The following is a 54,356-nucleotide window of genomic DNA, read 5'->3' as shown; positions in this document are numbered from 1 at the left end:
GTTGTCATAGACGTGCCGCGCCAGGCCGAGGGCTTTCAATTCAGCGCCGGCGACGTGGCGCATATCAGCCTTCGCCGTGGCGCCAACTGCCCGATGCTGCCCAGGTAGTTGTTGGACGCCGCCATGGGACGGATTCCTTTCAGCAATCCGGTTCTATGTGGTCAACGCCGGGGAAACAAAAAACAATGGAATTAAGTAGGAATTGACTCGCCGAGGAATGAATTCCTATTTTGGCGGATGCCCGAACCCAGCAGCCGGCCGCGCCGAAATGTGCAAACCCTTTGCTTGGCCCACGAAGTCGGGCAGCTAATCCGTGTCCGGTGCCGGAACTGCAACATCACGCGGCACTACCTGCCCGGCGACCTCGTCAAGCTGGTCGGCGACATTCCCTTTTGGGACGTCGAACGGCATATGCGATGCGAGCGATGTAAAGAGCGCGAGCTTGACGCAGGCATCGTTCTGCCCAGCGCTGCCGAACGTCTGAAAATTCGTGTCAGGCGCCTTGTCGAAATCCGCATGGTTCGCCGAGTGATCTGGCGAGACGATGATTGAACGAAGCCTAGAAAAGGGACCCCTGTGCTGGCGCCTGCCGCGGAAACTTGATCTGTGTGGCTGGCTTCTCAACGACTGTCAAAGCGTGGTCGCGGGCTGCACGCTGCAAATGGCGTGCTTCGGACCATGGGGCTGTCAGCCAGGTCTCGGTCTCTTCCGACGTCGTCAGGATGACGGGCATGGCCTTGTCATGGATTGGCGCGACGAGTGCATTAGGCTTGGTCGTCATGAAGGCAAACAGCTCGAAGTCGCCTGGCCCGTCCTTGACTTTTCGCACGCCCTGCCAGCGAGTCCAGAACCCAGCGAAGAAGAATAAAGACCGGCTTTCGTCACGGGCAAACCAGTAGTTTCGCTGAATGCCTGTTTCTGGGTCCTTGTCGTTCGAGGTAGGGCTGGGTTCGGCAAAGCTGGTCACTGGCACGACGCACCTGTGTTCGATGCCGACATACCGTTGCCAGTGCGAATATTGCGGATTGCGAACGTTGGTGGTGCCGTAGTCGGCCTTTCCTTTCATACGCTCCGGAGGCGTTGGCAAACCCCAAAGCAGTTTTGCCAGCTCACGCTTTCCGTCTGATGAGTTACGAACGACTGGGCCGGGTTGATTGGGATAGATGTCGACGGAAGGTTCAAGGTTGCCAATGACGTCGCGCAGTGCGCGCGTCCATTGGCGGATCGCCTCTTGCGTCGTGGTGATATTGTAGAGGTTACACATGAGCCTAGAATTGCGGAATTGGCTTGTGTCTGCAACTGAAGTCGCTCTGCCGATGAGGATGGCAGGCATCCATCCTGACAGCGCCATGTCAGCTATCGAGCGGTCCGGCAGTGGTCGGCCAGCAGGCTGTTTCCTATTTCCAATGCGTCGAACAGGAGGAACACAAATGACCAACGCGGAAATTGCCAAGGATTTCACCGAACGCCTCAAGCAGGGTGACAACGAAGGCGCTGCCGAGAAGTACAATGCCGATGATATCGTCAGCTACGAAGCCATGGAGGGGCCGATGGCCGTCTGCAGTGGCAAGGCGGCCGTCAAGGAGAAAGGCCAGTGGTGGCAAGACAACAACGAAGTGCATGGCGGCTCGGTCGAGGGTCCCTACGTCAACGGCGACCAGTTCGCGGTGCGCTTCACCTTTGACATAACGCCCAAGGCCACCGGCCAGCGTGTCACCATGGACGAGGTGGGCCTGTACACGGTCAAGGACGGCAAGATCGCCGAGGAGCGCTTCTATTATTGAGCTACCGGGCCGGAGCGATCGGCTTCCGGCCCACTTCGCCGATTTGCTGGCAAAGCGGGAAGAGCGGTTTTAGGCTGTGGGCGGATTCGACTTTCAGCCAGAGGACCACGCTTTGACGATCACCATGTACGGCATCACCACCTGCGACACGATCAAGAAGGCGCGCGTCTGGCTGGAGAGCCATGACGTTCCCTATCGTTTCCACGACTATCGCGCCGAAGGGATCGAGGCAGACAGGCTGGATGGCTGGGTCGGCAAGGTCGGCTGGGAAAAGCTGCTCAACAAGGGCAGCACGACGTTTCGCGAACTGCCGGAGACGGATAAGCAAGGTCTCGACGAGAAGAAGGCGAAAGCGCTGATGCTGGCTAGGCCGACAATGATCAAGCGTCCGGTGCTGGAGATAGGAGACAGCGTCCTCGTCGGGTTTAAGCCGGATGTTTATGAAGGGGCGGTGGGCGGGAAGTAGACCCGACTCTCAGCCGCGCAGCGATCCTTCGCACCCCCCGCTGTCCCGCCGGCGTCTCGGTGCTAGGGGTGGGCTCGCAAATACCCCGCCAGCGCCACGGCGTTGTTATGCGCTTCGTCGTGGGCGCCGTAGAGCAGCGTCACCTTGCCGTCGCCGAGCAGGGCGCGAAGTTGCGCCACCGCCTTTTCATTCCCGTCCAGCTCGCCACGGTACCGCTTCTGAAACTCCGCCCAACGCGCCGGCTCATGCCCGAACCATTTGCGCAGTTCGTCGCTCGGCGCGATCTCCTTCAGCCACAGCGTTAGCGCCGCATCCTTCTTGGCGACGCCACGCGGCCATATCCGATCCACCAGCACCCGCTGGCCATCGTCGTTGCCGGGTGCTTCATAGACGCGCTTGACTGCGATATCGAAGGCCATCACCACCTCAACTGGCCTCTCAGGCCCACTCGCCCTTGCGCATCACTGGCACGCGGCTGCCATCCTTGGCGACGCCGTCAAGGTCGATCTTGTCCGAGCCGATCATCCAGTCGATATGGATAAAACTCTTGTTGCCGCCGCGCGCCGCGATTTCGTCCTGGCTGAGCGAGGCGCCGTCGACGAAGCACTTCGAATAGCACTGGCCGAGTGCGATGTGGCAGGCGGCGTTTTCATCGAACAGCGTGTTGAAGAACAACAGGCCGCTGGCCGAGATCGGCGAGGAATGCGGCACCAGCGCCACTTCGCCGAGGCGACGCGCGCCTTCGTCGGTGTCGAGCACTTTCTTCAGCACGTCCTCGCCTTTCGAAGCCTTGGCTTCGACGATCCTGCCTTCCTCGAAGCGCACCGAGATGTCGTCGATCAGCGTGCCCTGGTAGGACAGCGGCTTGGTCGAGGAGACATGCCCCTCGACGCGCCTCGCATGCGGCGTGGTGAAAACTTCCTCGGTCGGGATGTTGGGGTTGCAGGTGATGCCGTTCTTGGCGGTCGAGGCGCCGCCCATCCACTCATGGCCATCGGCCAGCCCGACCGTCAGCTCGGTGCCCGGTCCAGTGAAGTGCAGCGCATGGAAATTGTGGCCGTTGAGCCATTCGGTGCGGCCGCGCAATGCCGCATTGTGCGCCTTCCAGTTGGCGATCGGATCCTCGACGTCGACGCGCGAAGCGGAGAAGATGGCGTCCGCCAGCTTCGCCACGGCGACATCGTCGGGCTCGCCCGGAAACACCTGTTTTGCCCAGGCCAGGTCCGGATAGGCGACGATGTTCCAGTTGATGTCGAAGCCGGTGATCTTCTCCAGCGCCGGCTGGTAGGCCATCGAATTGGCCTTGTTGGCACGCGCCACCTTGGCCGGATCCTGTGCCGACAGCAGCGAAGGATCCTCGCCGCGCACGGCGAGCCTCGCCGCATTGTTGGAAAAGGCCTTCGCCATGCCTTCATAGAGCCAGCCGGCGGCGCGGTCGAAGCCGGCATCGGCGCCAAAACGGTAGCGCGCCAGCGTCATCTCGTCATCGTTGAAGATCGGCGTCACCAGTCCGGCGCCGGCCTTGTAGGCATGCTCGACGATGCGCCTGGTCAGCGGCAGCGCCGCGATCGAGGAGGTCAGCACCAGGTCCTGTCCAGGCTGCAATTGCAGCCCGACCTTGATGGCGACCTCCGCCAGCCTGTCGAGCTTCACCGGGTCGATGGTTGCGGAAACGCCGCGCGAATGTGTGGTCATGATCCTGCCTGTCGTCGTGGGATGTCTGATTGAACATAGACCGGTGCCGCGGTGCTTTCCACCGCGATCGCGCCGCTGGGCTCCGCGACCGACGATCCGAACTGCGCCATCGTCGCCGCGATCTCTTCCTTGATCCAGGCCTTGAAGTCCCGGACCTTGCTGCTTTCGGTCTTGGTCGACGAGGTCACCAGCCAGTAGCCGAGCCCGCTCTGGGCGCGGATTCCGAACGGCGCCACCAGCCGCCCATCGGCCAACGCATCGGCCGTCAGCAATTGCCAGCCCAGCATCACGCCATGGCCGGCGATCGCCGATTCCAGGCACAGCATCGGGTCGGTGAAGCGCGCGCCTTTCTGGAAGGTGACGGGTGGAACGCCGGCGGCCGCGAACCAGCTCTCCCAGCTGATCATCGCCCGCTCGTCGGTGATGGCGCAGGTCTGCTCGAGATCGCCGATCGACTTCAGTTTTCTTGCAATGCCAGGCGCGCAGACCGGGAAGACTTCCTGCGCCAGAAGCAGCTCCGCCTTTCCGCCCGGCCATTTGCCGTCGCCAAGCCGGATGGCGATGTCGACGTCCGAGCGATCGAGATTGGCCAGCCGCACCAAAGCGTCGATACGCAACAGTACGTTGGGATGCCGGTCGAAGTGCCGCGACAGCCGTGGCAGCAGCCATTTGGAGGCAAAGGCCGGTGCCGCCGAAACTACCAGTGTGCATTGGGTCGCCTCGTCGGCCATTGCCACGGCCTGGGCAAGCTCGCGAAATCCAGCGCCAAGGCGGGCCGCGAAGATGGCGCCGAATTCGGTCAGGACGAGACCGCTTGTCGTACGCTCGAACAGGGCCTGGCCGAGTTGCTTTTCGGTACGGCTGACCTGCTGGCTGACGGCGCTGACGGAAACGTTGAGTTCGCTGGCGGCGGTGGCGAGCGAGCCGAGACGGGCGACGGTTTCCACGGCGCGAAGGCCGTTGAGATGAACGCGGTTGAGCATGGCCATTTGAGATTTTCTAAACCGATCCGGCTGGAATCTCAATTGAAAGAGATATCGAAACGGCGGACTTTATCGATGGAGACAGACAGGCCCCATGGAGCCGGAAATGCTGAGCATGTTGTCGTCGTTGAAGGTCCTGTTCGCCGTCACTTCGGCGGATGACGCGCGCTGCGATATCGATACGCTGAGCTGGCTGACCGATCCGCTTGCCCATCCCGCGCTGGACGCGATGTCGGAGCGCGAACTCGGTGATGTGCCGTTCCGCTTGACGGCGCGCCGGACCGTGCATGAGGTCGTTTCACTGAATGCCGGTTGCGGCGGGCGCTGCTGAGCGCGCGATCCGGGCACTGGCCCAACACAAGACGGATTGTTTCACCCGCCCGCACATTTATTGTGCACTGCAATGACATCGGCCGCATCGACAGCGCTGCGTTACGCCTTCGCCGGCATGATCGCCATGGCCGTGGCCATGGGCATCGGCCGCTTCGTCTATACGCCGATCCTGCCCGGCATGATGGAGGAACTGCATCTGTCGCCGGCCGATGCCGGCTGGATCGCCTCGGCCAACTATCTCGGCTACCTCGTCGGCGCGTTGGTGGCGGCGGGCAACTGGGCGCATGGACGCGAGCGTTTGCTGATGCTGGCCGCCCTCGGTGCCAGCGCCGTTCTGGCCGCCTTGATGGGGCTGACCGACGCCATGGCCGCCTTTCTCGCCATCCGTTTTCTGGCCGGCCTGGCCAGCGCTTTCGTCATGGTGTTCATGGCCAGCATCGTTTTCAGCCATATCGCTGCGGCCGGGCGCGGCGACCTGCAGGCCTGGCATTTCGGCGGGGTTGGCCTCGGCATCGCGATATCGGCGGCGATGATGGCCGTGCTGGTCACCGAACACGCCGGGTGGGCGCAGGGCTGGCTGTGGTCGGGCGCGATTTCGGCTTGCGGCTTCGTCGCCGTGGCGTTGCTGGCGAACCAAGGTCCGCTCACCAATGGCGAAGCCCTCCATGAACCGGGGCTGCCGAAAGACCGGTCGCTGATCAAGGTGATCGTCGCCTATGGCCTGTTCGGTTTCGGCTACGTTGTGACGGCGACCTTCCTCGTCGCCATCGTCCGCCAGGGCGGCGGCAGCCGTGTCTTGGAGGCCGTAGTGTGGATGGTTGCCGGCCTTGCCGGTTTCCCTTCGGTCTGGCTGTGGCAAAAGTTAGCGGGGCGGATCGGGCTCTATGCCGCCTATGCCTTGGGATGCTTCGTCGAAGTTGTCGGCGTTACCGCGAGCGTCGCCGCCGGCGGCCGCACGGGGCCGCTGCTTGGGGGCGTGCTGCTCGGCGGCACCTTCATTGCCATCACGGCACTGGGCCTGCAGGCGGCGCGGCAGCAGGCGCCGGGGTCGCCCCGGCGCGTCTTTGCCCTGATGACCGCCTCCTTCGGTCTTGGCCAGATCACCGGCCCGATCGCGGCCGGGCTTCTGGCCCAGGCGTCGGGCGATTTCTTCCTCGCCTCGATCGTCGCCGCGGCCGTCCTGGTCGTCTCCGGCGCCGTCACATGGTCGGCCGCGCCAAAATCGCCATGATTGTGGTCTTGCTCTGCGCCTGAGATCGGGCAGGCATTTTCTTTCCCCCTAATGTGTGACCTTATGCCCGCCGAACCCACCTGATTTGCGCATAGATCGAGGAATTCGCCACAGTGTTCGTATCCTTCTTCCCGCAGCCGAAGCTCTTCTTCTCTTCGGCCGCCATCTGGAGCCTTGCGGCGGTCCTGTTTTGGTTCTTTGGTGGCGAGCAAATTGGAGCCTTCGTAGGTCTCCCACCCCATGCTTCTGATGTCGCAAAGATCGTTGGCGTGTCGGTCTTCTGGTCTAAGCCGTTTCTTTGGTTCTACATATATTTCAGCGCTGTTGTCTTAATTTTCTATGGTTTTTGGACTTGGTATCGGCCCCATCCTTCGCAAAATTGGTCAATTCTTGGATCGTCATTGATCCTGTTTGTTATCTATTACCAAGTTCAGGTAAGTGTAGCTTTCAACGATTGGTATGGTCCGTTTTACGATTTGATCCAGAAGGCGCTTGGCACGCCATTTTCTACCACTCCATGGGATTTTTACTCGCAGCTTCTCACAATTACCTGGATAGCGCTCCTAGCTGTGACCGTGGGGGTCCTCAATAGGTTCTTCGTTAGCCATTGGATATTCCGCTGGCGTACAGCGATGAACAATTATTACATGGCCAACTGGGAGAGGTTGCGTCATATCGAGGGCGCGTCGCAGCGCGTCCAGGATGATACGATGCGGTTTTCCAATATGATGGAAGGCCTCGGAGTCAGCTTGGTAAGCTCGATCATGACGCTGATCGCATTCCTGCCGCTTCTGATGCACTTTTCTGCAGTTGTCACGGAGCTTCCTATCGTGGGTGAGGTGCCGCACTCACTTGTAGTTGTTGCCATCCTCTGGTCGATCTTCGGGACCACTTTCCTTTGGCTGGTTGGAATCAAGTTGCCGGGGCTTGAGTTTCGGAATCAGAGGGTGGAAGCTGCCTACCGTAAAGAACTTGTTTATGGCGAAGATGACGAAAATCGAGCCCAGCCGCAAACCGTCAGAGAATTGTTCGATAACGTTCGAAAAAATTATTTCAGGCTATATTTTCACTACGTCTATTTTAATGTTGCAAGAATTTTCTATCTGCAGATTGACAACATATTTCCTTACATAGTTCTTGTACCTACGATGGTAGCGGGGAAAATAAAACTAGGAGCGCTTAACCAGATTCTTAATTCGTTCGACCAAGTGCGCTCTTCGTTCCAGTATCTGGTCAATTCTTGGAGTGACATTGTCGTGTTGACGTCTATCTACAAACGTCTGCGCGCTTTTGAGGCGACTTTGGACGGCGAACCACTTCCCGGTATCGATCGCCGCTTCATCGAACGCCAAGCTCGTCAGCCCGACCCTGCTTGACACGAACGGAAAGCACCGTGCACGGCTCAGCCGCCCACGACTTTCTGGCCGCCATCCTGCCGCGAAACATAGTCGCGAAAAGTGATGCATTCGACATCGGCCTTGATGCAGACCTCGCCGGCAAAGCGTTCCAGCGCATTCCAGTAGGCGCCGTCATTCATCAGCGTGAAATGGAAGCCGAGTTCCAGCGGAATGCGCTTGCCCTGATATTGTGCTTCGAACGCAGTGCGAAACGCCTGATAAGTGCGGTCGGCGAACTCGCCGGCCTGGCTCGGCCGCTCGAAGCCGGCGGAATGCCTGACATAGAGATTGTAATCCATGGCGATCACCGGCCGCGATGTCGGTCCCTCCGGGATCTGCGGCAGGGAAAAACGGGTGATGCCGCCGATGGTCGGCGGCAGGGCAGGGCCTTTTGAAACGCCGCTGGCATCGAACTGATAACCGGCTGTCGGCAGCGCCTCGTAGAGCGCCTTGCCTGTCGACAGATACGGCGCCCGGAAACCCACCACCGTATGCCGCGCGAAATCACGCCAGCCCTCGGGTTCGGGCGCAATGCCGTTGATCGCATAGGCGTCCTCGAGAATGTGCTCGAATGAGGCGAACTCTTTCAGCCAGTCGGCCTTGGTCCAGTCCTTGCCGTCGAAATGGCCGCAGGCGTGGCTGGCGATGTCGTGGCCCTCATGGGCGGCGAGGCCGATCTGTTCCAGCCGCTCGGCCACTTCCTGCCTGGAGGCGGCAAAGCCGATGTTGGATTTGCCCGCGCTCTTGCCCGGCGCGGTGTATTGGCCGCGTGTCTCGGGCGACAGCAGGAAGACGCATGACAGGAAATAGGTGAAATGCGCGCCGGTGCGCTGGGCTAGCGCCCGGCTGCGCTTCCACTGCGAGATGTCGCGCGCGCTGTCGAAGGAGATGATGACGACCTGCTTCGGCCTTGCCGGTGCTGGTGGCGCGGGCGGATCGGCCAGGGCCGCGCCGGCGGCGGCGAGCGAGGCAAGCGAGAACGCAACAACGCGGGACAAACGAGGCATCGGCAAATCTACGGGCTCCAGATGGTCGGCAAGCCGGCTATCGCGCAAATGTGGCGCCGGTGCGATCGGGTTTTCGTGGGTTTGCCGCGGGAATAGCCGATTTTCCGCTCGAACCCCTTCCATGCCGACAAAATTTCGCTAAAACGCGGGCTCATGAACCGCCCCGGCCCGGGGCAGGAATGGTTTGATTGATGTCCGACGACAGTTTTATCCGTGAAGTCAATGACGAGATGCGTCGCGAACAGGCGCAGAAGCTATGGGACCGTTTTGGCCCGGCCTTGCTCGTGATTGCCGTCCTGGTGGTGCTCGGCACCGCCGCCTTCGTCGGCTATCGCTATTGGGACGAGACGCGCGCCAACCGCTCCGGCGATGCTTTCTCGCAGGCGCTGAAGCTTGCCAATGATGGCAAGAGCGATGACGCGCTGGCCGCGCTCGATCAGCTGGAAAAGGATGGCTACGGCGCCTATCCGCTGCTCGCCCGCATGCGCGCCGCGACCGTCAAGGCCAACAAGGGCGACGTCGATGCCGCCGTCAAGGATTTCGACGATGTCGCCGCCGACACCGCCATCCCCCAGGGCCTGCGTGACATGGCGCGGCTGAGGGCGGCGCTCCTGCTCGTCGATCACGGCTCCTTCGCCGATGTGTCGAGCCGGGTCGAGGCGCTGACATCGGACACCAACGCGCTGCGCCACAGCGCGCGCGAGGCGCTCGGGCTTGCCGCCTGGAAGGAAGGCAAGACCCAGGACGCGCTGAAACTGTTCGACCAGATCGCCTCCGATGACGGCGCCCCGCGCAACGCGCGCGAGCGGGCGACCTTGATGTCCGAACTGATCCGCGGGTCGGGCAGTGCGTCGTGACCTTCAAAGTCGCCATCATCGGCAGGCCTAACGTCGGCAAATCGACGCTTTTCAATCGGCTGGTCGGAAGGAAGCTGGCGCTTGTCGACGACACGCCGGGCGTCACCCGTGACCGCCGTGTCCATGCCGCGAAGCTTTACGATCTGCATTTCGACGTCATCGACACAGCGGGCTTCGAGGATGCCGGCGCGTCGACCTTGCCGGGCCGCATGCGCGCGCAGACCGAAATCGCCATCCGCGAGGCGGATCTGATCTTCTTCACCATCGACGCCAAGTCCGGCCTGTTGCCGGATGACAGGACCTTTGCCGAGATCGTGCGAAAGTCCGGCAAGCCGGTCGTGCTGGTCGCCAACAAGGCCGAGGCGAGGGGCGCGCAGGGCGGCATGCTGGAAGCCTGGGAGCTCGGGCTTGGCGAGCCGATCCCGGTTTCGGCCGAGCACGGCCAAGGCATGCCCGACCTTCGCGACGCGGTGATTGAAGCACTGGGCGAGGCGCGGGCTTTCGGCGAGGATGAAGACGGCGACGACGAAGAAGCCGCCGCCAGCGAAGTGCTGATCGGCGAGGACATCGCCGATCCGGATGTCGAGCCGGCCTATGACGACACCAAGCCGATGCGCATCGCTGTCGTCGGCCGGCCGAACGCCGGCAAATCGACGCTGATCAACGCGCTGATCGGCGAGGAACGGCTGCTGACCGGACCGGAGGCGGGCATCACCCGCGATTCCATCTCCGTCGACTGGGACTGGCGCGGCCGCCGCATGAAACTGTTCGACACGGCCGGCATGCGCCGCAAGGCCAGGATCCACGAAAAACTGGAAGTGATGTCGGTGCAGGATGGCTTGCGCGCCATCCGCTTCGCCGAGATCGTCATCATCGTGCTCGATGCCACCATTCCCTTCGAGAAGCAGGATCTGCAGATCGCCGACCTGATCATCCGCGAGGGCCGGGCGCCGGTGATCGCCTTCAACAAATGGGACCTCATCGACAACCCGCAGGAGCTGTTGGCCGAATTGCGTGAGAAGACCGAGCGGCTCTTGCCGCAGGCGCGCGGCATTCAGGCCGTGCCGGTCTCGGCCGAGACCGGACGCGGCCTCGACAAGCTGATGGATGCGGTGCTGAAGACGCACAAGGTCTGGAACAGCCGTGTTTCGACCGGCAAGCTCAACCGCTGGCTCGAAGCCATACTGACGCATCATCCGCCGCCCGCTGTCGCCGGGCGCCGGTTGAAGGTCAAATATGTCACCCAGGCCAAGACGCGGCCGCCGGGCTTCGTGGTCCAGTGTTCGCGGCCGGATGCGATGCCGCAAAGCTATGTCCGTTATCTCTCGAACAGCCTGCGCGAAGCCTTCGACATGCCGGGCGTGCCGATCCGCATCGCGTTGAGGACGTCCGACAACCCCTTCGCCGGCCGGGCGAAGAAGCGCTGAGGCTCGGGCGGCAACGCTTAAGCGACTTTCAGCCGGTTCTCTTTCATCTCGGCGCCCTCGGGCAACGCCTCGAACGCCGATTGCACCAGGATGTCGGCCAGCCGCGCCGCGACCGGATCGAGCTCGGCATCCTTCTGATGCAGGTGCAGCGCCATCTTGGGCAGCGGCGGCAGTCCGAGCACTCCGGGCGCGAGCGCCCTGACATTTGCGGGCAGGCCGATATCGGTGCGGATCGTCAGCCCGAGGCCTGCCGCCACCGCCGCCCATATGCCGCCAAGACTGGGGCTGGAGAACGCCATGCGCCATGGGCGCCCGGCACGATCCAGCGTCTCGGTCGCCACGGTGCGCAGCAGGCAAGGCGCCTCGAACACCACCAGTTGCAGCGCCTCGTCAGTCTGGGGGCCTGCCTCCATCGGTTTCGCCGGGCCGATCCAGCGCGCCTGCACGTCGGCGACATGCCGGCTGTATGGCAGCGTCGTGCCATCATGCCAGGCGAGCGCGATGTCGAGGTTGCCGGAAAGAACACGCTCGGCCAATTCGTGGCTGCGCCCGATCCGTGCTTCGATCCGAACCTTGGGATGGGCGCGGGCGAAGCGCCCAAGCACTTCCGGCAACACGGCCTCGCCGAAATCCTCCTGCAGGCCGAGCCGCACCCAGCCCTCCAGTTCGACGTCGCGGATGGCCAAGGCTGCCTCGTCATTGAGCTCGATCAGGCGCCGCGCATAGCCGAGCATCGTCTCGCCGGCTTCGGTCAGTGACAGGCCGCGCCCCGCCTTGCGGAAGATCGGCGTGCCGGCCTGCTCCTCCAGTTTCTTCAGCTGTGCGCTGACGGCGGAGGTCGAGCGGCCAAGCCGTTCGGCTGCCCTGGCGAAACTTCCGAGCTCCATGCCGGTGACGAAAGTCCTCAGCACGTCGAGATCGAATGTGACGCGTCGCATGGTATCGTCCTTATTTTCAGGATTATTGATCAAAAACTTCCTGATTTTATGGATGAAGCTATGGCGCTACATCCCTCCCGTCAAGGCCGCTCGACCGGCGTCACGGGAATGGAACCATGTCTGCCACCGTCATTCGCAATGATTGCCAGCCATCTGGGCGAGGCGCTGCCGCCACCGCTGCCGGCCGGACCTTCGGGCCCAACCATCGCTGGAAGGTCCTGGGCATAGGGGTTGCCGCGAACGCCGGCTTTTCGGCCACTTTCTCCGGCATACCGGCAACGGCGGTCGTGCTTCGCCAGGGCTATCATTTGAGCAATGCCGAACTCGGCCTGGCGCTTGGCCTGCTCGGGCTGGGCGTTGCGCTCAGCGAACTGCCATGGGGTCTGCTTACCGACCGCTGGGGGGATCGCCGCGTGCTTCTGATCGGCCTTGGCGCGACGGCGGCGTGGCTGCTTGCGATGGCGATGCTCGTCGTGCCGACAAGCTCAGGCATTCCCGATGTCATGCTGCTGGCGGCAAGCCTGCTCGTCACGGGACTGCTCGGCGGCAGTGTCAACGGCTCGAGCGGCCGCGCCATCATGGCCTGGTTCCGGGAGAATGAGCGCGGCTTTGCCATGAGCATCAGGCAGACGGCGGTGCCGCTCGGCGGCGGCCTCGGCGCGCTTGTCCTGCCTTCGCTTGCCCTGGCTTTTGGTTTTGCCGCGGTGTTCGGGCTTCTGGCGGCGGCATCCGCTCTCTCGGCACTGTTTGCCTGGCGTTGGCTGCACGAACCGCCGACAGCGGGTGAAGGCCACGCTGTCTTGTCTGATGGACCGGCGCCGTTGCGCAACGTCGAGGTCTGGCGCATCTCGACCGCGATCGGCCTGCTCTGCTTTCCGCAGGTGGCGGTCCTCACTTTCGCGTCGGTGTTCCTGCACGACTTCGCCGGACTTGGCACGACGGCGATCAGCGCGAGCCTCGCCTTGGTGCAGGTCGGCGCCATGGTCATGCGCGTGTGGAGCGGCCGCTTTACCGACCGCCACGGCAACCGTCGTCAGTTTCTTCGCTCGTGCAGTGCGCTGAGCGCGCTGGCCTTCGTGATGCTCTGGGTGCTGGTTCTGGCCGTTCCCGCAATGCCTGGCAGCCAATCCTTTCTGATCGCTGTCCTGCCCCTGGTGCTTGTCGTCGCCGGCATCTCGGTCTCCGCCTGGCATGGCGTTGCCTATACCGAGCTTGCCACGCTGGCCGGTGCCGGCCATGTCGGAACGGCACTCAGCCTTGCCAACAGCTTTGTCTTCGTCGGCTTCTTCCTGGTTCCGGTGGCCATTCCGGGGCTACTGCACCTCTGGTCATGGCCCGGCGTCTGGCTGTCGGCCGCCGCCTGCGCCCTGGCCACCTGGCCGATCTTCGTGAGGCGGACCTGAGCGCTCCCGCCGCAAAACCGCCCGACTTCGAAGCCACGACCTCCAGCCGACTGAGAAAACCCGACCGATCCCGTTAACGTCCCATCAAGGTTAATGCATCATTTTGCTCTCCAGTGGGGTCAGTTGCGTTCCTGGAGAGAGTTCCGTGCATCGACGTGTGTTGAAGCGGCTGATGGCCGCCGCCGGTGAGAAACGCAGCCTTGTGTCTCCGTTCATCATCGGCCTCGGCATCTGGATCGGCTTCCCGACCGTCGCCGCCTACCAGGACATGACAAGCCTCGTTTCCGGCCTCGAAGCGCCGACGCGCTGGAACTCCTATGTCGAGAAATCGGTCGCCGGTTCGGTCCACGCGGCCGAGATGCCGTTCGTCGATTCCGACGTCACCGGCTCGATCTCGGGTTCCGGCGTTCGCCTTCCCGGTATCGGCTCCGTCTCGTTCCGTGGCAAGGGCGGCAAGGTCAGCGGGTCGCCCGACGAGGATCGCGTCGTGCGCGCCGACAAGAAGGGCCGCATCGTCCAGGTCTCTCCGGTGGCACCGCCGAAGAACTTCAATGCTGGGTCGATCTTCCAGCGGACCTCCTCGCTGATGCGGCCGAGCATGGACAGCGACCTGAAAATGGCCTTCGCCAAGCCTCAGATCAAAGGCAAGGAAATCCAGATCGCCGCCGCATTCCACGCGCGTGAGGACAAGAAGCCGGATCCCGGCGTGCCGGCCATGCTTGCCGCCCTGGTCAACAACGAACATCCCGACGTACTGGCGACCGCCTATGCGCAATCCGCGCCGGACTATGCCAAGGCCTCCCCCTTTGAAGCCCTGCTCCAGGACGAGCAGCCCAACAGCGGCCGCTTCATTCCGCCGATGGCCAAGGGCGATCACGCCTGGATCCAGAATCCGCTTCCGGCCAGCGTCTTCTCCAAGCCGGAGCAGAAATGCCTGGCCAACGGCATCTATTTCGAGGCACGCGGCGAAGCCGTGCGCGGCCAGGCCGCCGTTGCCCAGGTGATCCTCAACCGGGTCCGCAATCCCGCCTATCCCAATTCGATCTGCGGCGTCGTCTATCAGAACGACAGCTGGTTCAACCGCTGTCAGTTTTCATTCGCTTGCGACGGCAGAAAGAAGCGCATCGACAATCCTGTCGCCTACAAGACCGCCCAGGATGTCGGCATGGCCGTCACCGCCGGCAAGATATTCATTCCGGAAGTAGGATCGTCCACCCACTATTATGCCAACTATGTCCATCCGGGCTGGGCGCGCACGATGCAGAAAATGACCAAGATCGGCCTGCATATCTTTTACCGGACCTATGGTGGCGGCTGGAGCTGAGCGGCCCGCTGGTCACCGCTCTTTTTGGCCGGTCGCACCGTCGATCGGAGAGCCATTGTCCGGGGGATTCGCGCGGCGCATCCGCCCGATCGCAAAGGGCACGATGTCGCACCTTTCTAATCCATTGATTTTACTATCTAAAATACACAACGTGGAAGTTCCGTCCGTGGCTTGACGGGCGCAAACCCTCTAACTATGTTGCCGGCGACTTTAGAAGCGGACGGACGGTGACGGTCTGCCCGGGCAGGGGGGTTGCGATGGCCGAAAAAAAAGGGCCAGACGGAACCGGAGAAACCGGCCGCGGCAAAGAGCATGACCCCGAAATCCGCGACGACGATCTTGAGCGCCGTCGGCGTGAACTTGGAGCATCGCTTGCGACAAGGCTGCCGAACCGGCTCGAGGGGAAAGACGACGCGAAACCAGTGACCGGATACGGTCAGGCGATCAAACTATCCAGCGAGTTTATCGCCGGGGTGGTGGTGGGCGCCGGCATCGGCTGGATCATCGACCGTATGGCGGGGACATCGCCGTGGGGTCTGATCGTTTTCCTGCTGCTTGGTTTTGGCGCCGGCGTGCTCAATGTCATGCGTTCGGCTGGCGTTGTGGCGGAATTCGGACAAGGTGCGAAGCCGCGCCGTGACCGGGACGACAGCAAATGACCGCCTTCAGGCGGCATTTGGAAATAGCCGCTCATGCGGCAATGGTAATTTAGCCGTACGCGGCATTGACGGGGTTTGAACGTGGCAGCTGACAAGGTCGATCCGATCCACCAGTTCCATATCATCAAGCTGGTTCCGATCGAGATCGGCGGCTTTGATCTGTCTTTCACCAATTCCGCCCTGTTCATGGTCGCGACCGTGGTCGTTGCCGCTGCATTCCTGCTTCTGACGACGTCGAGCCGCAGCCTGGTGCCCGGCCGGCTGCAGTCGGTTTCCGAGATGGCTTACGAGTTCGTCGGCAATATGCTGCGCGATGCCGCCGGCACGCAGGGCATGAAATTCTTCCCCTTCGTATTCTCGCTGTTCATGTTCGTGCTGGTCGGCAATCTGCTCGGCCTGTTCCCCTATTTCTTCACCATCACCAGCCACATCATCGTCACCTTCGGTTTGGCCATCATGGTGATTGGCACCGTGATCGTCTATGGTTTCATGAAGCACGGCCTTGGCTTCCTGAAGCTTTTCGTGCCGAAAGGCGTGCCCCTCTTGATGATGGTGCTCGTCGTTCCGATCGAGGTGATTTCCTTCGTGTCGCGCCCGGTCAGCCTCTCGGTTCGTCTGTTCGCGAACATGCTCGCCGGCCACATCACGCTGAAGGTGTTTTCAGGGTTTGTCGTGAGCCTCAGCGCGCTGGGCGCACTTGGCATTGCGGGTTCGATCCTGCCGCTGGCCATGGCGGTGGCGTTGACGGCGCTCGAATTGCTGGTGGCGGCCTTGCAGGCCTACGTCTTTGCGGTGCTGACCTGCATGTACCTGAACGACGCCCTGCACCCCAGTCACTAAATTTCACCAGTCACTAAATTTCACCGGCGCGTGACGCCAACTACAAACTGCAACGACAACGGAACCACAAGGAGTTTGACATGGAAGTAAATGCAGCAGCTGCAATCGGCGCCGGCATCGCTTGCCTGGGCATGGGTGGCGCGGGCATTGGCCTCGGCAACATCTTCGGCAGCTATCTCTCGGGCGCGCTGCGCAATCCGTCGGCTGCCGATGGTCAGTTCGGCCGCCTGATCTTCGGTTTCGCCGTGACCGAAGCCCTGGGCATCTTCTCGCTCCTGATCGCGCTTCTCCTGGTGTTCAAGTAAGAACCACGGGCTGACGAAGGGGGGCGCATAGTGCGACCTTACCTTATGGACAGGGGAATGAGATGTTTGTGACATCTGCCTTTGCGCAAGAGACCGCGCCCGCCGCGACGGAAGGCGACACGCACTCCGGCACCGGCGTGCCTGCCGAGGCGCACGGCACGTTCCCGCCATTCGATCCGGCGACGTTTCCGTCGCAGCTTCTGTGGCTGGCGGTCACTTTCGGGCTGTTCTACCTCTTCCTGAAGAGGGTGGTGATGCCGCGCGTCGGCGGCATCATCGATGTTCGCAACGACCGCATCAGCCAGGATCTCGACCAGGCAGCCAAATTGAAGGGCGAGGCCGATGCTGCAGTTGCTGCTTACGAGCAGGAACTGGCGGAAGCCAAGAAGAACGCGAACTCGATCGGCCAGCAGGCCAGCGATGCGGCCAAGGCGGAAGCCGAGACCGCGCGTAAGAAGATCGAGGCCGCGCTCGACGCCAAGCTTGGCGAGGCCGAGGCACGCATTGCTTCCATCAAGGCCAATGCCATGAAGGAAGTCGGCGGCATCGCCGAGGACACCGCTTCGGCGATCGTCGAGGCACTCGTTGGCGGCAAGGCCAGCAAGGCCGAGATCGCGGCCGCGGTCAAATCCGTGGCCCGGTGAGGAGCGCATCATGGACGCTACATCTCTCGCAACGCTCTGGGCCACGATTGCCCTGATCATCTTCCTGGCCATCGCCGTCTACATCAAGGTGCCCGGCATGATCGCCAAGGCGCTCGACGCCCGCGCCGCCAGGATCAGCAGTGAGCTCGACGAGGCACGCAAGCTGCGGGAAGAAGCCCAGCAACTGCTCGGCCAGTACAAGAAGAAGCGCAAGGAAGCCGAGCAGGAGGCTGCCGACATTGTCGCGGCCGCCAAGCGCGAGGCCGAACTGCTGGCCGCCGATGCCCGCAAGAAGACCGAGGACTACGTTGCCAGGCGCACCGCGCTTGCCGAACAGAAGATCGGCCAGGCCGAGCGCGAAGCGATCGGCGAAGTGCGCGCCAGCGCCGTCGACATCGCTGTCGAGGCGGCACGCGCATTGCTCGGCGCCAAGGTTGACGCCAAGGCCGGAGCCGACCTGTTCAAGTCCGCGCTCCAGGATGTGAAGGCCAAGCTGAACTGAGCTGACGACACCGAGTAAATCAAAGCCGCCTGGGAAACCTGGCGGCTTTTTTGTTGTGCGGTGCGTCAACGGGGCAATCTACCTGCTCGTCGGGGAGATGCCCGGCAGGGCAGAGGGGGCGCAAAGGATCGCCAGCGGTTTGATTTTCATCCGCCGCATAGAGTGAAATTTACCGAGGAACCTGGGCGCGACCGATTGACCGATTGATAGGCTGGCGGGACAGCGCCCCCCTCTGTCCTGCCGGACATCTCCCCCACAAGGAGGGAGATCGGCCGACACCGCTGCTTTCGCCAAACTCCAAGAAATAGCGTCGTCGCTCAGTCCAGCCCGGCGAAGCTTTCTTCTTCTTCTTCTTCCATCACCTCGGCGCCACCCAGCCGGAACGGCGCAAACGAGGTGCGATGCAGCCGCGCCACCGGCCCATGCGCCTCGATTGCCGTGCGGTGCCGGACCGTGGCGTAGCCCATATGGACTTCGAAGCCATAACGATCGTGATGATTGCCGCAGCCGCACATCATGCGGTCGCGCATGACCTTGGCCACGATCGAGGCTGCAGCGATCGATTGCGAGCGCTGGTCGCCCTTGATCAGCGCGCGGCCCTCGCAGGGCAGTCCTGGCGGCACGTCGCGCCCGTCCGCGAGCGCGAGTTTCGGTTGAACCGACAGTCCGACCAGGGCGCGGCGCATCGCTTCCAGGCTGGCCTTGAGGATGTTGCTGCCGTCTATGCCCTCGGCGCTGATCGAGGCCATGGAAACTGCCTGGGCAGTGTCAAGAATGCGCAGGAACAGCGCTTCACGCTGCAAATGGCTAAGCCGCTTGGAATCGTCGAGCCCTTCGGGAATGTTGGCGGGGTCGAGTACCACTGCCGCGGCGACGACCGGCCCGGCCAACGGACCACGGCCGGCCTCGTCCATCCCCGCAACCGGCCACAGACCATCGACCATCGCCTTCGTCTCGAAGGAGAAATCGGGCTTCTCGACGATTTCGAAGAGAAGCGGAGAATCAGAACGCGCGCGAGCCATGTTGCGGCGAGGTTCGCATCGGCTCCGATTCTCCGCAAGTCCCTCCGGGTCGGGTGGGGCGCCGGACCGGGAGGGCACCGTCTGCAGGCCGGGGCAGGCCGGACGGGATTTTTTCGCCACGGCGGCAATAAACAGCCGCGGCGATTGTCGGTTCAGAGCAGCATCAACTGCTCCTGGTCCTTGCCGGCGGCGACGAACTGGTCGGTCCGCAGCGTGCGTCGTTCGGCATTGAGGCCGAGCCGCTTGGCGGTGATCTCGAAGCGCCGGCCGATCTGCCAGGCATAGGGTCCGGCGCCCTTCATGCGCTTGCCCCATTCCGAATCGTAGTCCTTGCCGTCGCGCATCGAACGGATCAGCGACATGACGTGACGATAGCGGTCGGGATAGTGGCGCAGCAGCCAGTCCTTGAAGATCGGGCTGACCTCCAGCGGCAGGCGTAGCACCACATAGCCAGCCTCGCGCGCACCGGCATGGTGTGCCGAGTCGAGGATGCGTTCCATCTCTTGGTCGGTCAGGCCGGGAATGATTGGCGCCACCATCACCGAAGCGGGGATACCGGCATCCGAAAGCTGCCTGATAGCCTCCAGCCGCTTGGTCGGCGTCGAGGCGCGGGGTTCCATCGTCCTGGCCAGCATGCGGTCGAGCGTCGTCACCGACAGCGCCACCTTGGCGAGCCCGCGCTCGGCCATGCGCGACAGAATGTCGATGTCGCGCACCACCAGGGCCGACTTGGTGACGATGCCGACCGGATGACCGCGCGCCTCCAGCACTTCGAGGATTTCGCGCATGATCCGGTACTGCTTCTCGATCGGCTGGTAGGGATCGGTGTTGGTACCGATGGCGATGGTGCGCGGCTGGTAGCCGTCCTTCGACAACTCCTTGTCGAGCAGGCGTGCCGCGTCCGGCTTGGCAAACAGCTTGGATTCGAAATCCAGGCCCGGAGACAGGCCCATGAACGAGTGCGTCGGCCGCGCGAAGCAATAGACGCAACCGTGCTCGCAGCCGCGATAGGGATTGATCGACCGGTCGAAGGAGATGTCGGGCGATTCGTTGCGGGTGATGATGGTGCGCGGCTTCTCCACCTGCACCTCGGTCTTGAACGGAGGCAGTTCCTCCAGCGAACTCCAGCCGTCGTCGAAGACATGCCGGCTGACGGGTTCGAACCGGCCGGATGGATTGATGCCTGCCGACCGGCCACGATTGCGGTCCGGACGGACCCGCATGCCACTCTGCTCAATCATGGCGTTGGCCATCTCGGCCCGTCCTGCTCCGAAGGCCGCAATGTCGGCGCGCATGATCGGTTCCATCTTCGCCCGCTCCCAGGGACTGTCCATGTTGTGTCGAATCGCTCTGCTCATGAAATTATTCCTATTTTGTCGATGAGAACAAAGCAAGAACTTTCTATGGTGCGCTGCAAAAACTGGCGTCGGTCAACGCTTTCCGCTATTCGGCTCACGATGCTTAGTGTTCTCATTGAAACGCATAATGACGAGGAGGGGCTCGTCCGCACGCTGGCGACGCTGATTGGCGGCGCGGTCGAGGGCGTGGTGCGCGAGGTCGTCGTCTGCGACACCGGCTCCACCGACCACACGCATCGCGTCGCCGAGCATGCCGGCTGCCACTATGTGGGGAGCGGCGGCATCGCCGCCGGCATCCGCCAGGCCAAGGGTGACTGGCTGCTGTTTCTCGAACCGGGTGCGAGGCTGGTAGAGGGCTGGATCGACGCGGTCGTCGCCCATACGGCCAGGCAGACCATGGCCGCCCGGTTCTCGCGAGCGCGGGGCAGCCGTCCGCCGTTCCTGGCCCGGGTCTTTTCGGGCAACCGTGCTTTGGCCGACGGGCTGGTGATCAGCAAGCGCCAGGCCGCTTCCTTGTCGAAAAGTGCCGGCAGCGCCGAGGCGCTGGCGCGCGGCCTGGCGACAAGGAAACTCGACGCCGAGATATGGGCGGCGCCGCCGAAGCACGGGCACCGCGCCTCGAAATGATTTTTTGCAACTGCTCTGTCCATTGTGCGTTGCACAAAGACTGACGCGGAGGTAGCCTTACGACGAGGTGGGTGAGTTGGGTTCGGGTCATGCCGCGCGGTAGCCGGTGCGGCATCGGTGGCGCCGTCACAGCCGAGGATCCAATGAAGCTTTCGATTCCTGACAAATCCGGCACTGCCAGTATCGAGGCCATCGCGCGCAATGGCAGCCTGCTGCGGCGCATCGCCGTGCGCGTTCCGACCTATTTCGCGGACCTGCGCGAAAACCCTGCCTGGCTGCCGATGTTCGTGCTGGCGCGCACCATGCCCGGGCGCCGCATGCACTGGCTGGGCGCAAAACGCGCTCGTCCGGTCGACAATGCGGGAAACACGATGTTTGCGGGTGTCGAGCGGAGCACGGTGGTCGATGCGCTACGCTCCCAAGGCCTGTTTTCAGGGCTCGTCCTGCCGGCTGTGATCCATGAAGAGATCGCGCGTTTCGCGGGGCGCACGCCTTGTTTCGGCAATTTCGACCGCCGCCTCGAATTCATGCCGGGCGAGCACGCCGAAGCCGAGAGACGATTGGGCCGCTCGTTGCTCAGCGGGCACTATTTCGAACGCATCCTCGACTGCCCGGCGGCACTCGCCGTACAGCGCGATCCGCTGCTTCTCGACATCGCCGCACATTATCTCGGCGCTCAGGCCAGACTGATCACAACGCGCGTCTGGTGGAGCTTTCCAACTGGCCAGGCCTCGGAAGCCGACAAGAACCTTGCCTCGCTCGGCAAGTATCATTTCGACCTCGACGACTGGCGGATGCTGAAATTCTTCTTCTATCTCAAGCCCGTCGACATCGATACTGGCCCGCACGTCTATGTCAGGGCCAGCCACAACAAACGTGCCATAAAGCATCAGCTCACCCTTCTCGTCGGCCATCCCGCCAAGGAGGTGCTGGACGTTTATGGCGAGCAAAGCCCGGTCACCCTGACCGGGGAGGCGGGTCTCGGCTTCGTCGAGGATCCCTTCGGTTTCCATATGGGCACGGTGCCGGCGCGCACGCCGAGGCTGATGATGGAAGTCGGCTTCGGTGTTTCGCGTCCCTCGCGTCGGCGCTTTCATGGCGAACCGGTCATTCGCTGAAAGCTGATTGTCTGAGGCCGTCTTTCTTGTCGTGACAGCTATATGGCCGTTTCACGAGAAGGTACTTTCCTCCAACATCCGGTTTGGAGTGACCTTTCGAAGACGCCGGTGCCGTTCCACCTTGTAAACGGTGCGTGCCTCGACTCTTATGGAGCGGTCTTCCCGCGCCGCAGATGTTCGTCCAGGCGCGGCATGATCTCGACGAAGTTGCAGGGCATGTGCCGGTAGTCGAGCTGTGCCTCGATGATGCCGTCCCAGGCATCCTTGCAGGCGCCGGGCGAGCCCGGCAGCACGAAGACGAAGGTGGCGTTGACGACGCCGCCGGTCGCCCGGCTCTGGATCGTCGAGGTACCGATCTTGTCGTAGGAGATGCGATGGAACACTTCCGAAAAGCCATCCATGCGCTTTTCGAAGATGGGCTCCAGCGCTTCGGGCGTCACATCGCGTCCGGTGAAACCGGTTCCGCCGGTGGTGATCACGACGTCGATGGCCTTGTCCCGCGACCACGCCAGAACGGTGTCACGGATTTTTTCGCGGTCGTCGGTGACGATGTCGCGGCCGGCCAGGATGTGGCCGGCCCCGGTGATGCGATCGGCCAGCGTCTGGCCGGATTTGTCGTCGGCGAGGCTGCGTGTGTCGGAAACCGTCAGCACCGCGATGCGCACCGGAATGAAGGCACGGCTCTCGTCAATCCTGGCCATCTCACTCAGCCTCCGATGCCATGCTGCGCGTTGCCGCGACGAACCAGTCGGGCTGGCGGCTGCGGATCTCGGCCGCCGCGCGCTTGGCGACATTGCCGGTCTCGAACAGGCCGAAGCATGTCGCGCCCGATCCGGACATTCGCGAAAACCCTGATCCGGCCTTATCAAGCCATGAAAGCGCCCTGCCTATGGCGGGCCGCATCGCAAGGGCCGCAGGTTCGAGATCGTTGCGGGTGATCTCCAGCCAGTTGCGCAGGCTGTGAAACTCGATGCTGCGCGGCAGCGGCGGCAGTGGCTCATTGTCGCGACGGGACAGTGCAGCGAAGATTTCCGCCGTCGAGACCGGTGTGCCCGGATTGACCAGCACCAGACCCAGCGCCGAAAAATCCGGCACCATCGACAGCTCCTCACCGATGCCGCGCGCCAGCAGCGGCTTTGCCGCCAGGCACATCGGCACATCGGCGCCAAGCGAGAGGCCGATCCGCGCCAGCTCGGCGTTGTCGATGTCCAGGCCCCAGCTGTCTGCCAGCCCGCGCAGCACGGCCGCCGCGTCGCTCGACCCTCCGCCTACGCCGGACGCGACCGGAAGGTTCTTTTCGAGCCTGATGGTCACGGGCGGCGTGCTCCGAGGACCAGCGGCCTGCCGTAACGCGTCGCGTGCCTTCAGCACCAGATTGTCGCCATCGAGCGGAACGTCCGGCGCGTAGCGGCCGGACACGCTGAAATCGTCGCCTTCAGCCGGCGCGATCTCGATCCTGTCGCCAAAGCGCGTGAACACGGCCAGGCTTTCGATGAGATGATAGCCGTCGGGGCGCCTGCCTGTGACGTGCAAGGCAAGGTTTATCTTGGCGGGTGCCGCCCATGTCCGGACACGCGGACCGGATTGCACAGTCTCGATCGCGAGTGAAATGAGGTCAGTCCTTGGCCAGCCGGTATTCGCCGGTCTTCGGATCCTTGACCAGCGTTCCCATCGTGCCGTTGGCCGCTTGTTTTTCGGTGCGCCGCACCTTGGCCGTCACGCGCTCGGCCTCGCGCACGAAAGTGCGGTAGCCGAAATAGGCGGCGATGCCGACGACGGCGAAGAAAATGAGCTGTGGCATGTCCAAACTCCTACCACGCTGGGCCGGTAAGGGCGGCCGGTCGGGTCTTTCGGGCAACCATGCTAGACGCTTTCATGGCTTTTTCAAAGCCCGAAGCGCGCCCACAATGCGCGCTCTTCCGCCGCATCGATGACGCCACTGGCCGCCGCGGCGGCGATATCGGGCGCTGAAAAGCCCATGCTCGAGCCGAACAGGCCGAAGCGGCCCAACAAACCACGCGGCGCTGTTATCAGCCTGAGTTCGGTCTTCGGACCGAAGCGGGTCTTCAGCACCGTACGCATGTCGCCAAGCGCATCGACGAGGCCAAGTTCCAGGCCTCTCTTGCCGGTCCAGAACAACCCGGTGAACAGGTCCGGATCGTCCGCCAGCTTCGTGCCGCGCCGCTCCTTGACCAGGTCGATGAAGGTCTCGTGCACTTCGAGCTGCAGCACCTTCAGCCGCTCGACGTCTTCCTTCTTCTCGGGCTTGAACGGATCGAGCACCGCCTTGTTCTGGCCGGCGGTGTGGACACGGCGCTCGACGCCGATCTTCTTCATCAGTTCCGGGAAACCGAACGAGGCCGACACCACGCCGATCGAACCGACGATGGAGGAGGGGTCGGCGAAGACCTCGTCGCCGGCGACAGCGATCATGTAGCCGCCAGACGCCGCGACATCCTCGACGAAGACAAGCACCTTTTTGTTCTTCTCGACCGCAAGGTCGCGAATGCGCTTGAAGATCAGCCGCGACTGCACCGGGGAGCCGCCGGGGGAGTTGATCGAGATCGCGACCGCGGGCGCGTCGAAGGAAAACGCCTTTTCGATCAGTCCGGCGGTGGACGCAAGCGACAGGCTCGGTCGGAACAGACCGCCGCCGGCCATGATGGTGCCGTGCAGCCGGATGACCGGAATGGTGACGACGGTGGAGCGCCAGGACTTCGGCAGCAGACGGTTGAAAAGACGTTTCACGATGACGTGGTCTCCGGCGATGGTTGCAGGCATGTAGGGATTTCCCAGCCAACGGCAATGTGCAGGCCGCGAACAGCTCAGTCTCCGAACAGCGAGGCGAGCCCGTTGGTGATCATTTCGCTGCGCTCGTCGGGGCCGTTGCCCGATCGCGCGTGAAGCATCAGGGGCGGGCGGATGGCAAGCTTTCCCCGTGCCCCGAGAGCCGCCCGCACGATGATGCGGATTGCCGCCGCGTCCGGGCGAGGGTGCACGGCGAGCATCTCGGCTTCGCCGAAGCGGCCTGAAATCGCGTCGAGAATGGCGCCGAGCTGTTCGGGCCGGGCGATGACGGCAAGCCAGCCGCGCGGCCTGACAACCGCCGCCGCGCTGCGGATCCAGCTTTCGAACAGCCCATCCTCCATGACATGGGCCTCCTTTCGCAGGCGGTCCGATGTGGCGCGGTCCCGTGCGGCGTTGAAAGGCGGGTTCATGATGACGAAGTCGAAATCATTGTCGGCAAGCCCGGCGGCGGCCCGGGCCCGGCCCGAAACGGTGACATCGGCGACGAGCACGGCCGCGCGATCGCTGAGATGCGCATTGCCGGGATGGGCAAGCGTGGCCGCCGCGAAGGCGGCCATCTCGGGCGCGCGTTCGACCAGCACTGCCTGGGCGCCCGGACAGCGCGACAGCACCGCAAGACCGGCAGCACCGGCGCCGGCCCCGAAATCGGCGAGCCTTCCGCCAAAGGAGGATGGCACGGATGCGGCCAGCATCATCGCATCCATCCCGGCGCGATGGCCGCCATGCTTGGGCTGCACCAGCCAGAACCGGCCGCGATGGAAGGCATCGACCGTGTGGGCCGGCGTATCGGTGGCAAGTGCGGCTGGCGCGGCCGACATTATTTCCCCCGGATCTCGTTGGCGATGCCGGCGTCGGTCAGGATGCGGCGCGCGGCGTCGGCCTGGTCGGCATCGATCATGACGCGCCGTGGCAGGATGCCGAGCGAGCCGTCGAGCACGCTCATGTTCTGGTCGGCGACGAAGCAGCCGATGCCGGCATCGCGCATCAGCGATTCGACAAAGGAGATGATGACGGCGTCGTTGGTGCGGATGAGCTCTATCATCGCGAGAAACTCGCAGGTTGCAGCGTGCCTGTAAACGTCCGGCCGCATACCCGCATTTTCCCGACGTTGACACGCTGTCGCCGCCGCCGCGCCAATTCGCCTCTTGCCGTGGCCGTGTCCGCCGCCCTAGAGTCCATGCCGGGACTAAGGGTGCCGTCGCACGCGTTATACCAAGACGGGAGTGATTGTCGTGGGTGTCGTTCTCAACATCGAAGACGGGAAGCGGGAACCCGCATCCATCAAGGATTTGATCGATTTGACGGCCGCCGATATGGGGCGCGTCAACGAACTGATCCTGTCCAAGGCCGGCTCCGACGTCGAGATGATTCCCGAGGTCGCCAACCATCTGATCTCGTCCGGCGGCAAGCGGCTCAGGCCAATGCTGACGCTGGCTGCGGCGCAGATGTTCGGCTATCCCGGCGAGGGCCACGTCAAGCTCGCTACGTCGGTCGAGTTCATGCATACGGCCACGCTCCTGCATGACGACGTCGTCGACGAAAGCGGCATGCGGCGTGGCAAGAAGACCGCCCGCATGATCTGGGGCAACCAGGCCAGCGTGCTGGTCGGTGACTTCCTGCTCGGCCAGGCCTTCCGCATGATGGTCGATGTCGGCTCGCTCGAAGCGCTCGACATTCTGTCCAGCGCCGCCTCGATCATTGCCGAGGGCGAGGTCATGCAGCTTGCCGCCGCCAAGAACCTCGAAACCACCGAGGACGAGCACTTCGCCGTCATAAAGGCCAAGACCGCGGCGCTGTTTTCGGCCGCCGCCGAGGTTGGACCGGTCATCGCCCAGGCGACCCGCAACGACCGTGCCGCGCTGCGCTCCTATGGCATGAATCTCGGTCTTGCCTTCCAGCTCATCGACGATGCGCTGGATTATGGCGGCACCAGCAAGGATCTCGGCAAGAATGTCGGCGACGATTTTCGCGAGGGCAAGGTGACCTTGCCGGTCATCCTCGCCTACCGGCGCGGCAGCAAGACCGAACGCACCTTCTGGAAGCGTGCCATCGAAGACAATGTCGTCGATGACGCCGGGCTGGAAAAGGCGATCGGCCTGATGACCCGCCACGGTGCCATTGCCGACACGATCGGGCGCGCCCGCCATTTCGGCGAGATCGCTCGCGACGCGCTGGCGCCGCTGGAAGAGACGCCGCAGAAATCGGCGCTGATCGAGGTCATCGATTTCTGCATCAGCCGGGTGAACTGAGGCGGCCGGCTTTCACGGACGTCCTCCAGGCTGTGCCAGTGGAAAGAGAATTCGCCCCTGCCGTCTCGACAAGCGGCCTTGCCGCAAATTATCTATAAATCATGGCGAAGGGCACGGACGACACCATAGCGGTGCGCATCAGCAAGGTGCTGGCGGATCGCATCATCTCCGGCGCGATAGAGCCGGGGGCGAGGTTGCGGCAGGATCATGTCGCGGAGGAATTCAAAACCAGCCATGTTCCCGTGCGCGAGGCCTTCCGCCGGCTCGAGGCGCAGGGGCTCGCCGTCAGCGAGCCGCGCCGGGGCGTGCGAGTGGCGGCCTTCGACCTGGGCGAGGTCAAGGAGGTCGCCGAAATGCGGGCGGCGCTCGAAGTGCTGGCATTGCGCCACGCCGCGCCGCATCTGACTTCGGCCATTCTTGATCAGGCCGAGGAGGCGACCAAGGCCGGCGACAAATCCCGCGACGTCAGGTCGTGGGAGGAGGCCAATCGCGCCTTTCATCGGCTGATCCTGGCGCCGTGCGGCATGCCGCGCCTGCTTGCCACCATTGACGACCTGCACGCCGCAAGCGCGCGCTTCCTGTTCGCGGCATGGCGTTCGGAGTGGGAGGCGCGCACCGATCAGGATCACCGGGCGATCCTCAGCGCCTTGCGGCAGGGAAATGCCGAATCGGCCGCGGCGACACTGGGACGGCATGTCCAATGGATTGGCCGCAAGCCGGTCAGGACAGCGTCCGGCGCCACGCGCGAAGCCTTCGCGATCGTGGGTTAAGCGCCTTTTCCCGAGCCCGGGCTTGCTATCGCTCCAGAAATGTGGATTCGATAATAGATCGAAAGCACAAATTATCTATAATTTTGGATCGACCGAAGGGAAGCCTATGACCAACCTTGCATTCTCGTCCGCCAGACCGTCTTTCAGCCCGCTGCGGCTGCAGCAGCGATCACTCGCCGGGCAGGCCGGTGCCGTCGTGCTCGGCACGCTGTTCCTGGCGCTGTCCTCCTACATCGAGGTGCCGATGGTGCCTGTTCCCGTGACCATGCAGACCTTCGCGGTAACGCTTATCGGCGCGCTCTATGGCTGGCGGCTTGGCGCGGTGACGATCGCCGCTTGGCTGGTCGAAGGTGCTGTCGGCTTCCCGGTCCTGGCTGGCGGCGCCGCCGGCATTCAGCATTTCGTCGGCCCGACGGGCGGCTATCTCTTTGCCTTTCCCATCACCGGTGCGCTTGTCGGCTGGCTGGCCGAACGTGGCTGGAACGGCAACAGCGTTTTGCTTGCCTTCGTCGCCATGCTGCTCGGCAACCTCGCCTGTCTGGCTCTCGGCACGGCCTGGCTTGCCGTCATGATCGGCGCCGAGAAGGCCATCACCTTCGGCTTCCTGCCGTTCATCGTCGGCGGGTTGCTGAAGTCGGCGCTTGGCGCTGCGACGCTGATGGCGCTTCCGCGCGGCAAGATGAACTTGCCGAAGCCGTGACGATCAGGCTTCGCGCCCATCATCTCCTTTGCCTGCTCACCTATGTGGGCAAGGGATACAGCCCCGCCTTCACCGCCAATTATGACGGGATCGCGGAGCGCCTGAGCCGGGGCGAGGACATCCTCCTCGTTTCCGGCCCGGACGACATCTGCGCCCCGTTGCTTGGCGAGCCGGAACCGCACTGCCTGCGCGACAGCGCGGCCGGGCGCGACCGGCAGGCCGGCGATGACGTGGAAGCGCTGCTGGCTCGGCCGATCCGGGACGGCGTCCGCCTCGATCTCGATGCCGCGACCCTGATACGGCTACGGCAGGCGTTCTCGGCCGGCCACGTGCGCAAGGCATGCGGGGGCTGTGAATGGAGCGATCTGTGCAGCGCGGTGGCAAGCGGCGGCTATCGCGATACGCGGCTGCAACGGCCCGTTGAGACGCAAAACTGTCCCCTTTAGCCATGGTTTGTTAATCGGGTGACCCGATTGTGAATTTCGGGCGGATTGAAGCGCGACCCCAAAAAGGCCATGCTTTGCCTGGAAAGATCGAGTCTGGGTCGATCCCGCTGACGCGGAGATGGCGCCTGGCTGAAAGGGATATGATGCAGCAAGGACGTGCGCGCTGGCTGACGAGGCTGGCAATTGTGACGGGCATGGCGATCTCGGCTTTGCCGGCCTATGCCAAGCAATCCACCGAACCGGTCAAGATATCGTCGTTCTCGGGCGCCTATCTGGCTGCCCGGATCGCCGAAGGCGACAACGATCTCGACAGCGCCATCGCGTACTACAAGCAGGCCTTGGCTTTCAATCCGAGCGACACCGCACTGCAGCAGAGCCTGATGCTGTCGCTGATCGCTCAAGGGCGGTTCGACGAATCCCTGGTCTATGCCGACAAGCTCAAGGAAGTGCCCGATGTCGAGCGCTTCTCGCGCCTGGCGCTGGCGGTCGATTCCTTCCACAAGAAGGATTTCACCAAGGCACAGTACTGGCTCAAGCTGTCGCTGGAATCCGATCTCGACCGGCTGATCTCCGGCGTCATGTCCGGCTGGGCCGAACAAGGTGCCGGCCAGGCCAGCGAAGCGATGGCTTCGATCGACAAGCTGCAGGGACCTGACTGGTTCGGCCTGTTCAAGTCCTTCCACCGCGCCCTGATTGCCGATGCATCCGGCATGCCCGAAAAGGCCGAGGCGATCTACGCCGCGACGATGCAGGACACCGCCGCCGGCGGTGCGGCGCCTGAAACCTGGATGCGCAACGCGCAGGCCTATGCCTCGTTCCTGGCCCGCAAGGGCGACAAGGCCAAGGCGCTCTCGGTGCTCGACCAGGCCGAGGCGTTTTCGCCGGGCAAGCTGGAAATCGTCGCCTTGCGTGACAAGATCAGCAAGGGCGACAAGATCGCGCCCTTCGTTTCCGGTCCGTCCGACGGTGCTTCCGAAATCCTGCTCGATCTTGCCACCGCGCTCAACCGCGGCGGCGGCGAGCCGTTCGTGCGCCTCTATTTGCAATATGCCTTGGCCCTGAAGCCGGACAGCGACGCGGCGCTCGTGCAACTTGCCGCCGTCGCCGAACAGCTGAAGGACGGCGAGGGCGCCATCGCGCTTTATCGGCGCATCCCCGACTCTTCGCCGCTGAAGGAGATTTCGGACCTGCAGCTTGGCCTCAACCTTGCCGATCTCGACCGCCATGACGAGGCGATCACGCATCTGAAGGCCTTCGTCGAAGCCCATCCCAACGACATGCGCGCCTATCTGGCGCTTGGGGGCGTCTACTCCTCGAAGGAGGATTTCCGCTCCGCCGCCAATCTCTACGACAAGGCCGTCGAGGTGCTGAAGACGCCGACCGCCGCCAACTGGAACATCTTCTATCAGCGCGGCATCGCCTATGAGCGGCTGAAGGAATGGCCGAAGGCCGAGCCGAATTTTCGCAAGGCGCTGGAATTGCAGCCGGACCAGCCGCAGGTGCTGAACTATCTCGGCTATTCCTGGGTCGACATGAACACCAACCTGAAGGAAGGCCTGGAGATGATCCAGAAGGCCGTCGATCTCAGGCCGAGCGACGGCTACATCGTCGATTCCCTGGGGTGGGCCTATTTCCGCCTCGGCCGGTTCGATGACGCCGTGCGCGAAATGGAACGTGCGGTCGCGCTGAAGCCGGAAGATCCGGTTCTGAACGACCATCTCGGCGACGCCTATTGGCGCGTCGGCCGCAAGCTGGAAGCCACCTTCCAGTGGAACCAGGCCCGCGATCTGAAGCCCGATCCCGACGTGCTGGCCAACCTGCAGCAGAAGCTGATGAAGGGCCTGCCGCCGATCGTATCCAACACGGCGCAGGAGACCCCTAAGGTCAAGCCGGAGCCGGTCCCGGCCCCGAAGGGCTGAAACCGCCTTTTTTGGAATGCGAACGGGGCTCTCAGAGCCCCGTTTTGGTTTTGAGATCCGTGCCGCTCAAACGCATGCCGACGCGCTGGAAACGTCCTCAGAACATCTTACGATAGACGACGAAGCCCGAGCGTTCGCCGACCTTGTCATAGAGCTTCATCGCCGTGTGATTGGTTTCATGCGTCAGCCAGTACACCCGGCCGGAACCCGCCGCCTGGGCGCGCTCGTAGACGCCTTCGATCAACGCCCGGCCGATGCCTTTGCCCCGCGAGGCCTCGTTGGTGAAAAGATCCTGCAGATAGCAGTTCGGCGCGATCGCCATGGTGCTGCGGTGGAACAGGTAGTGGACGAGGCCAAGAAGCCGGCCCCCGCTCTCGGCGACCAGCGCATGGACCGGCTCGTAGGCGTCGAAGAAGCGCGACCACGTCATCGCGGTGATCTCGCTTGCCAGCGCCGTCTCGCCCGAGCGGCCATAGAACGCATTGTAGCCGTCCCACAGCGGCAACCATTGGTCGAAGTCCTGACGCGTGACCGGGCGGATGGTGATCGGGCTGGACATGGCTGAACCTGTTGTGCTTGAGGCGGATGCTTGGTCGAATTGGATCGCGGGCAGTGGCGACGGGCAATGGGCCAGTCGCTGGCAAAGTTTTCAACATCGCCCGGTATGCTCACCGCGGCCCGCATCGCACGCGCCTTGCTTGACGCTTCGCCGCCGTGTCTCTAGGACGTGGCCGCAAGCTAGCCTGTGTCGCCGAGGCCATCGTGACGATTGAAATCCCAGCCCATATGCATCCCAGCCGCTCGTTCCAGGGGCTGATCCTGACCTTGCACAATTACTGGGCGGCCTATGGCTGCGTCATCCTCCAACCCTATGACATGGAGGTCGGCGCCGGCACGTTTCATCCGGCAACGACGCTGCGCGCACTCGGGCCCAGGCGTTGGAACGCCGCCTACGTCCAGCCTTCGCGCCGTCCCAAGGACGGCCGTTACGGCGAGAACCCAAACCGGCTGCAGCACTACTACCAGTACCAGGTGATCCTGAAGCCCAATCCGCCGAACCTGCAGGAGCTTTACCTCGGCTCGCTGGCGGCGATAGGCGTCGACCCCCTGCTGCACGACATTCGCTTCGTCGAGGACGACTGGGAAAGCCCGACGCTGGGCGCCTGGGGTCTTGGCTGGGAATGCTGGTGCGATGGCATGGAAGTGTCGCAGTTCACCTACTTCCAGCAGGTCTGCGGCATCGAATGCGCGCCGGTGGCGGGCGAACTCACCTACGGCCTGGAGCGCCTGGCCATGTATGTGCAGGGCGTCGACAATGTCTACGACCTCAACTTCAATGGCCGCGAGGGCGCCGACAAGGTGACCTATGGCGATGTCTTCCTGCAGGCCGAGCAGGAATATTCGCGCCACAATTTCGAATACGCCAACACCGCGATGCTGCTTCGGCATTTCGAGGATGCCGAGGCCGAGTGCAAGGCGCTGCTCGAGGCCGGCGCGCCGGCCTCGAACGACAATTTGCCGATGCACAAGATGGTCTTCCCGGCCTACGACCAGTGCATCAAGGCGAGCCATGTCTTCAACCTGCTCGACGCGCGTGGTGTGATCTCGGTCACCGAGCGGCAAAGCTACATCCTGCGCGTGCGCAATCTGGCGAAAGCCTGCGGCGAGGCGTTCTTGAAGACGCAGGCCGGTGGAATGGCGGCCTGAGCCTCAAGCGCCGTTGATCATTTCGAGGGAAGCGTTGATCTGCGGCAGGATCTGGCCGCTCGGACCAGACATCGTCCGCAGCGCCTGCCGCACGCCCGGCATCGAGAAGGCGCCGTGGGCCTGCGCGGTGAAGCAGGCGCTGAGCGCGAGGATCTGAAGAAGTCTGGATGCGGTTTTCATGATCGTTCAGCCAATAGTTCCCTGCCTGAGCGTGGGTCGCTTCAGCGCTGCGTTCGGTTCATGGAAATCTTTGATCCAAGGACGGGCGGGGTCGGCTCGTCCCGACAGGGTGGCCAAAATTTCTGGAAAGGGTGACAGCGGCCAGCCGAGTTGCTATGCCCCGCGCGGACCATTTTGCCGCGTGAGCCCCAACCATGCCTGACCTGCTTCTAGAACTTCGCCCGGAAGAGATTCCTGCTCAGCCGCGCGACCGCAGCGCCGGAGGCGCGAGGACGCGCAAACAGGAAAATGGCATGCGGGCGGAGATACGCTGATGCCGGATTTGTTGCTCGAACTTCGCTCCGAGGAAATCCCTGCCCGCATGCAGCGCAAGGCGGCGGGCGATCTGAGGAAGATGCTGACCGACGGTCTGGTCGAGGCGGGTCTGACCTACGAGGCGGCGCGCGAGTACTGGACGCCGCGGCGCCTTACCCTCGATATCCGTGGCCTCAACGCACGCTCGAAGGATATTCACGAGGATATCAAGGGGCCGTCGACATCGGCGCCTGAACAGGCCGTCCAAGGCTTCCTGCGCAAGGCCGGGTTGTCTTCGATCTCCGAAGCGCATGTCCATTCCGACCCGAAGAAGGGCGACTTCTACGTTGCCCATATTTCGAAGCCGGGCAGGGCGGCCGAAGAGATCATCGCCGGACTGGTGCCCGATATCATCCGCAATTTCCCCTGGCCGAAGTCGATGCGCTGGGGGCCGGCCTCGGCCAAGCCGGGCTCGCTGCGCTGGGTGCGCCCGCTGCAATCGATCCTGTGCACCTTCGGCCCCGAGACCGAGGAGCCGGTCGTGGTCGATTTCGAGATCGACGGCATCCGTTCGGGCAACATCACCTACGGCCACCGTTTCCTCGCGCCTGGCGAAATCACCGTGCGCCGCTTCGACGATTACGTGTCGAAGCTGGAAGCGGCCAAGGTCGTGCTCGATGCCGACCGCCGCAAGGAGATCATCCTTGCCGACGCCCGCAACCTCGCCTTCGCCAACGGGCTCGACCTTGTCGAGGACGAGGGCTTGCTTGAAGAAGTGTCCGGGCTGGTCGAATGGCCTGTCGTGCTGATGGGCGAGTTCGAGCAGGCTTTCCTGGCCATCCCGGCGGAAGTGATCCGGCTGACCATCCGTGCCAACCAGAAGTGTTTTGTGACGCGGCCGCAGGGGGAGGGCGACGTGCTCTCCAACCCTTTCATCCTCACCGCCAATATCGAGGCGAAGGACGGCGGCAAGGAAATCGCCCACGGCAACGGCAAGGTGGTGCGCGCCCGACTGTCCGACGCGCTTTATTTCTGGACGACTGATCAGGGCGACTTGCCCGATCTCGAGCAACTCCGGGCATCTGCGGAAAAATTCGGCCTCGATCTGAAGAAGCCGCTCGACCAGCGCATGGCCCGCCTCGACCATCTCAATGTCACGTTCCATGCCAAGCTCGGCACGCAGGGTGAGCGGGTGGAGCGGATTGCCCGGCTGGCGGAAGAACTGGCGCCGATCGTCGGCGCCGATCCCGCGCTGGCGCGTCGCGCCGCCGTCCTGGCGAAGGCCGATCTCACCACCGAAGTGGTCGGCGAGTTTCCCGAATTGCAAGGCGCCATGGGCCGCAAATATGCGTTGCTGCAGGGCGAGCATCAATCCGTGGCCGCAGCCATCGAGGAACATTACAAGCCGCAGGGCCCATCCGATTATGTGCCGAGCGATCCGGTGTCGGTCGCCGTCGCCCTCGCCGACAAGCTGGATACGCTGGTCGGTTTCTGGGCCATTGGAGAGACGCCGACCGGGAGCAAAGATCCCTATGCGCTGCGGAGAGCAGCGCTTGGGATCATCCGTGCTGTAATGGAGAAGGAGGTATCAACCAACATAATGCGCATGGTGACCCGTGCTTCATTGAACCAACTATCCCAGCAAAATAGAGCCTTTGGTCTTGAGATGGAGTATTTTTGGGATAATTCGGAATCAGAATTTGCCGATTTTCTCAGCTTCGTCGCGGGTGGCCCATACTTATGGCTTTGGCGCTTTGATTGCGATTTCTCATCGACAAAAATTCATGCTTTCATGTACGCACGAAAAAATGGTGATAGTGGAACCGCGAAAAAGAGCGAAGACTATTTCTATTCTACGTTTGAACACATTCAAAAGCGGTTGGCATTGGTCGAGCGCTATGCGGATATGACTGGAGCGTCAGCGCCTAGCTTTGAGATGTCTGAAGCATTGCGGGCAACTTTGGGGGATGCCGGCTACCACAATGCTGTTGCAGAGCAAACAAATAGGGTGCGGGAGGCGGAGGGCGAACTTTCTGGGTTGATTGGCCTTGCGGCGTCCGATCTCCTCGCCTTCTTCCACGACCGCCTGAAAGTCCATCTCCGCGACCAGGGCGCACGGCACGATCTCATCGATGCCGTCATCACGCCGCAGTCCGACGACCTGTTGCAGATCGTGCGCCGCGTCGAAGCGCTTGGTTCCTTCCTCGACACCGAGGATGGCAAAAACCTGCTCGCCGGCACCAAGCGTGCCGCCAACATCCTGGCCGCCGAGGAGAAGAAGAAAACGGCGGTCGCCGAAACCGTCGAACCGGCGTTGTTTCGGCAAGATGCCGAGAAGTCGCTGTTTGCGGCGGTGAATCAGGCCGAGAAGCAAGCCGGCGAAGCGATTCAAAACCAAGACTTTTCCGCTGCCATGCTGGCGCTTAGCGCTTTGCGTGAACCCGTTGATTCATTCTTTGAGCATGTTCTCGTGAATGATGAGGACTTGTCCGTGCGCGCCAACCGCCTTGCGCTGCTCACTCGCATTCGGACCGCTACCGGTCAGGTCGCGGATTTCTCGAAAATCGCTGGTTGAGAGGCGAGGAAAAATATCTTCCAGCCGGTCATTCGAGCCGGCTTACAGTCATATGACGATGACCTCTCCCTGGCAAAAGGGACATGTTCCCCAACCCAACGGAGGCTTCCATGAATTCCGATCACGAAATCGAAGTGACAGAAGAAACCTCGGCCCCTGCCGAGGCGCTAGAATCCGCTTCCGAAGCCGCCCTCGATCATGCCGCTGCCACGGCCGAAGCCGCCGATCTGTCTGATGAAGACGAGGATGGCGATGACGAAGAAGGCGACGACGAAGACGGCGAAGAGTCTGACGAAGATGACGACGATGACGCCGTGAAAGCCGAAGGCGACGACGCCGAGGGCGAAGAAGAATCCGAAGACGGCGAGTCCGACGAAGACGACAAGGAAGAAGCGGCCTGATTTCAGGTAGCGAGTTTTCTCGAGGAAAGGGCGGTGCTTGGCGCCGCCCTTCCTGTTGTCTTTTCAAACTGATTTGATCAGTTCTCCAGAATGCTGACGCGCACGCTGTTTTCGTAGACGTCGACCTGGATCAGCGGCTCGCCATTGACGATGGCGCGCTTGGTCGAGGAACTCATCGCGCCGGGGCGTTCTAGCATGCGCTGCAGGTCGGCACGCTGGTCGTTGGTCCTGAACCAGGCACCACCTTCGTCGTCGCTGTCGCGGCGGTGGAATTTGTGCCAGTTGGCGCGGTCCTGCCGCACCATTTGCGCGGCGCCATCCAGCGCATAGCCGTCGCTCGCCTGGTGATCGCGATCGGAAATGCGCGCGACATAAGACCCCAGCATGTCATCCGCATGGGCCGCGCCGCCAAGCAATGACATCAGCAGAAACCCAGCCACGGTAACGGTCTTCGATTTTTTCATGAGCAACCCCTTGCCTAGAACAATGCAATCCCGTCCGCCGGAGCCGCTTGGCGAAAGTCAGGCCGCGGCGCCGCCAGCCAGATCGTCGAGACGAAATTCGCCTCATAATGGTTGCGCAGCGCGCCAGACTGCCGTCAAGCCATCGAGCATTTTGATCGGCCAGTTGGCAGCTCGCTATTTGACCTTGCCGGCTCCTGAAGCAGGCTGTTGGGCTGCCGGCGGTGTTACGGCTGCCGCCGGTGCCGCTGCTTTTCCGTGCGCCGCCGGCGCGGGGGCTGCCGAGGCGGTCGCCGTGGCGGGGGAGGTTGTCGTAGCGGGGGCGGTTGCGGCGGCCGGCGCCTTGGCTTGCACTGGTGTCGAGAAGGCGCCGCCGACCATCCCGCCGCGAATGATCATCGGGCTCTGCGGGAAGCCTTGCCTCGCCTCGGCCTTTTCCGGGATTGCCGCCACCTTTTCATAAGTGACGTCGGGCTCGCCGAGCGCAACGACGGACACCACGTCGCTCGCCTTGCCGTCGGTCGCCTTCAGCGCAAGGATGGAGGGCGTCGAGGCCGGCGCACCGGGAAAGACCAGCGACGAGGCCTGAGCCCCGCCAGCCATGGCAGCCAGACTGATAGCAAGCGTTCCCCAGATACGCATAGACACTGACATAGCTCCCCATTGCCCAGAAGCCCGCACGATAGTGCCCGGCGATTGATACCGGCTTTCATGGAAACATAGCATTTTAGGAATTGATGAATTGCCAATGCCCGCTTGCCCCGGAGACGCCGTCGTATTACGCAGCCGGCATCCGCGAGGTGACGAGAGTGGCTGAAATACTTGCCGTCGGCGAAGCGATGGAACCGGCGTTGGCGCTGCTTGAGGGCGGCGATGTCGTCGCCATTCCGACCGAGACCGTCTATGGGCTGGCAGGCGACGCCACCAGCGGCATCGGCGTGGCGCGCATTTTCGAAGCCAAGGGTCGGCCGCGTTTCAATCCGCTGATCGCCCATGTCGCCGACATGGCGATGGCCGAGCGCATCGCTCTGTTCGATCCGCTGTCGACGAAGCTCGCGCTTGCCTTCTGGCCGGGCCCGCTGACGCTGGTGCTGCCGCAGCGCCCCGGCAACGGCATTCATCCGCTGGTCACCGCCGGGCTCGACACGGTCGCCTTGCGCATGCCGAGGGGTTTTGGCGGCGAGCTGATCGCCAGGCTCGGCCGACCGCTTGCCGCGCCCAGCGCCAATTCATCCGGCAAGATCAGCGCGACGACGGCGCAAGCGGTGGCGACGGATTTAGGCGCGCGCATCAAGCTGGTGGTCGATGGCGGCGCCACGCCAGTCGGGCTGGAATCGACCATCGTCAAGGCCGAAGGCGAAAGATTGCGGCTGCTGAGGCCCGGTGGCATTGCCGCAGGCGAAATCGAGGCGGCCATCGGCATGGATCTGCTGCGCGGCGGCATTGCCGGCGTCGAGGCGCCAGGCATGCTTGCCTCGCACTACGCGCCGGGCGCCGCGGTGCGGCTCAATGCGCGGGCGATCGGCGAGGGCGAAGCGCTGCTCGCCTTTGGCAGCCAGAGAGCGGAAGGCTGGCGTGGCGCAACTGCTTTCCTCAACCTTTCGGTTGCAGGCGATCTGCGGGAAGCGGCAAGCAATCTCTTCGCCTACATGCAGGAACTCGACCGCAGCGGCGCGCGCACCATCGCGGTCGAGCCGATCCCCTTTGACGGGCTGGGCGAGGCCATCAACGACCGGCTCTCCCGTGCCGCCGCTCCTCGTGACAACGCACAGCCCTCGACGTAGTTTTCCCACATGACCGAAACGGCAAAGACACTCGATCCCGCTCTCATCGATCGTTTCGCGGCGATCGTCGGCGATAAATATGCGCTGCGCGATCAGCAGGACATCGCACCTTATCTGATCGAGCGACGCGGCCTCTGGCATGGCGCGACGTCCCTGGTGCTGCGGCCGGGCAGCGTCGACGAGGTCAGCCGGATCATGCGGCTGGCGACGGAGACCGGAACGCCAGTCGTGCCGCAAAGCGGCAACACCGGGCTGGTGGGGGCCCAGGTGCCGGACAAGTCCGGCCATGAAATCGTCCTGTCGCTGTCGCGGCTGAACCGCATCCGCGAGATCGATGTTCTCTCCAACACGGTCACGGTCGAGGCCGGTGTGATCCTGCAGACCTTGCAGGAAGCGGCCGATGCCGCCGACCGGCTGTTCCCGCTGTCGCTCGCCGCGCAAGGCTCCTGCCAGATCGGCGGCAACCTGTCGTCCAATGCCGGCGGCACCGGCGTGCTGGCCTATGGCAATGCGCGCGAGCTCTGCCTCGGCGTCGAGGTGGTGCTGCCTACCGGTGAGGTGTTCGACGATTTGCGCAAGCTGAAGAAGGACAACACCGGTTACGACCTGAAGAACCTGTTCGTCGGCGCAGAAGGCACGCTCGGCGTCATCACCGCCGCCGTACTCAAACTCTTTCCGAAGCCCAAGGGGCGCGACGTCGCCTTCGTCGGCCTGTCGTCGCCCGAGGCCGCTCTTTCCCTTTTCAGCCTGGCCATGGACCGCGCCGGGGCAGCGCTCACCGCCTTCGAACTCATCGGCAAGCGGCCATACGATTTCACGCTGGCGCATACCCCGGGCGTGACGCGGCCGCTGATGGAGGATTGGCCCTGGTATGTGCTGATGCAGATATCGTCCGGCCGCTCATCGGAGGATTCGCGGGCGCTGATCGAGGATGTGCTCTCAGCAGGCCTCGAGCAGGAATTCGTCGGCGACGCCGTCATCGCCGCCAGCCTCGGGCAGGGCGACGCCTTCTGGAATTTCCGCGAGCTGTTGCCCGAGGCACAGAAGCCGGAAGGCGCTTCGATCAAACACGACATTTCAGTGCCGATCGCATCGATACCGCGCTTCATCGCGGAGGCCGCCGGCGCGGTGGCGTCAGTGAGCGCCGGCGCCCGCGTGGTCTGTTTCGGGCATATGGGCGACGGCAACCTCCACTATAACATCTCGCGGCCCCTCGACGGCGACGACGAGGCGTTTCTGGCGCTCTACCATGCCATGAACAAGGCCGTGCATGACGTGGTGCGCAGCCTGCACGGTTCGATCTCGGCCGAGCACGGCATCGGTCAGTTGAAGCGCGACGAACTGATCGCCACCGCCCCGCCGATGGCCATCGATCTGATGCGCCGGGTAAAGGCTGCCTTCGATCCGGCCGGCATCATGAATCCTGGTAAGGTTATCTGATCCTTTCAACATCTTGTGGTTGGTGGCATTCCGATAACCATCCCTGAGATCAGCAAAATTTAACCGACTTTCTTAAGCGCGGCGGTAAGGAGCCAGCGCTACTGTTTCCCCATAACGAGGCCGGGAAAACTGGCCCGGAGAGAACCGGACACCGGCTCTCAGGAGACAGACAGGAAGGCACTCTATGAACACTGGACTGAAGCCAGTCTGGGCGGGACGCAACATGCGCCTCGACCCATTCCGCCTGCCGCAGGTGGTGAGCTACGCGACGCGTGACGATTACGGCGACGTGACCTTCACCATCGACCAGCGTGGCGCCGTGATCCGCCGCCTGCTCGAGATGAGCGGCCTGCCGGCGATCATCGTGCTGCCCGCCAATGCATTTCGCGGCGTCGCCGCCCGTGCGATGGAGGATCCGGAAGGCAATGTCACGGTGACCCTGGAACTCCTGCACAACGATCCGATGCTGTCGGTGCCGCTGCTGGTAGCCGACGATCTCGAAGACGTTGCCGCCGACTGGCGCGCCTGGGCCGATGCCTACCGCCTGCCGATGCTGCTGATCGAATCCGACGGCGTCGCCCGCACGCTGGAAGAATCGCTCGGCGCCGCCATCAAGACACTGCCGCCGCAGGACCGTCGCAAGGGCCGCGTTTCGACCACGCGCCGCCCGCGCTTCCTTGCCCGCCGCAGGGCCGGTGACCTCGGCCTCAGGCTGGTCATCGACGGCCAGGAGATCATTGCGCGCGAGTAGGCCGGGTTCTGCTTCCACGGGTAGCGAAGCCGCTGATGACAGCCACCTTCTCCCCGATTACAGGGAGAAGGAAAAGCCTTCTACACAAGCGGCTTCAGCGCCACCCACAGCGCGCCGCCGATCAGGCCGAGGAAGATCAGCCAGCCGACCTGGTTGTTCGACCGGAACAGCCGCAGGCACTGGTCCGGATCGTCGATATCCAGCACCGCGATCTGCCGGGCCATATGGGCACCGGCGGCGATCAATCCAGCCAGTGCCACCACCGGGGCCTGCGCCGAGGCGAAGGCGATGGCGAAGCAGATCAGCGTGCCGCCATAAAGCCCCGCGAGCCACGCCTTGGTGTTGTCGCCGAACAGCCGCGCCGTCGAGCGCACGCCGACAATGGCATCGTCTTCCTTGTCCTGGTGCGCATAGATCGTATCATAGCCGATCACCCACAGGATCGAACCGATATAGAGCATGATGGCGGGGCCATCGAGATCACCGAACTCGACCGCCCATCCCATCAGCGCGCCCCAGGAAAAGGCAAAACCGAGAAACAGTTGCGGCCAGTTGGTTATCCGCTTCATGAACGGATAGACGGCCACGATTGCCAGCGAGCAGACGCCGAGCAGAATGGCGAAGCTGTTGAACTGCAACAGCACCGCCAGACCGACCAGAGCCTGCAGCACAAGAAACAGCCAGGCTCGCCGGCGCGTGGTCTGGCCGGATGGCAGCGGGCGTGAGCGGGTCCGCTCGACCTGGTTGTCGATGTCTTCGTCGACAATGTCGTTATAGGTGCAGCCGGCGCCGCGCATGGCGATGGCGCCAATCAGGAATAGCACGAGGTACAAGGGCGCCGGTAGCAGCGAGAGCAGCGGATCGCCAGGCCGGGGATAGGCGCTCGCCGCGAGTGCGGCCGACCACCAGCACGGCCACAAAAGCAACTGCCAGCCGATCGGCCTGTCCCATCGCGCAAGCTGTGCATAGGGCCAGATCGCGCGCGGCAGCACGCGGTAGACCCAATGGCCGTTAGGCGCATCGGCGACGCGGCCCTGGGACGCTTTCGACTGGACAGGTTCCATTGGCATGGAGTGGCAGCAGCGGCGGAAACCGTCAAGCGGCAAGCAGGCCAACAGCGTCCGTCCACCTGTCAGGAGGTGAAGATGTCGCGTGTGGAAAACCAGACTTTCGCTACCTCGATGAAAGCCAGCGCCGCATTCGACACGCGCTGATGCGTATCGCGGGTGAGGATGATGCGCTGCATGGGCAGCGGATCCGACAGCGGTTTGCAGACGAGGCGCAAACCGTCATAGCTGTGGTCGCCATGCGGGCGGGTATAGCTGACCGCGACGCCGAAGCCGTTGGCCACCATGCTGCGCTGGAGTTCGAACGAGCTTGTACGCATGTCGGCGACGGGCGACAGGCCACGGCTGCGAAACAGGTCGAGCATATGCTGCCAGCTATGCGGCTGGTCGGTCGTGATCAGCGGGTAGGCGGCCAGATCCGCCAGGCTGACCTCGGGGCGGTTCGCCAGTGCATGGCCCGCCGGCAACAGCGCATGCGGCCGCAGCTCATGCAGCAGGATGCGGGCGAAATGCGACGGCAGGCCGAGATCGTAGCTGAGGCCGAGATCGACGGCGGCGTCCGCCAGGCGTCGCCCGAGCGTCTCGAACGTCTCGTCGCGGACGATGACGGCGACCGCTGGATGGCGTTCGGAAAAGGCGCGGATGAGGCCCGGCGCGAAATAGGGCGCCAGATCCTCGAAGCAGCCGAGCACCAGCTCGCCGCCGATCGCCGAGTTGACCTTCGCCAGGCCCAGGAGTTCGTCGGTCTCGGCAAGAACCTGTCTGGCCTTTGCCACGGCGACACGGCCGAAGGAGGTCAGCGAAACACCGCTTCCCCGCTGGCGCACGAACAGTTTCTGGTCGAAATCCTTTTCAATGGCGTCGATCGCCACCGAAATCGACGGCTGCGAAATGTTGAGCGCCCGGGCCGCGCCCGTGACACTGCCATGACGGGCGACGGCGATGAGATAGCGTAATTGCGTGAGCGTCAGACTCATAGTCAAAACCTATGTGTCAGATGGGAAGTTATTATTTTACTGAATAAGCGGCCATTGCGATAGTCGCCTCGATCCTGAAAGGAGGGACAACATGGTTTCCCAAACCGCTGACCGCGCGATCGACGCCGAAATCATCGATGCGCAGACAATCGCCGACTACCAGCGTGACGGCGCGATCTGCATCCGTGGCGCCTTCAAGGGCTGGGTCGAGACGATCGCCGCCGGCATCGAGCGCAACATGCAGAACCGCAGCGCCACGGCGTCCGACATCGCCAATGGCCGCGGCAGTTTCTTCGACGATTACTGCAACTGGGAGCGCATCCCCGAATTCGTCAAGCTGGTGCGCGAATCGCCTGCGGCGCGGCTGGCTGCCGCGGTGATGCGGTCGCGCACCGCGCAGTTCTTCCACGACCATGTTCTGGTCAAGGAACCCGGTACGCAGAAGCCGACGCCGTGGCACCAGGACATTCCCTATTATTTTGTCGATGGCCAGCAGACGGTGAGCTTCTGGATCCCCATCGATCCGGTGAAGGAGGCGACGCTGCGCCTGATCGCCGGCTCGCACAAATGGGACAAGATGATCCTGCCGGTACGCTGGCTGGACGACGGCAATTTCTACGCCGCCGAAGGCGATTATCGTCCGGTGCCCGATCCCGACAACGATCCATCGATGAAAGTTATCGAATGGGAGATGGAGCCGGGCGACGCCATCCTGTTCGACTTCAGGACGGCGCACGGCGCGCGCGGCAATATGACCGCGGCACGGCGCCGGGCGCTGTCGCTGCGCTGGGTCGGCGACGATGCCCACTATGTCGAGCGGCCGGGCCGCACCTCGCCACCCTATCATGGCCATGGCATGCAGCCGGGGCAGAAGCTGCGCGAGGACTGGTTTCCGGTGGTCCACCAGGGCTGAGTTGGGCGTGAAGGCCCGCAAGCATGGGGGGCAATTTATTTGCCGAACGCAAATGCCATCCGGCGTGCAGGCGGTGCAGGCGGTCGCGCTCTGAGATAGGAACGTGACAACACGACGGATGTCATGACGATTTGATACGCACCAATGATTGCCCCTGCGACGGTCAGCATTAGCGACGCGGGACCTGAGTCTTTCTGATCAATACCCAGCAGAGAGGACAGCAACATCAATATCGCTATGAACAACACCGTCACCAAACCGAACGAGATGAGCAGACGCGAGAATGCATATCCGAACACCTTGGAGCCGCGTTGGCCGGCAACGGCAAGCGTTTGATCATCATCGGCAATGACCGCAGGCAACATCGTACCCCATTTTGCGAACGCAGCGATGCCGGAGAAGACCCAGACAAGAAGAGCTGCCAACATGGCGAAGGACGGACGGACGCCGCCGATCACCATGGCTATCGCGATCACCAAGGGAGCTATCGCGCCGAGCAGGCCAAGTAACAGGCAACGTCTTACGAACCTGAAGAATGCCTTGGGTCTTTCCTTCAGCCAGTCGGATACCTGATCGGGGTCAAGCTGCGTCAAAACGGCAATGTGAGCAGGAATAGCCAAGAAGGTCGACATCATTACACCGATGAAGATTGAAGCTCCGGAGTTGATGTGTATGAACCTCTCAAGCAGCGCTAGACCGCCGGCCAAGCAGATGTATCCGACAACCCATTTCCAGTTGCGGGTATAAACTTCGAACGAAGCCACCCAGATATTGTCTTCGAGCATCACCCCGTCTCCTGTCAAACCCCGGATGTACAAGGAGTATCGGAACCACGTTGCGGCTTTCCTAATTGCAGAGGGAAAATTTGCTTTTTGCGAAATCTATGGGCCGGACTCGCACAAGATATCCGTACCGGCCAAAATTCTTCTCGAAGACCAATGCAGGATATCGCAAAGACTGTCTGCCGGACTGTCTTGCTTCCACTTTGGCAGGGGTAACGCTGCCGTGCGCAATTCCGATCAATCCACCCTGATGCCTTGACCCGCCGTCCAGAGAGCAATAGCGGATTGTTCTCTCTATGTCGGCATCATCATGAGGTGGCCATGAACGTTCTTCTTCTCGGCTCCGGCGGCCGCGAACATGCGCTGGCCTGGAAGATCGCCGCTTCGCCGCTGCTGACCAAGCTCTATGCGGCTCCAGGCAACCCTGGCATCGGCGCCGAGGCCGAACTGGTGAAGCTGGATGTCACGAATCACGACGCCGTCGCCGTCTTCTGCCGGGAGAAAAAAATCGATCTCGTCGTGGTCGGGCCGGAAGGGCCGCTGGTCGCCGGCATTGCCGATGATCTGCGCGCCGAAAACATCCGCGTCTTCGGGCCTTCGAAGGCCGCCGCGCGGCTGGAAGGCTCCAAGGGTTTCACCAAGGATCTCTGCGCCCGGTATAACATCCCGACCGCCGCCTATGCCCGGTTCGGCGATCTGGCCTCCGCCAAGGCCTATGTCGAGAAAACCGGTGCGCCGATCGTCATCAAGGCCGACGGGCTCGCAGCCGGCAAGGGCGTCACCGTCGCCATGACGATGGCTGAAGCACAGGCGGCACTCGATGCCTGTTTCGATGGATCGTTCGGTGCCGCCGGCGCGGAGGTGGTGATCGAGGAATTCATGACCGGCGAGGAGGCGAGCTTCTTCTGCCTCTGTGACGGCACGACGGCGCTTCCCTTCGGCACCGCGCAGGACCACAAGCGCGTCGGCGACGGCGATGTGGGTCCCAACACTGGCGGCATGGGTGCCTATTCGCCGGCACCGGTGATGACGCCTGACATGATCGAACGCACCATGCGCGAGATCATCGAGCCGACCATGCGCGGCATGGCCGAACTCGGCGCGCCGTTCGCCGGCATTCTGTTCGCCGGGCTGATGATCACGGAAAACGGACCGAAGCTGATCGAATACAACACCCGTTTCGGCGATCCGGAATGCCAGGTGCTGATGATGCGGCTGAAGGACGATCTTCTGGTGCTGCTCAATGCCGCCGTCGACGGCCAGCTTGCGCATACCTCCGTGCGCTGGCGCGACGAGGCGGCGCTGACCGTTGTGATGGCGGCGAGGGGCTATCCCGGCACACCGGAGAAAGGCTCCGTCATCCGTGGCGTCGAGGACGCCGCCGGCGAAGGTGTCCAGATTTTCCATGCCGGTACAGCCATCAATGGCGGCGCGCTGGTCGCCAATGGCGGCCGTGTGCTCAACGTCACGGCGACTGGCGCCACGGTTGGCGAGGCGCAGGCGCGGGCCTATGCCGCGCTCGACCGCATCGACTGGCCGGCCGGGTTCTGCCGCCATGACATCGGCTGGCAGGCCGTGGCGCGCGAGCAGGCCGGCTGAAGTTCCGACCGGGTGGCAGTTACCGGTGGCTGCGATCGAGTTCGGTCGAGGCCGTGCTCAGCGGGTCGGCGGCCGCGGCAAAGGCGGCGTCGAGCTGTTCGGGCGAGCGCTGCCCGGCCCGCTTCCAGGCGACATATTGGACAATGCCGAAGCCGGGCCGTCGCGGCACGGTCTTTACGACAGGCATACGGAACCCGTCGCGAAATTTCGACCAGCGCGAACCGATCACCGCGGCCATTTCCTCGAATGTCGGCGGCGTCGCCACATCGGCATAGATGATGGTCGCCTTGCCGGCCAGTGCGGCTTCCCGCGAGAGCGGCACCGGCACGCTGGCAAGATAGTCGGACGGCACGTCGATCAGCCCGCCAAAAGGCCATTGCTGGCGCAGCGTGCCGGCATCCGTGGGTGCTACGTTGACGTCGATATTGTTGGGCGTGCCGGCAACCCTGTAGGGGCAACGGAAGCGGCCGCAATTGGCCTGCGCCGAGAACTGCCAGAGTGCATAGCCCTGCCAGTTGCCCATCGGAAAATGCACGTCGATGTCAGGCTTGTAGCGCGCGTACCAAAGCGGCAGCCGCGACAGGAGCCGGTATTTGTAGCGGTTGTCGGCGATGTACTGGGCGGTCTTGCCGTTGGTGTAGAGCACAGGGAAACGGCCGACGCGCCGATGCACCTGACGCGCGAACTCCTCGGCGTCGTCGAGCGACATCCATTGCGAAGGATCCACGCCTTCGATGTCGAGGGCCATGAGATCGTCAGGCGCGGGGTCGGCGAGATCGAGGAAATTGTTGGCCTGCTCGACCGGATTGCCAGGACGGGCGAGGTGATAGGCGCCCCATTTCATGCCGAGCGCCTTGGCCACGACCCTGCGTGTCTGGAACAATTCGCGCGTCACCGCATGGCGTTTCCACAGCGCCTTGCAAAGCTTTACATCGGCGTCGCTTCCGAAACAGAAATAGGGCGGCGGCATGCCGTCGGACGCCTTGTTGATGAAGGCGACGACGCGCTTGTCCGTGGCAAGTTGCGCCCAGTCGATGGAATTGTACTCGTAGGCGTCGACGACGAGCGCGCGGTCGGCGCTCTTCCATGGCTCGGAGAAGTCCGAAGCTTTTGCCGCCATCGACAACGCCATTGTCGCCGCAAGAACGAGAAGCGCTGTGCGGCGAAGGAAATACGCCGTCCTTTTCAAACAGGGAATCCCCGTTGTTCAAAGGCAATCCTGGACCGCTATGGTTAAGGAAATGCTTCGGGAAGAGCCAGGGTCGACGCGGCCTTTGCCGGATAGCTGGCAAGCGCGAAATTTATCGGGAATCCACGACGAGCCGTTTGTAAGCATTGGCGGAAGCGCGCAGCGCTTCATTCGGTTCGGGCGGATTCAAAATCGCCTCCGCCAAGGCGGTCTGATCCTCGATTGAAAGGCGCATGACTGCGGCCTCGCCAGTGGAGGGCAGCGCTGATTGGGCACGGGCAATAGCGGCCTGCTTGTTTGGCATCATGTCTTCTCCGGCCCAGCATTTACCGCCGGCTGAACGGCTGAAATTCAAACGGGTCAGGCGCGGGCTCTTGCTGCACCGTACCTTCGGCAGCACGCTTGCGGTGGTGGGCAAGCGAGCATTGCGGCGAGCACAATATGCCGCGATCCGACCAGTAGGCGGCGCCGTTTGCCACCTCGCCGTGATAGTAGGAAAACCCCGCTGCTCGGTAGGGCAGGCCGCATTCGATACAGCGATAGGCGTCAGGTCTGGCAAGCATGGGAATGTTCCGGCTGGTTTTCTGTTGCCGGTCGATTTGATCCGGCATCGGTCCAATTTAGTACGGGCCAGCCCGATTGCAAAATCCGCGTGACAAAGTTTGACGTTTACGTAAAAAGAAGGTGGGAGACCGCCCAAAGGCGGATGGTTTTGCGGCGGCACTGGCTCTAGGGTCGGCGAGGCCGGTGCATCAGGAGGATCGAGCGGCATGTATCGGGCACCGGTCGAGGATATCGCGTTCACCCTGAAGCACGTGGCCGGCATGAAATCCGCGCTCGATGCCGGTGCGTTCGGCGATCTCGGCGAGGATCTGGTCGATGCCGTCCTTGGCGAGGCAGGCCGTTTTGCCACCGAGGAGGTGGCCCCCCTTTACAAGATCGGCGACGAACAAGGCGCCGTGTTGAAGGACGCCGCGGTCACCACGCCGCCTGGCTGGAAGGAACTCTATCGCCGCTGGATCGAAGGCGGCTGGAATGCGCTTTCCGGGCCGGAAGAATATGGCGGCCAGGCATTGCCGACCATGCTTGGCGTCGCCGCGCTCGAAATGTGGAATTCGGCCGCCATGGCGTTCGGCATCGGCCCGACGCTGACCATGGGCGCGGTCGAGGCGCTCGACAAGCACGCCTCCGAGGAGCTCAAGGCCAAATATCTGGCAAAGCTCGTCTCCGGCGAATGGATGGGCACGATGAACCTGACCGAGCCGCAGGCCGGCTCCGACCTCGCCGCCCTGCGCGCCCGCGCCGAGCCGGCCGGCCACGGCACCTACCGCATCTTCGGCCAGAAGATTTTCATCACCTATGGCGAGCACGATTTCACCGACAACATTGTCCATCTGGTGCTGGCGCGGCTGCCCGATGCGCCGGCCGGAACGCGCGGCATCTCGCTGTTCCTGGTGCCGAAATTCCTGGTCGGCGACGATGGCAAGCTGGGCGCGCGCAACGACGTCTTCTGTTCCGGGCTCGAGCACAAGCTCGGCATTCACGCCTCGCCGACCTGCACCATGATCTATGGCGACGGCTTTCAGGGCGCCAAGCCGGGTGCGATCGGCTGGCTGATCGGCGAAGAGAACAAGGGCCTCGCCTGCATGTTTACCATGATGAACAATGCGCGCCTTTGCGTCGGCATGCAGGGCGTCGCTGTCGCGGAAGCCGCGACCCAGAAGGCGGTCGCCTACGCCAATGACCGCCGTCAGGGCAAGGCGGCAAGCTTTGGTGGCGCCGGCATGGCGCCTATCGTCCACCACCCGGACGTGCAGCGCAACCTTCTGACCATGAAGGCGCTGACACAGATTGCCCGCGCCATCAGCTATTCCTGCGCCCACGCCATCGATCTCGCGCACGTGTCGTCCGGTGACGAGGCGGCGCATTGGCGCGACCGTGCCAACCTGTTGACGCCGCTTGCCAAGGCCTTTTCCACCGATATCGGCGTCGAGGTCGCTTCGCTCGGCGTACAGGTGCATGGCGGCATGGGCTTCATCGAGGAGACCGGCGCAGCGGCGCTCTATCGCGACGCCCGCATCGCGCCGATCTATGAGGGCACCAACGGCATCCAGGCGATCGATCTGGTGATGCGCAAGCTGCCTCTCGGTGGCGGCGAGCACGTGCATGGCTATATCGACGAACTGGCTGGTATCGCCAATGCGGTGCGAACGTCGAACCTCGAAGGTTTTGGCCGCACCGCCGATGCTCTCGATCAGGCGCTCTCCAATTTGAGGCAAGCAACGCGCTTCCTGCAGAAATTGTCGGCTGATGGAGAAACGGACAAGGCGCTGGCTGGCGCCACACCGTATCTGCGGCTGATCTCGCTTGCCGCCGGCGGCGCCTATCTGGCGCGGGCCGCTCTTGCCGACCAGGGCCGCATCGCGCTTTGCCGCTTCTTCGCCGAAAACCTGCTTGGCGAAGTCAGCGCTTTGAAGGAGCGCGTCATCGACGGTGCCGAAAGCCTGGCTGCTGCCGGCAAGGCACTGATTTCCGCCTGACCTTCACAAGGAAAAGACCGTGACAGACCATATCCTCGTCGAGCGCCAGGGCGCCATCCAGATCATCCGCATGAACCGCCCGGACAAGAAGAATGCGCTGACGCGCGCCATGTATGCCAAGATGTCGACGGCCCTTGCCGAAGGTGACGCCGATCCGGCGATCCGCGTCCATGTCTTTCTCGGCGTGCCCGGCGCCTTCTCATCCGGCAACGACCTTGCCGATTTCATGATCGTGGCCACCGGCGGCGATGGCGGTACAGAGGTCTGGGATTTTCTGCTGGCGTTGGCCCGGGTCGAAAAGCCCATCGTCTCTGGCGTCGACGGCATTGCGGTCGGCATCGGCACCACGATCAACCTGCATTGCGACCTGACCTTCGCCACGCCACGCACACTGTTCCGCACGCCCTTCGTCGATCTCGGCCTCGTGCCGGAGGCTGGATCGAGCCTTTTGGCGCCGCGCATCCTGGGTCAGCAGGCTGCGTTTGCGCTGCTTGCTCTCGGCGAAGGCTTCTCGGCCGAGCGCGCGAAGGCCGCCGGGCTGATCTACGAGGTGGTCGAGGAGGGCGCTCTGGAGGCCTCGGTGCTGTCGGCAGCCGGCCAGATCGCGGCCAAGCCGCCGCAGGCGCTCAAGATCGCGCGCGACCTGATGCGTGGCTCACGCGACGATCTGGTTGCCCGCATCGGGATAGAAAGCGAACATTTCCGCGAGCGCTTGAAGTCGGACGAGGCGCGCGCCGCGCTCACCGCCTTCATGACCAGGAAAAAGGGCTGAGGTTCCTTTTCAGGGATAAAGCCGCGTCTTATCCCAGCCGCCTTTTGCATCGCGGGAAAAGACCACCCGGTCATGCAGCCGGAACGGCCTGTCGTGCCAGAACTCGATCGTCTTCGGTACGATGCGGAAGCCCGACCAATGTTTGGGTCGCGGGATCTCGCCGATGGCATAACGGGTCGTGTATTCGGCGACGGCCTTTTCCAGCGCGAAACGGCTTTCCAACGGTCGCGATTGCTTCGACGCCCAGGCACCGATGCGGCTGCCGCGTGGCCGCGTCGCGTAATAGCTGTCGGCTTCGGCGTCGCTGACGATTTCCACCGGACCGCGGACGCGGACCTGGCGGCGCAGCGATTTCCAGTGGAAACACATCGCCGCCTTCATGCTGCCCAGAATCTCCTGGCCCTTGGCGCTCTCGAAATTCGTGTAGAACACAAAGCCGCTTTCATCGAACCCCTTGAGCAGCACCATCCGCACGTCCGGCATGCCCTCGGCATCGACGGTCGCCAGCGCCACGCCGTTGGCATCGTTGATTTCGCTCTTGGCGGCGTCGTCCAGCCATGCGGCGAAGAGGCGAAACGGCTCGGCCGCATCAGTAAAGTCACTGGTTGTTAACGCTGCATCACTCATAGTTTTTCTCAAATTGTCACGAGATCAGGGAGGTTGCCGATTGTCGCGTATCGCGCAAGCTTTTGACAGCAGGCAATGGGGCGTTATCGCTTCGGCCAGCGCGAGAGCGGCGATCGTGGCAATCGTCCTGCCGCTTGCCGGCTGCGGTGCTGGGGGTTTCAGCTTGGACAAGGCCGAAGTCGATCGTTCGATCCTGACCAGCAGCACATCGGCTTCGGTCAGGCCGGCCGATTCGGATCGCGACTCCGACCAGACGACGATCGGCAATGCGGTGTCGTCCGTCGACATCGAGCAGCTCGGGGGCCAGGCCGTGCCCTGGGCGAACACCGGCACCGGCTCGCGCGGCTCCATCACAGAACTGGCGGAATTGAAGGACAGCGGCCAGACCTGCCGCCGCTTCAAGGCTTCGCGCGAAAGCTTTGACGGCGTTGCCATGTTCGAGGGCGAACTCTGTCTTGCCAGTGCCGGCGGCTGGCGTATGCAGGGCTTCAAGGCACTCTGATTTTCCGCCCTCGTTGTGACGCCCCGCTACTGGAATTTCTTCCTATGCGAGCGCATATAGGGGGCAAGTATGGACTCACTCCTTTCCAGGGCAGGAAGCATGCGCGACCCCTATGAGGTGCTGGGCGTTGCAAAGAACGCATCGGCCAAGGACATAAAATCGGCGTACCGGAAACTCGCCAAGAAGCATCATCCGGACCAGAATCCGAATGATCCCAAGGCGAAGGACCGTTTTGCTGCGGCCAATCAGGCCTACGAGGTCATAGGCGACGAGAAGAACCGCGCCGCTTTCGATCGTGGCGAGATCGACGCCGACGGCAAGCCGCGTTTCCAGGGCTTTGAGGGTGCGGCCGGTGGTGGCGACCCCTTCGCCGGGTTTCGCCGCCAGCAACAGGGTGCCGGCGGCTCGCGATTCGAGTTCCGCTCGGGCCGCCCCGGTGGCGATCCGTTCGACGGCAACAGCGATATCTTCAGCCAAATTTTCGGCGATGCCTTTTCCGGCGCGCGCGGGCCAGGCGCAGGCGACCGCCGCCAGCCGGCAACATCAGCCGACCTGAACGTCACGCTCGACATCACCATCGAGGAAGCGGCCAATGCCGAAAAGGTGACGGCGATGTTCCCGGATGGCCGCAAGGTGGCGGTCAAGTTGCCGGCCTATGTCGAGGATGGCCAGACCATCCGGTTGAAAGGCCAGGGTGAGCAGGGGCCGGGCCAGCCCGGCGACGCGTTGGTCAAGATCCACATCCGCCGCCATCCGCGCTACCGCATCGAAGGTCGCGACCTGCACGCCGATCTGCCGGTTTCGCTGGCCGATGCGGCACTAGGCGCCAAGGTGCCGGTCGAGACGCCGACCGGCAGGCTCGCGGTCAACGTGCCTGCCTGGTCGAGCTCGGACAAGGTCCTGCGGCTCAAGGGCAGGGGCTTGCCGGAGAAAGCCGGCGGCCATGGCGATCTCTATGCCCATGTGCGCATCATGCTGCCGGAAGGCGGCGACAGTGCGCTGGAATCGCTGTTGCGCGGCCAAAAAGGCTGATCGAGAGCTTTTGTCCCCCGAACTGTCCGGTTTGAACGCTTGAAGGGGCTGTGTGCCTGTGCGATAGGCACTCCACAAAGCAGATATCTTGCGGAGAACACGCATATGGCGGGTGGACAGGGCCTGATGGCCGGCAAGCGCGGCCTTATTCTTGGCGTCGCCAATAACAGGTCGATCGCCTATGGCATTGCCAAGGCCTGCGTCGATCACGGCGCCGAGATCGCGCTGACCTATCAGGGCGAAGCCTTCAAGAAACGGGTCGAGCCGCTGGCGGCGGAGCTGGGCGCCTTTGTCGCCGGCCATTGCGACGTCACCGATCCTGCGAGCCTGGACGAGGTTTTTGCCAATGTCGCCAAGCATTGGGGCAAGCTCGATTTCCTCGTCCACGCCATCGCTTTTTCCGACAAGGACGAGTTGACCGGCCGCTATGTCGAGACGACGCGCGACAATTTCCTGCGCACCATGGACATTTCGGTCTATTCTTTCACCACCATCGCCAAGCGCGCCGAAGCGCTGATGACCGAGGGCGGGTCGCTGCTGACGCTGACCTATTACGGCGCCGAGAAGGTGATGCCGCACTATAACGTCATGGGCGTCGCCAAGGCGGCACTCGAGGCCAGCGTGCGTTACCTCGCGGTTGATCTTGGCGCCAAGAAGATCCGCGTCAACGCGATTTCCGCTGGCCCGATCAAGACGCTTGCCGCCTCAGGCATCGGCGATTTCCGCTACATCCTGAAGTGGAACGAATACAATTCGCCGCTGAAACAGACGGTCACGCAGGAAGAAGTCGGCGATTCCGGCGTCTATTTCCTGTCCGACCTGTCGCGTGGCGTCACCGGCGAGGTGCACCATGTCGATTCCGGCTATCACGTCGTCGGCATGAAGGCGGTCGACGCGCCGGATATTTCGACGGTCAAGGATTAGGTCTCTCCGCCTATCCTCCGTCCAGGCCCTGGCCCGATCTCCGGAAGAGCTGATGTACCCGCTGGTTTATATCGTGCGCCACGGCCAAACCGCGTGGAACGCCGAGTTCCGGCTTCAGGGCCAGGCCGACACCGATCTCAATGCTCTCGGCCGCGAACAGGCGACAGGAAACGGCCATCGGCTGGCCGAACTCGTCTGCGATCCCGAGAATTTCGATTTCGTCGCCAGCCCGATGAGACGGACGCGCGAAACGATGGAACGCATCCGCACCGCCATGAAGCTCGATCCGCTCGCCTATCGAACCGATGTCAGGCTCATTGAAGTCAATTTCGGTGATTGGCAGGGTTTTACCTTTGCCGAGCTCGAGACGCGGTCTCCCGGGGCAAGCAGGACACGTGCCCGCGACAAGTGGAATTTTCAGCCGCCGGGCGAAGGTGCCGAGAGCTACCAGATGCTTTTTGAGCGGGTGAAGCCCTGCTTCGACGAGATCGACCGCAAAACGATCTGTGTCACGCATGGCGGCGTCATGCGAACTCTGTTTCGATTCGTGCTTGATATGCCCGAGGACGAGGCCGCGAACCTGGAGATACCGCACGATCGCGTGCTCAAACTTGATGGCAAGAGCCTGGAGTGGCTTTAGTACGCCTGGTGACGGCCAATTCCTAATGCATGTCGCCCAAAAGTGACCTCCGTTTGGGGAAGTCGCATGAATCCGTTTCGACGCGACGCGCTTTAGTTCGTGTCGCTGTCTCCCGGCAACTGCATGTCGGTGACGACGTTTTCGCCATCGGTCACATCGTAAGCGATGACGATGTCCATGCCTGGCTTCAGCGCGTCGAGATCGGTCTCGGCGTTCAGCTTGTAGGATTTGCCGTCGTCCAGCGTCAGCGTCAGCGCATCCTTGTCGACCTTCTTGATCAGGCCCTCGGTCTGGCCGGCAAAGGCGGCAGTGGAAAGCAGCAGCGTGGCGGCAACAGCGCCAATCAGGGTACGCATCATCGTCCTCTTTGGTCATTGCGCCGGCCTG

Annotated in this window: 63 protein-coding genes (1 of these 63 cut by a window edge); 37 read left to right on the top strand and 26 right to left on the bottom strand. The window is 63.0% G+C overall.

All coding sequences use genetic code 11. The features are described from left to right. Positions 1–108 carry the 3' portion of an ABC transporter ATP-binding protein gene (locus FJW08_RS18060; RefSeq protein ID WP_140811721.1) on the top strand. 978 nt of this gene lie to the left of the window's left edge, so the window shows 108 of its 1,086 coding nt (coding positions 979–1,086); the start codon falls outside the window, past its left edge; it ends in the stop codon at positions 106–108. Between the two features lie 177 nt (positions 109–285). Further along, positions 286–552: a hypothetical protein gene (locus tag FJW08_RS18055; RefSeq protein ID WP_246682406.1), complete on the top strand. Its 267-nt coding sequence runs from the start codon at positions 286–288 to the stop codon at positions 550–552. A 7-nt stretch (positions 553–559) separates the two neighbouring features. On the opposite strand, the gene FJW08_RS18050 is transcribed toward FJW08_RS18055, so the two are convergent. After that, positions 560–1,264 (bottom strand): SOS response-associated peptidase, encoded by a 705-nt coding sequence (locus FJW08_RS18050; protein WP_140811751.1) that lies wholly within the window; start codon positions 1,262–1,264, stop codon positions 560–562. 166 nt (positions 1,265–1,430) lie between these two features. On the opposite strand from FJW08_RS18050, the gene FJW08_RS18045 reads away from it, so the two are divergent. Together FJW08_RS18045 and FJW08_RS18040 are read left to right on the top strand one after the other, a co-directional pair. After that, positions 1,431–1,784: a nuclear transport factor 2 family protein gene (locus tag FJW08_RS18045; RefSeq protein ID WP_140811719.1), complete on the top strand. Its 354-nt coding sequence runs from the start codon at positions 1,431–1,433 to the stop codon at positions 1,782–1,784. Positions 1,785–1,896: 112 nt separating this feature from the next. Beyond that, a complete protein-coding gene (locus FJW08_RS18040) occupies positions 1,897–2,250 on the top strand; it encodes an ArsC family reductase (RefSeq protein WP_140811718.1) in 354 nt (117 codons plus the stop codon). Positions 2,251–2,312: 62 nt separating this feature from the next. Here FJW08_RS18040 and FJW08_RS18035 read toward each other — a convergent pair whose 3' ends face one another. The 3 genes from FJW08_RS18035 to FJW08_RS18025 are packed head-to-tail and all read right to left on the bottom strand — an operon-like array spanning position 2,313 to position 4,934. Further along, positions 2,313–2,669 (bottom strand): DUF488 domain-containing protein, encoded by a 357-nt coding sequence (locus tag FJW08_RS18035; protein WP_140811717.1) that lies wholly within the window; start codon positions 2,667–2,669, stop codon positions 2,313–2,315. 19 nt (positions 2,670–2,688) lie between these two features. Continuing rightward, positions 2,689–3,945 carry an aminopeptidase gene (locus FJW08_RS18030; protein WP_140811716.1) on the bottom strand — a complete coding sequence of 419 codons (1,257 nt, stop codon included), beginning with the start codon at positions 3,943–3,945 and terminating at the stop codon, positions 2,689–2,691. Then, on the bottom strand, positions 3,942–4,934 hold the full coding sequence (locus FJW08_RS18025; RefSeq protein WP_140811715.1) for a LysR substrate-binding domain-containing protein: 993 nt from the start codon (positions 4,932–4,934) through the stop codon (positions 3,942–3,944). The genes FJW08_RS18030 and FJW08_RS18025 overlap by 4 nt, the downstream gene beginning before the upstream one ends. 100 nt (positions 4,935–5,034) lie before the next feature. Between FJW08_RS18025 and FJW08_RS18020 the strand changes: the two genes are divergently transcribed. From FJW08_RS18020 to sbmA, 3 genes are all read left to right on the top strand, one after another. Continuing rightward, a complete protein-coding gene (locus FJW08_RS18020; RefSeq protein WP_140811714.1) occupies positions 5,035–5,259 on the top strand; it encodes a propionyl-CoA synthetase in 225 nt (74 codons plus the stop codon). A gap of 72 nt (positions 5,260–5,331) precedes the next feature. Beyond that, on the top strand, positions 5,332–6,492 hold the full coding sequence (locus tag FJW08_RS18015; RefSeq protein ID WP_140811713.1) for a YbfB/YjiJ family MFS transporter: 1,161 nt from the start codon (positions 5,332–5,334) through the stop codon (positions 6,490–6,492). A 113-nt stretch (positions 6,493–6,605) separates the two neighbouring features. Next, the gene (sbmA, locus tag FJW08_RS18010; protein ID WP_140811712.1) at positions 6,606–7,868 is read left to right on the top strand and encodes a peptide antibiotic transporter SbmA; all 1,263 of its coding nucleotides are present in this window, start codon (positions 6,606–6,608) and stop codon (positions 7,866–7,868) included. 26 nt (positions 7,869–7,894) lie between these two features. On the opposite strand, the gene FJW08_RS18005 is transcribed toward sbmA, so the two are convergent. After that, complete coding sequence (locus FJW08_RS18005) at positions 7,895–8,896, bottom strand: polysaccharide deacetylase (protein WP_140811711.1); 1,002 nt, start codon at positions 8,894–8,896, stop codon at positions 7,895–7,897. A 191-nt stretch (positions 8,897–9,087) separates the two neighbouring features. Between FJW08_RS18005 and FJW08_RS18000 the strand changes: the two genes are divergently transcribed. Both FJW08_RS18000 and der read left to right on the top strand, forming a co-directional pair. Continuing rightward, positions 9,088–9,753, top strand: coding sequence for a tetratricopeptide repeat protein (locus tag FJW08_RS18000; RefSeq protein ID WP_140811710.1), 666 nt, complete (start codon positions 9,088–9,090; stop codon positions 9,751–9,753). Next, positions 9,750–11,180, top strand: coding sequence for a ribosome biogenesis GTPase Der (der, locus tag FJW08_RS17995; RefSeq protein ID WP_140811709.1), 1,431 nt, complete (start codon positions 9,750–9,752; stop codon positions 11,178–11,180). Before FJW08_RS18000 ends, der begins: the two co-directional genes overlap by 4 nt. A 17-nt stretch (positions 11,181–11,197) precedes the next feature. On the opposite strand, the gene FJW08_RS17990 is transcribed toward der, so the two are convergent. Next, positions 11,198–12,118: a LysR substrate-binding domain-containing protein gene (locus tag FJW08_RS17990; protein WP_140811708.1), complete on the bottom strand. Its 921-nt coding sequence runs from the start codon at positions 12,116–12,118 to the stop codon at positions 11,198–11,200. Positions 12,119–12,234: 116 nt separating this feature from the next. Here FJW08_RS17990 and FJW08_RS17985 point away from each other — a divergent pair, with 116 nt between their 5' ends. From FJW08_RS17985 to FJW08_RS17955, 7 genes are all read left to right on the top strand, one after another. Further along, the gene (locus FJW08_RS17985) at positions 12,235–13,521 is read left to right on the top strand and encodes an MFS transporter (RefSeq protein ID WP_140811707.1); all 1,287 of its coding nucleotides are present in this window, start codon (positions 12,235–12,237) and stop codon (positions 13,519–13,521) included. A gap of 145 nt (positions 13,522–13,666) precedes the next feature. Next, positions 13,667–14,845 carry a cell wall hydrolase gene (locus FJW08_RS17980; RefSeq protein ID WP_140811706.1) on the top strand — a complete coding sequence of 393 codons (1,179 nt, stop codon included), beginning with the start codon at positions 13,667–13,669 and terminating at the stop codon, positions 14,843–14,845. A gap of 257 nt (positions 14,846–15,102) precedes the next feature. After that, positions 15,103–15,504 carry an AtpZ/AtpI family protein gene (locus FJW08_RS17975; protein ID WP_140759954.1) on the top strand — a complete coding sequence of 134 codons (402 nt, stop codon included), beginning with the start codon at positions 15,103–15,105 and terminating at the stop codon, positions 15,502–15,504. Positions 15,505–15,585: 81 nt separating this feature from the next. Continuing rightward, the gene (locus FJW08_RS17970) at positions 15,586–16,344 is read left to right on the top strand and encodes a F0F1 ATP synthase subunit A (RefSeq protein ID WP_140759956.1); all 759 of its coding nucleotides are present in this window, start codon (positions 15,586–15,588) and stop codon (positions 16,342–16,344) included. Between the two features lie 80 nt (positions 16,345–16,424). Continuing rightward, on the top strand, positions 16,425–16,649 hold the full coding sequence (locus FJW08_RS17965) for a F0F1 ATP synthase subunit C (RefSeq protein WP_010914827.1): 225 nt from the start codon (positions 16,425–16,427) through the stop codon (positions 16,647–16,649). 62 nt (positions 16,650–16,711) lie between these two features. After that, positions 16,712–17,293: a F0F1 ATP synthase subunit B gene (locus FJW08_RS17960; RefSeq protein ID WP_140759957.1), complete on the top strand. Its 582-nt coding sequence runs from the start codon at positions 16,712–16,714 to the stop codon at positions 17,291–17,293. A 10-nt stretch (positions 17,294–17,303) separates the two neighbouring features. Next, positions 17,304–17,795 (top strand): F0F1 ATP synthase subunit B, encoded by a 492-nt coding sequence (locus tag FJW08_RS17955; RefSeq protein WP_140811705.1) that lies wholly within the window; start codon positions 17,304–17,306, stop codon positions 17,793–17,795. A gap of 317 nt (positions 17,796–18,112) precedes the next feature. Here FJW08_RS17955 and FJW08_RS17950 read toward each other — a convergent pair whose 3' ends face one another. Together FJW08_RS17950 and FJW08_RS17945 are read right to left on the bottom strand one after the other, a co-directional pair. Beyond that, complete coding sequence (locus FJW08_RS17950) at positions 18,113–18,817, bottom strand: ribonuclease HII (RefSeq protein WP_140811704.1); 705 nt, start codon at positions 18,815–18,817, stop codon at positions 18,113–18,115. A 152-nt stretch (positions 18,818–18,969) separates the two neighbouring features. Beyond that, complete coding sequence (locus FJW08_RS17945) at positions 18,970–20,124, bottom strand: PA0069 family radical SAM protein (RefSeq protein ID WP_023771004.1); 1,155 nt, start codon at positions 20,122–20,124, stop codon at positions 18,970–18,972. A 150-nt stretch (positions 20,125–20,274) separates the two neighbouring features. On the opposite strand from FJW08_RS17945, the gene FJW08_RS17940 reads away from it, so the two are divergent. Continuing rightward, positions 20,275–20,802, top strand: coding sequence for a glycosyltransferase (locus tag FJW08_RS17940; protein ID WP_140759963.1), 528 nt, complete (start codon positions 20,275–20,277; stop codon positions 20,800–20,802). Between the two features lie 143 nt (positions 20,803–20,945). Beyond that, positions 20,946–21,920 carry a hypothetical protein gene (locus FJW08_RS17935; protein WP_140759965.1) on the top strand — a complete coding sequence of 325 codons (975 nt, stop codon included), beginning with the start codon at positions 20,946–20,948 and terminating at the stop codon, positions 21,918–21,920. A gap of 146 nt (positions 21,921–22,066) precedes the next feature. Here the strand turns inward: FJW08_RS17935 and moaB are convergent, their stop codons facing one another. The 6 genes from moaB to FJW08_RS17905 form a co-directional block, all read right to left on the bottom strand. Further along, positions 22,067–22,621 (bottom strand): molybdenum cofactor biosynthesis protein B, encoded by a 555-nt coding sequence (moaB, locus tag FJW08_RS17930; protein ID WP_140759968.1) that lies wholly within the window; start codon positions 22,619–22,621, stop codon positions 22,067–22,069. Position 22,622: 1 nt separating this feature from the next. Beyond that, a complete protein-coding gene (locus FJW08_RS17925; RefSeq protein ID WP_140759970.1) occupies positions 22,623–23,510 on the bottom strand; it encodes a 4-(cytidine 5'-diphospho)-2-C-methyl-D-erythritol kinase in 888 nt (295 codons plus the stop codon). Positions 23,511–23,535: 25 nt separating this feature from the next. After that, complete coding sequence (locus tag FJW08_RS17920; RefSeq protein WP_140759972.1) at positions 23,536–23,721, bottom strand: hypothetical protein; 186 nt, start codon at positions 23,719–23,721, stop codon at positions 23,536–23,538. An 83-nt stretch (positions 23,722–23,804) separates the two neighbouring features. Further along, positions 23,805–24,668, bottom strand: a complete 864-nt coding sequence (locus FJW08_RS17915; protein WP_140760068.1) for a S49 family peptidase — start codon at positions 24,666–24,668, stop codon at positions 23,805–23,807. Positions 24,669–24,745: 77 nt separating this feature from the next. Next, positions 24,746–25,546, bottom strand: coding sequence for a methyltransferase (locus FJW08_RS17910; RefSeq protein WP_140811703.1), 801 nt, complete (start codon positions 25,544–25,546; stop codon positions 24,746–24,748). After that, positions 25,546–25,770, bottom strand: coding sequence for a DUF2007 domain-containing protein (locus FJW08_RS17905; protein ID WP_140759977.1), 225 nt, complete (start codon positions 25,768–25,770; stop codon positions 25,546–25,548). Before FJW08_RS17905 ends, FJW08_RS17910 begins: the two co-directional genes overlap by 1 nt. 190 nt (positions 25,771–25,960) lie before the next feature. On the opposite strand from FJW08_RS17905, the gene FJW08_RS17900 reads away from it, so the two are divergent. The 5 genes from FJW08_RS17900 (at position 25,961) to FJW08_RS17880 (ending at position 30,812) form a co-directional block, all read left to right on the top strand. Further along, entirely contained in the window at positions 25,961–26,977 is a 1,017-nt protein-coding gene (locus FJW08_RS17900) for a polyprenyl synthetase family protein (RefSeq protein ID WP_140811702.1), read from the top strand. 101 nt (positions 26,978–27,078) lie between these two features. Then, entirely contained in the window at positions 27,079–27,747 is a 669-nt protein-coding gene (locus tag FJW08_RS17895) for a GntR family transcriptional regulator (RefSeq protein WP_140811701.1), read from the top strand. Between the two features lie 106 nt (positions 27,748–27,853). Continuing rightward, a complete protein-coding gene (locus tag FJW08_RS17890; protein ID WP_140811700.1) occupies positions 27,854–28,447 on the top strand; it encodes a biotin transporter BioY in 594 nt (197 codons plus the stop codon). After that, positions 28,444–28,893, top strand: coding sequence for a DUF1284 domain-containing protein (locus tag FJW08_RS17885; RefSeq protein WP_140811699.1), 450 nt, complete (start codon positions 28,444–28,446; stop codon positions 28,891–28,893). The genes FJW08_RS17890 and FJW08_RS17885 overlap by 4 nt, the downstream gene beginning before the upstream one ends. A gap of 143 nt (positions 28,894–29,036) precedes the next feature. Beyond that, positions 29,037–30,812, top strand: coding sequence for a tetratricopeptide repeat protein (locus FJW08_RS17880; protein ID WP_140811750.1), 1,776 nt, complete (start codon positions 29,037–29,039; stop codon positions 30,810–30,812). 97 nt (positions 30,813–30,909) lie between these two features. On the opposite strand, the gene FJW08_RS17875 is transcribed toward FJW08_RS17880, so the two are convergent. Beyond that, positions 30,910–31,371, bottom strand: coding sequence for a GNAT family N-acetyltransferase (locus tag FJW08_RS17875; RefSeq protein WP_140811698.1), 462 nt, complete (start codon positions 31,369–31,371; stop codon positions 30,910–30,912). 227 nt (positions 31,372–31,598) lie between these two features. Between FJW08_RS17875 and FJW08_RS17870 the strand changes: the two genes are divergently transcribed. Beyond that, positions 31,599–32,519 (top strand): glycine--tRNA ligase subunit alpha, encoded by a 921-nt coding sequence (locus FJW08_RS17870; RefSeq protein ID WP_181182959.1) that lies wholly within the window; start codon positions 31,599–31,601, stop codon positions 32,517–32,519. A gap of 3 nt (positions 32,520–32,522) precedes the next feature. Here FJW08_RS17870 and FJW08_RS32410 read toward each other — a convergent pair whose 3' ends face one another. Then, on the bottom strand, positions 32,523–32,699 hold the full coding sequence (locus FJW08_RS32410) for a hypothetical protein (RefSeq protein WP_181182955.1): 177 nt from the start codon (positions 32,697–32,699) through the stop codon (positions 32,523–32,525). Between the two features lie 313 nt (positions 32,700–33,012). Here FJW08_RS32410 and glyS point away from each other — a divergent pair, with 313 nt between their 5' ends. Continuing rightward, entirely contained in the window at positions 33,013–35,568 is a 2,556-nt protein-coding gene (glyS, locus tag FJW08_RS17865) for a glycine--tRNA ligase subunit beta (protein WP_140811696.1), read from the top strand. Between the two features lie 110 nt (positions 35,569–35,678). Next, positions 35,679–35,969, top strand: coding sequence for an ATPase (locus tag FJW08_RS17860; RefSeq protein ID WP_140811695.1), 291 nt, complete (start codon positions 35,679–35,681; stop codon positions 35,967–35,969). Between the two features lie 77 nt (positions 35,970–36,046). Here FJW08_RS17860 and FJW08_RS17855 read toward each other — a convergent pair whose 3' ends face one another. After that, positions 36,047–36,433 (bottom strand): hypothetical protein, encoded by a 387-nt coding sequence (locus FJW08_RS17855; RefSeq protein WP_140811694.1) that lies wholly within the window; start codon positions 36,431–36,433, stop codon positions 36,047–36,049. Between the two features lie 174 nt (positions 36,434–36,607). Further along, positions 36,608–37,072 carry a hypothetical protein gene (locus tag FJW08_RS17850; protein ID WP_246682409.1) on the bottom strand — a complete coding sequence of 155 codons (465 nt, stop codon included), beginning with the start codon at positions 37,070–37,072 and terminating at the stop codon, positions 36,608–36,610. Positions 37,073–37,239: 167 nt separating this feature from the next. On the opposite strand from FJW08_RS17850, the gene FJW08_RS17845 reads away from it, so the two are divergent. The 3 genes from FJW08_RS17845 (at position 37,240) to FJW08_RS17835 (ending at position 40,405) form a co-directional block, all read left to right on the top strand. Next, a complete protein-coding gene (locus tag FJW08_RS17845; protein WP_181182954.1) occupies positions 37,240–38,214 on the top strand; it encodes an L-threonylcarbamoyladenylate synthase in 975 nt (324 codons plus the stop codon). 9 nt (positions 38,215–38,223) lie between these two features. Further along, the gene (locus FJW08_RS17840; protein ID WP_140811691.1) at positions 38,224–39,654 is read left to right on the top strand and encodes an FAD-binding oxidoreductase; all 1,431 of its coding nucleotides are present in this window, start codon (positions 38,224–38,226) and stop codon (positions 39,652–39,654) included. Positions 39,655–39,838: 184 nt separating this feature from the next. Continuing rightward, positions 39,839–40,405 carry a DUF6101 family protein gene (locus FJW08_RS17835; protein ID WP_140760005.1) on the top strand — a complete coding sequence of 189 codons (567 nt, stop codon included), beginning with the start codon at positions 39,839–39,841 and terminating at the stop codon, positions 40,403–40,405. 80 nt (positions 40,406–40,485) lie between these two features. Here the strand turns inward: FJW08_RS17835 and ubiA are convergent, their stop codons facing one another. Both ubiA and FJW08_RS17825 read right to left on the bottom strand, forming a co-directional pair. Continuing rightward, entirely contained in the window at positions 40,486–41,469 is a 984-nt protein-coding gene (ubiA, locus tag FJW08_RS17830; RefSeq protein ID WP_181182958.1) for a 4-hydroxybenzoate octaprenyltransferase, read from the bottom strand. Positions 41,470–41,537: 68 nt separating this feature from the next. Continuing rightward, positions 41,538–42,449: a LysR family transcriptional regulator gene (locus tag FJW08_RS17825; RefSeq protein WP_140811689.1), complete on the bottom strand. Its 912-nt coding sequence runs from the start codon at positions 42,447–42,449 to the stop codon at positions 41,538–41,540. Positions 42,450–42,540: 91 nt separating this feature from the next. Between FJW08_RS17825 and FJW08_RS17820 the strand changes: the two genes are divergently transcribed. Then, positions 42,541–43,362 (top strand): phytanoyl-CoA dioxygenase family protein, encoded by an 822-nt coding sequence (locus tag FJW08_RS17820; protein WP_140811688.1) that lies wholly within the window; start codon positions 42,541–42,543, stop codon positions 43,360–43,362. 35 nt (positions 43,363–43,397) lie between these two features. Here FJW08_RS17820 and FJW08_RS17815 read toward each other — a convergent pair whose 3' ends face one another. Continuing rightward, complete coding sequence (locus FJW08_RS17815) at positions 43,398–44,147, bottom strand: hypothetical protein (RefSeq protein ID WP_140811687.1); 750 nt, start codon at positions 44,145–44,147, stop codon at positions 43,398–43,400. A gap of 318 nt (positions 44,148–44,465) precedes the next feature. Here FJW08_RS17815 and purD point away from each other — a divergent pair, with 318 nt between their 5' ends. After that, on the top strand, positions 44,466–45,743 hold the full coding sequence (purD, locus tag FJW08_RS17810) for a phosphoribosylamine--glycine ligase (protein WP_140811686.1): 1,278 nt from the start codon (positions 44,466–44,468) through the stop codon (positions 45,741–45,743). Between the two features lie 19 nt (positions 45,744–45,762). Here purD and FJW08_RS17805 read toward each other — a convergent pair whose 3' ends face one another. The 3 genes from FJW08_RS17805 to FJW08_RS17795 form a co-directional block, all read right to left on the bottom strand. Next, positions 45,763–46,875 (bottom strand): glycoside hydrolase family 25 protein, encoded by a 1,113-nt coding sequence (locus FJW08_RS17805; protein ID WP_140811749.1) that lies wholly within the window; start codon positions 46,873–46,875, stop codon positions 45,763–45,765. A gap of 169 nt (positions 46,876–47,044) precedes the next feature. Further along, on the bottom strand, positions 47,045–47,239 hold the full coding sequence (locus FJW08_RS17800; RefSeq protein ID WP_140811685.1) for a DUF1778 domain-containing protein: 195 nt from the start codon (positions 47,237–47,239) through the stop codon (positions 47,045–47,047). 19 nt (positions 47,240–47,258) lie between these two features. After that, on the bottom strand, positions 47,259–47,495 hold the full coding sequence (locus FJW08_RS17795; RefSeq protein ID WP_140811684.1) for a hypothetical protein: 237 nt from the start codon (positions 47,493–47,495) through the stop codon (positions 47,259–47,261). Positions 47,496–47,702: 207 nt separating this feature from the next. Here FJW08_RS17795 and FJW08_RS17790 point away from each other — a divergent pair, with 207 nt between their 5' ends. Continuing rightward, the gene (locus tag FJW08_RS17790) at positions 47,703–49,472 is read left to right on the top strand and encodes an acyl-CoA dehydrogenase (RefSeq protein WP_140811683.1); all 1,770 of its coding nucleotides are present in this window, start codon (positions 47,703–47,705) and stop codon (positions 49,470–49,472) included. Positions 49,473–49,491: 19 nt separating this feature from the next. Beyond that, on the top strand, positions 49,492–50,244 hold the full coding sequence (locus FJW08_RS17785) for a crotonase/enoyl-CoA hydratase family protein (RefSeq protein WP_140811682.1): 753 nt from the start codon (positions 49,492–49,494) through the stop codon (positions 50,242–50,244). A 9-nt stretch (positions 50,245–50,253) separates the two neighbouring features. On the opposite strand, the gene pdxH is transcribed toward FJW08_RS17785, so the two are convergent. Beyond that, a complete protein-coding gene (gene pdxH / locus FJW08_RS17780; RefSeq protein ID WP_140811681.1) occupies positions 50,254–50,871 on the bottom strand; it encodes a pyridoxamine 5'-phosphate oxidase in 618 nt (205 codons plus the stop codon). Positions 50,872–50,911: 40 nt separating this feature from the next. Here pdxH and FJW08_RS17775 point away from each other — a divergent pair, with 40 nt between their 5' ends. The 4 genes from FJW08_RS17775 (at position 50,912) to FJW08_RS17760 (ending at position 53,969) form a co-directional block, all read left to right on the top strand. Then, a complete protein-coding gene (locus FJW08_RS17775; protein WP_140760030.1) occupies positions 50,912–51,373 on the top strand; it encodes an RT0821/Lpp0805 family surface protein in 462 nt (153 codons plus the stop codon). 99 nt (positions 51,374–51,472) lie between these two features. Next, positions 51,473–52,405, top strand: coding sequence for a J domain-containing protein (locus FJW08_RS17770; protein ID WP_140811748.1), 933 nt, complete (start codon positions 51,473–51,475; stop codon positions 52,403–52,405). A gap of 105 nt (positions 52,406–52,510) precedes the next feature. Then, positions 52,511–53,329 carry an enoyl-ACP reductase FabI gene (gene fabI, locus FJW08_RS17765; RefSeq protein WP_015318818.1) on the top strand — a complete coding sequence of 273 codons (819 nt, stop codon included), beginning with the start codon at positions 52,511–52,513 and terminating at the stop codon, positions 53,327–53,329. Between the two features lie 52 nt (positions 53,330–53,381). After that, the gene (locus FJW08_RS17760) at positions 53,382–53,969 is read left to right on the top strand and encodes a histidine phosphatase family protein (RefSeq protein WP_140811680.1); all 588 of its coding nucleotides are present in this window, start codon (positions 53,382–53,384) and stop codon (positions 53,967–53,969) included. A gap of 92 nt (positions 53,970–54,061) precedes the next feature. Here the strand turns inward: FJW08_RS17760 and FJW08_RS17755 are convergent, their stop codons facing one another. Beyond that, the gene (locus FJW08_RS17755; protein ID WP_023783490.1) at positions 54,062–54,325 is read right to left on the bottom strand and encodes a DUF1344 domain-containing protein; all 264 of its coding nucleotides are present in this window, start codon (positions 54,323–54,325) and stop codon (positions 54,062–54,064) included. Positions 54,326–54,356 lie beyond the last annotated feature (31 nt).

The organism is Mesorhizobium sp. B3-2-1 (assembly GCF_006439515.1).
Classification (GTDB): Bacteria; Pseudomonadota; Alphaproteobacteria; order Rhizobiales; family Rhizobiaceae; genus Mesorhizobium.
The sequence above is the reverse complement of the archived record's forward strand: the minus strand, read 5'-3'. Positions and strand labels throughout refer to the sequence as shown.

Coding starts and splice junctions, on each gene's coding strand:
- FJW08_RS18050 (WP_140811751.1), bottom strand. CDS start 1,264: ATGTGTAACCTCTACAATATCACCACGACGCAAGAGGCGATCCGCCAA.
- FJW08_RS17770 (WP_140811748.1), top strand. CDS start 51,473: ATGCGCGACCCCTATGAGGTGCTGGGCGTTGCAAAGAACGCATCGGCC.
- FJW08_RS17795 (WP_140811684.1), bottom strand. CDS start 47,495: ATGCTTGCCAGACCTGACGCCTATCGCTGTATCGAATGCGGCCTGCCC.
- FJW08_RS17860 (WP_140811695.1), top strand. CDS start 35,679: ATGAATTCCGATCACGAAATCGAAGTGACAGAAGAAACCTCGGCCCCT.
- FJW08_RS17790 (WP_140811683.1), top strand. CDS start 47,703: ATGTATCGGGCACCGGTCGAGGATATCGCGTTCACCCTGAAGCACGTG.
- FJW08_RS18025 (WP_140811715.1), bottom strand. CDS start 4,934: ATGGCCATGCTCAACCGCGTTCATCTCAACGGCCTTCGCGCCGTGGAA.
- FJW08_RS17895 (WP_140811701.1), top strand. CDS start 27,079: ATGGCGAAGGGCACGGACGACACCATAGCGGTGCGCATCAGCAAGGTG.
- FJW08_RS17850 (WP_246682409.1), bottom strand. CDS start 37,072: ATGCGTATCTGGGGAACGCTTGCTATCAGTCTGGCTGCCATGGCTGGC.
- FJW08_RS17935 (WP_140759965.1), top strand. CDS start 20,946: ATGAAGCTTTCGATTCCTGACAAATCCGGCACTGCCAGTATCGAGGCC.
- FJW08_RS17990 (WP_140811708.1), bottom strand. CDS start 12,118: ATGCGACGCGTCACATTCGATCTCGACGTGCTGAGGACTTTCGTCACC.
- FJW08_RS18000 (WP_140811710.1), top strand. CDS start 9,088: ATGTCCGACGACAGTTTTATCCGTGAAGTCAATGACGAGATGCGTCGC.
- FJW08_RS17755 (WP_023783490.1), bottom strand. CDS start 54,325: ATGCGTACCCTGATTGGCGCTGTTGCCGCCACGCTGCTGCTTTCCACT.
- FJW08_RS17965 (WP_010914827.1), top strand. CDS start 16,425: ATGGAAGTAAATGCAGCAGCTGCAATCGGCGCCGGCATCGCTTGCCTG.
- fabI (WP_015318818.1), top strand. CDS start 52,511: ATGGCGGGTGGACAGGGCCTGATGGCCGGCAAGCGCGGCCTTATTCTT.
- ubiA (WP_181182958.1), bottom strand. CDS start 41,469: ATGGAACCTGTCCAGTCGAAAGCGTCCCAGGGCCGCGTCGCCGATGCG.
- FJW08_RS18045 (WP_140811719.1), top strand. CDS start 1,431: ATGACCAACGCGGAAATTGCCAAGGATTTCACCGAACGCCTCAAGCAG.
- FJW08_RS17960 (WP_140759957.1), top strand. CDS start 16,712: ATGTTTGTGACATCTGCCTTTGCGCAAGAGACCGCGCCCGCCGCGACG.
- FJW08_RS17825 (WP_140811689.1), bottom strand. CDS start 42,449: ATGAGTCTGACGCTCACGCAATTACGCTATCTCATCGCCGTCGCCCGT.
- FJW08_RS17920 (WP_140759972.1), bottom strand. CDS start 23,721: ATGCCACAGCTCATTTTCTTCGCCGTCGTCGGCATCGCCGCCTATTTC.
- FJW08_RS18030 (WP_140811716.1), bottom strand. CDS start 3,945: ATGACCACACATTCGCGCGGCGTTTCCGCAACCATCGACCCGGTGAAG.
- FJW08_RS18020 (WP_140811714.1), top strand. CDS start 5,035: ATGCTGAGCATGTTGTCGTCGTTGAAGGTCCTGTTCGCCGTCACTTCG.
- FJW08_RS32410 (WP_181182955.1), bottom strand. CDS start 32,699: ATGAAAACCGCATCCAGACTTCTTCAGATCCTCGCGCTCAGCGCCTGC.
- FJW08_RS17905 (WP_140759977.1), bottom strand. CDS start 25,770: ATGATAGAGCTCATCCGCACCAACGACGCCGTCATCATCTCCTTTGTC.
- FJW08_RS17855 (WP_140811694.1), bottom strand. CDS start 36,433: ATGAAAAAATCGAAGACCGTTACCGTGGCTGGGTTTCTGCTGATGTCA.
- FJW08_RS18035 (WP_140811717.1), bottom strand. CDS start 2,669: ATGGCCTTCGATATCGCAGTCAAGCGCGTCTATGAAGCACCCGGCAAC.
- FJW08_RS17910 (WP_140811703.1), bottom strand. CDS start 25,546: ATGTCGGCCGCGCCAGCCGCACTTGCCACCGATACGCCGGCCCACACG.
- FJW08_RS17890 (WP_140811700.1), top strand. CDS start 27,854: ATGACCAACCTTGCATTCTCGTCCGCCAGACCGTCTTTCAGCCCGCTG.
- FJW08_RS17835 (WP_140760005.1), top strand. CDS start 39,839: ATGAACACTGGACTGAAGCCAGTCTGGGCGGGACGCAACATGCGCCTC.
- FJW08_RS18005 (WP_140811711.1), bottom strand. CDS start 8,896: ATGCCTCGTTTGTCCCGCGTTGTTGCGTTCTCGCTTGCCTCGCTCGCC.
- FJW08_RS17955 (WP_140811705.1), top strand. CDS start 17,304: ATGGACGCTACATCTCTCGCAACGCTCTGGGCCACGATTGCCCTGATC.
- FJW08_RS17760 (WP_140811680.1), top strand. CDS start 53,382: ATGTACCCGCTGGTTTATATCGTGCGCCACGGCCAAACCGCGTGGAAC.
- FJW08_RS17815 (WP_140811687.1), bottom strand. CDS start 44,147: ATGCTCGAAGACAATATCTGGGTGGCTTCGTTCGAAGTTTATACCCGC.
- pdxH (WP_140811681.1), bottom strand. CDS start 50,871: ATGAGTGATGCAGCGTTAACAACCAGTGACTTTACTGATGCGGCCGAG.
- purD (WP_140811686.1), top strand. CDS start 44,466: ATGAACGTTCTTCTTCTCGGCTCCGGCGGCCGCGAACATGCGCTGGCC.
- FJW08_RS18015 (WP_140811713.1), top strand. CDS start 5,332: ATGACATCGGCCGCATCGACAGCGCTGCGTTACGCCTTCGCCGGCATG.
- moaB (WP_140759968.1), bottom strand. CDS start 22,621: ATGGCCAGGATTGACGAGAGCCGTGCCTTCATTCCGGTGCGCATCGCG.
- FJW08_RS17945 (WP_023771004.1), bottom strand. CDS start 20,124: ATGGAACCGATCATGCGCGCCGACATTGCGGCCTTCGGAGCAGGACGG.
- FJW08_RS17870 (WP_181182959.1), top strand. CDS start 31,599: ATGCATCCCAGCCGCTCGTTCCAGGGGCTGATCCTGACCTTGCACAAT.
- FJW08_RS17880 (WP_140811750.1), top strand. CDS start 29,037: ATGCAGCAAGGACGTGCGCGCTGGCTGACGAGGCTGGCAATTGTGACG.
- FJW08_RS17800 (WP_140811685.1), bottom strand. CDS start 47,239: ATGATGCCAAACAAGCAGGCCGCTATTGCCCGTGCCCAATCAGCGCTG.
- FJW08_RS17975 (WP_140759954.1), top strand. CDS start 15,103: ATGGCCGAAAAAAAAGGGCCAGACGGAACCGGAGAAACCGGCCGCGGC.
- FJW08_RS17875 (WP_140811698.1), bottom strand. CDS start 31,371: ATGTCCAGCCCGATCACCATCCGCCCGGTCACGCGTCAGGACTTCGAC.
- FJW08_RS17805 (WP_140811749.1), bottom strand. CDS start 46,875: ATGGCGTTGTCGATGGCGGCAAAAGCTTCGGACTTCTCCGAGCCATGG.
- FJW08_RS17985 (WP_140811707.1), top strand. CDS start 12,235: ATGTCTGCCACCGTCATTCGCAATGATTGCCAGCCATCTGGGCGAGGC.
- FJW08_RS17820 (WP_140811688.1), top strand. CDS start 42,541: ATGGTTTCCCAAACCGCTGACCGCGCGATCGACGCCGAAATCATCGAT.
- glyS (WP_140811696.1), top strand. CDS start 33,013: ATGCCGGATTTGTTGCTCGAACTTCGCTCCGAGGAAATCCCTGCCCGC.
- FJW08_RS17950 (WP_140811704.1), bottom strand. CDS start 18,817: ATGGCTCGCGCGCGTTCTGATTCTCCGCTTCTCTTCGAAATCGTCGAG.
- FJW08_RS17840 (WP_140811691.1), top strand. CDS start 38,224: ATGACCGAAACGGCAAAGACACTCGATCCCGCTCTCATCGATCGTTTC.
- FJW08_RS17940 (WP_140759963.1), top strand. CDS start 20,275: ATGCTTAGTGTTCTCATTGAAACGCATAATGACGAGGAGGGGCTCGTC.